Below are 57,367 nucleotides of genomic sequence, written 5' to 3'. Positions count from 1 at the left end.
ATCTGGCTCGCGAATTCATCGCCGAGAATCAGGCAAAGCTGGAACAGGAGCGTCTGTTGCGCGAACAAGCGCAGGCCAACGCGCAGACCGAGGTGGTTCCGACCGTTGGCGTGCTCGTCTCGACACGTGCTTTGCGATACGGGGAAAAACTGACCAAGGAAGACGTACGGGTCGTACAATGGCCCGAAGACGCGATTCCAGAGGGCAGTTTTGTCGACATGGCGGTTCTGTTCCCGGAAACCGGCGACAACGAACGGTTCGTGTTACGCGCAATGGAAATAGACGAAGCTTTGATGGAGGTTAAGGTAACCCGCCCCGGTGAAGCGGCTGGCTTAACCTCGCGCCTGGAAAAAGGTATGCGCGCATTCACAATCAGTGTTGATGTGGCATCCGGCGTTTCCGGCTTTCTGCGCCCCGGTGATAATGTGGATGTCTATTGGACCGGATCGTTGCGCGGCGCAATCGAAGGTGCCAACGGCGAGATTACGCGCCTGATTCAAACCAGTATCGAGCTTGTTGCTGTTGACCAGACGGCGGGATCCGATCTGACCGGTGCAACCATCGCCCGCACCGTGACAGTAGCCGTCACCCCGGAACAGGTTGCGGCTCTGGCTCAGGCTCAGAACACGGGTCGCTTGTCTCTGGCGTTGGTCGGGGTTCAGGACGACACCATCGCAAGCGCAATCGAAATTGATCAGCGTAAATTGCTGGGAATCAAAGAAGCGGCTCCGGTTCCCGTTGTGGCCGAAAAGAAGGTTTGCACCATCAAAACACGGCGTGGCGGCGAAATTGTCATGACCGAGATTCCCTGCACAAACTGACGCCTATTCAGACTGTTAACAGATCGGGGCCGCACATCTTGTGTGGCCCCTTCTTTGTGGTTGTTGCGGAATATCCACATAAGGAAAATTCCAGAAACCATTGATTATTGCAATAAATCCGGAATTGACGCAGGGTTTCGAGACATAGGGCATTAGACCCAATAAAAATCGAGTGGTGATCGGAGAGGCAGGTCACATGAAATTACGTTCCTGGATTGGCGCGGCCCTGATGGGGCTGGCGCTTACTTTTGGTCCTGTCGGCGATGCCGCCTGGGCTCAAGATCTTCGCGTGGTTAAAAAAGGGACAGTGGAAACACTGGACGTTCCCGTTAACCGCGCAATTGTGGTGGAAAGCGAACAGCCGTTCGCCGACATCAGCATTGCCAATGCCGGCATTGCAGACATCTCAACCTTGTCGGATCGCACGATCTATGTCCTTGGCCGCGCGCCGGGCATGACGACTCTGACCTTGTTCGACGGCGCAGGTAATCTGCTGACCAACGTTCGGGTTCGCGTCGCACCGGATGTGACCGAGTTTAAAGAGCGTCTTCGTCAGATTCTTCCGAACGAAACCATCGAAGTTCGGACCGCAAATGACGGTATCGTTCTATCCGGCACAGTATCCAGCAGTGCCCGCCTGGCGCGCGCGCTGGAGCTTGCAGAACGCTATGCGCCTGAACGGGTTTCGAACCTGATGAGCGTTGGTGGCGTACAGCAGGTCATGCTGAAAGTGCGTTTTGCGGAAATGAACCGCTCGGTTGCCAAGAATCTCTCGGCATCGCTGGGGATCGGAGGAACGGATGTCACTGCGGGTATCAACACCTTGAACAACCAAGGTGCGCTGAGCAACGCTTTGGCCAACAATATTCCATTTGCCCAGACCAATACGGGCGCGGTCCTGTTTGGCTTCGGCGCGGGTTCGACGCAGGTTCGCTTGTTGCTGGAAGCGCTTGAATCAAAAGGTCTTGCGCGCAGTCTGGCTGAACCGAACCTTTCGGCTTTGTCCGGACAGGAAGCAGAATTCCTGGCAGGTGGCGAAGTACCGATTCCGGTTCCGCAGGACGATGGCGCGATCGCGATTGAATACCGTGCATTCGGTGTTGAACTGTTGTTCACGCCACGCGTCACAGACGGTGACTTGATCAACCTTGAGATGGGCGCGTCCGTATCGAGCATCGACCCGACGTCCAGCTTTACCATTCAGGGCGACTCGGTCCCCAGCTTTATCGTACGTGCGTCGAAAACGACCGTTGAATTGCGGGATGGAGAAAGCTTTGCCATCGCAGGCCTGATTCAGGATGACTTCACGGACCTGAGCAACCAAATTCCCTGGCTGGGCGACGTCCCTGTCCTTGGGGCTTTGTTCAGAAGTGCGGAATATCAGCGTGAGCAATCCGAACTGGTCATCATTGTCACGGCACATCTTGTGTCGCCGACCCGCGGCGAAGCATTCGCTTTGCCCACAGATCGCGTCAAACCGCCCAGCGAGTTTGATCTGTTCGTCAACGGCCGTGTTGCCCGGACCGAACGCGCAGGAAACGGTGCAGCCTCGGAGATCGCCAAACAAGACTTTGGCAGCTCTTATGGCTACGTCCTGGATTGATTGAAAGGATAAGACCAATGCAAAAGTGGATCTTAACACTGGGTCTGTCGGTTGCTGTCGCCGCCTGTACACGTGAGGCAGGTTACGAAATCGACCAGGGTACATTCGGCAACGCCAACTTCAACAATATCCAAGTTGCGACTGGCAAGCTGACATACGGGCAGATTCTTGGGCAGCGATTCGCAGCCGAAGTGCCAACCCAGATCAACTTCGCTTTCGACAGTGCGAAACTGGATGCCACCGCCCAACGCATACTGGTGCAGCAGGCCAACTGGATCAAACAGTTCCCCGAAGCGCGGTTCCGTGTCTACGGACACACGGATGCCGTGGGATCGGCGGCCTATAACAACAGCCTGGGCCAGCGCCGTGCAAATGCGGCGGTCGCGTTCCTGACGCGGCAAGGCATCGCGCGAAATCGTCTGGAAGCTGTCGCCTCGTTCGGCAAAAGCCAGCCTCTGATCGATACGCCAAACAGAGACCGCCGCAATCGCCGCACGGTGACCGAGGTTTCAGGCTTTGTCGACAACCATCCCCTGCTGCTGGATGGAAAATACGCCGAGGTCATCTATCGCGAATATGTCGAGAGCGCGACCCGGGAAAGCTATATCCAGAGCGAGGACTCGGGCGAGTCCGAATAACTCTACAATAAAATGTGATTGGGCGGCATCGTCGCCCAATTCCCAACAATTGGTTCTTTTGCGCCCAATTCTCGCCCAACTTCCAAGCGACCTTGACAACAATTGGGTGACCTGCGGCCAAGTTTGACCGCATCGGGCGACAGCATACCAGAACTGACCCTTCAGCGTTCATACGGTTTGCTCAGCCCTCACGACGAGGATTGTGTTAATGACGAGCGCGACGCCGCAAGACGAAAATTCAGCCATTCTGGCCTGCACCATCAGCCGGGACGTCCAGAACTTCGACCTGTTGATCGAAGATATGGAAGCCGAACTTGGCGAACGATGGGGCGACCTGGGATTTGCCGAAGCTTTGGCTTTTTTCAGCCAGCCCGAGGCAGAATCACTGCAATTTGTGGCACTTGCACTGGACGGTGAAGACGAAGACAACCTGACGCTGATGGGGGAAATCATCACTCAGGCCAAGGAAAAGGGCATCAAGGTCGTTCTGATTGCCGAAGACGTCTCTCCGGCCTCGCTTCACCAGCTCTTGCGCAAGGGGGCGGATGAGTTTGTCCCCTACCCGCTTCCGGAAAACGAATTGAGCGAAGCCATCGCGCGTATGAATGCGCCCGACCCGGTTGCGGTGGCGCAGGCGGCGGTGCCACTGACGGCGGGCGATTCGAAGGAAGGCGCCCTGTTTGTGGTACACGGTCTTGCTGGCGGCGTCGGCGCGACAACGCTGGCGGTAAATCTGGCCTGGGAGCTGGCAAATGTGTCGGCCAAGGAGAATCCAAAAGTCTGTCTGATTGATCTGGACCTCCAATATGGAACGGTATCGACCTATCTGGACTTGCCCCGCCACGAATCCGTCTTTGAGATGCTGTCGGACACCGACTCGATGGACGAAGAGTCCTTTGGACAGGCATTGCAGACATTTGAAGACAAATTGCAGGTTTTAACCGCCCCTTCCGATATGGTGCCATTGGACATCATCACGCAGGAAGACGTGCAACGTGTCATCGATACGGCCCGTCGGCATTTCGACTATGTGATTGTGGACATGCCCAAAACACTGGTTCATTGGTCCGAAACCGTGTTGCAGGCCGCTCATGTCTACTTTGCCATGATCGAACTGGACATGCGCTCGGCCCAGAATGCCCTGCGCATGAAGCGAGCCCTTCAGGCCGAGGAACTTCCGTTCAACAAGCTGCGTTTTGCCATGAATCGCGCGCCGAAATTCACCGATCTCAGCGGCAAGGGTCGGGTCAAGCGGATGGGTGAAAGCCTGGGCATTTCCATCGACCTGTTGCTGCCGGACGGTGGCAAACCCGTCATGCAAAGCGGCGATCACGGTCTGCCGCTGGCCAATTCCGCCGCCAAGAACCCGCTGCGCCGCGAAATCGCAAAACTTGCACAGTCGTTGCACAGCCTTGGCAGCAGCGACGCTGAAGCAGCATAACCCGAAGGAGAGCCGCGGTGTTTTCAAGATACAAGAAACAGCCAGCCGCACAGCCGGTTGAGACCCAAGCCCCCACCGCTGAAGCTCCGGCAGCTGCTCCGGCGGCAAGTTCAAATGGGAGCGCAGTTGCGCGCAAACCCATCCCGAAGAAAAAATCTGCCGAAGTGACGGTCAGCGACAAAGAGCGCAAGCGCAAAGAGCGTCTGGGAGAGATCAAGGTCGAGCTTCACCGCGAGCTTCTTGAAAACCTGAACCTTGGCGCTCTGGAAAATGCCGCTGAATCCGAATTGCGGACGGAAATCAGCGCGATCGCCAGCGAAGTGCTGGAAGCACGCAATATCGTCCTGAACCGAGAAGACCGCACACAGCTCAATAAAGAACTGTATGACGAGGTCACCGGTCTTGGGCCATTGGAAACCTTGCTGCAGGACGATTCGGTCAACGATATTCTGGTGAACGGGCCGCAACAGATCTTTGTGGAACGCGCGGGTAAGCTGGAACTCAGCGACATCACCTTCAAGGATGAAAAGCACCTGATGCGGATCATCGACAAGATCGTGTCCGCCGTGGGTCGTCGCGTTGATGAATCCAACCCTTATGTTGACGCCCGTCTTGCCGATGGCTCCCGTTTCAACGCCATGGTTCCACCGATTGCCGTTGATGGCTCGCTGGTTTCCATTCGTAAGTTCAAAAAAGACAAGCTGGGCATTGACGATCTGGTCAATTTCGGCGCGTTCACCGAGGAAATGGCCGCCTATCTGCAAGCCGCTGTGTCGACCCGTCTGAACATCATCGTCTCGGGCGGTACAGGTTCGGGTAAGACGACCACGCTGAACGCCCTGTCCAGCTTTATCGACGATGCCGAACGCATCCTGACCATCGAGGATACCGCGGAACTTCAGCTGCAACAGACCCATGTGGGCCGGATGGAAAGCCGCCCGCCCAACGTCGAAGGCAAAGGCGAAGTCAGCCCGCGCGACTGTCTGAAAAACGCCCTGCGTATGCGCCCTGACCGCATCATCGTGGGTGAGACGCGTGGCGCCGAGGTGATCGACATGCTGCAGGCCATGAACACTGGCCACGACGGCTCGATGACGACGATCCACGCCAACTCGGCCCGTGACGGGATCTCGCGTCTGGAAAACATGATCGCGATGGCCGGGATCGAAATGCCGATCAAAGCGGTCCGCAGTCAGGTCTCAAGCGCTGTGAACCTCATCGTGCAGGCCAGCCGTCTGCAGGATGGTTCACGCCGCATGACCTCGATCACCGAGATCACCGGGATGGAAGGCGATGTGATCTCGATGCAGGAAATCTTTAAGTTTCAGCGTGTTGGACTGACGCCGGATAACAAGATCATCGGCCACTTCACCGCGACCGGCGTACGCAGCCACTTTTCCGAACGCTTCCGCCTTTGGGGCTTTGATCTGCCCGCGTCCATTTACGACCCCACCACGATGTAGGAGACTGAACAATGCAATTGCCTATGGAGGCACTCATCTATGTCGTGATCTTCGTCGGAGTCGTCCTCCTGGTCGAAGGTATTTATCTGGTCGCTTTTGGAAAATCCATCAGCCTGAACAGCCGCGTCAACCGGCGTTTGGATATGATCGACAAAGGGGTTGGCCGCGAAGAAGTTCTGGAACAGCTGCGCAAGGAAATGCAGCAGCACATGAAGTCTCAGAGCATTCCGCTTTATTCCCTATTGGCGGACAAGGCTCAGAAAGCGGCGATTGCGTTTTCCCCTAAGCAATTGATTCTAGTAATGGTGTTGCTCGCCGGTCTCGCCTTCCTGGGCCTCAGCATCGGAACCGCGACAGAGCCTGTGCTGCGCGCAGCCATTTCGGTCGTCATTGGTGTCGGCGCGGTTTACACTTGGGTCAGCCGCAAGGCGAGTAAACGGATGAGCATGCTTGAAGAACAATTGCCGGACGCAGTCGAATTGATGGTTCGATCATTGCGCGTCGGCAACCCGTTCGTGTCATCCGTTCAGATCGTGGCTTCCGAAGTCGAAGACCCGCTTGCCACCGAATTTGGCATTATCTCGGATGAGGCAGCTTATGGCCGCGATGTTGGCGAGGCTCTCAAGGATATGGCCGAGCGACTGGGCATGCAGGATTTACGCTTTCTGGCCGTGGCCGTTTCGATCCAGCAACAATCCGGTGGTAACCTGGCCGAAATTCTAGCCGGACTGGCCAAAGTGATCCGGGCCCGTTTTCGTCTGTTCCGGCGTGTCAACGCAATCACGGCCGAGGCAAAGTGGTCTGGCAAGTTCCTGTCGGGTTTCCCGCTGGCGTGTCTGGTCTTCATTCTGGTCAAGGATCCCAACTACTACGACTCGGTTCTGGACCACCCCTACTTCATCCCCGCATGCTTCTTTGTCGGCATCATGCTGACTTTGAACCTAATCGTCATGCGCATTCTTACGAACATCAAGGTCTGAGGGCTGCGGTATGGAATTCTTGAATCAAATCAACGACCTGCTCAAACAGCATCTTGGTGAATTTGGCCCGCTTATCGTGGTGGGTGTGCTTGGGGTCCTCATGATCCTGATCACCATCCCGCTGATGCTCAATCAGCGCGAGGACCCGCTGAAAAAGCTTCAGCGCAGCACTGCCCCGCCCAAGGCGAAGAAGAACAACAAACAGGAACGCCTGCGGCAGGCGGGGGGCAATCAGCAACTTGAGAAATTCGCGAACTTCCTTGAGCCCAAGAACCAGGAAGAGTATTCGGCCGTTCAACTCAAATTGCGTCAAGCCGGATATCAGTCCAAGGACGCGGTGCGGTTCTTTCACTTTTCCCAGTTTGCACTTGGCATCGTCGGTCTGTTGATCGGTGTTCTGCTGGTAACAGTGCTGGCCGGTGATCAAGAGTTCGATCAGACACAGATTCTGCTGCGCGTCTTCACGCCGGGCGCTGCCGGATATTTCTTGCCGAAATACTGGATCACCCGTCGCGTTGAAGAGCGTAAGGAAGCGATTGTCAGCGGGTTCCCGGACACGCTCGATCTGATGCTCGTCTGTGTGGAAGCTGGTCAATCCCTGGATCAGGCGATTGTGCGCGTTTCTGGCGAAATGAAGGCTTCATACCCCGATATCGCGCTTGAATTTGAAGTTGTGGCGCATGAGATGAAGGCCGGCAAGGAAAAAGACACGGTTCTGCGTGACTTTGCGACCCGTTGCGGTGTTCAGGACGTCAGCGCATTTGTGACTGTGATGATCCAGTCGGCAACTTTCGGTACATCGATTGCCGAAGCGCTGAGAGTTTATGCGGACGAAATGCGTGACAAACGTGTGATGCGCGCGGAAGAGGCGGCAAACAAGTTGCCAACGAAAATGACCCTTGCCACTATGATGCTGACAGTGCCGCCGCTACTGCTTATCCTGGTTGGTCCATCGGCCAAAGGCATCATGGAGTTCGGCAGCGGCTCAGGACCAGGTGTCGGCGGATAACCGAATGAAAAAATATCCAGGCGCAGCCTTTGCATGGTTTCGCAAGATGCTTCAAACCACCATGGTTATCGCCATGGTGGTATCTTGCACTGAAAGCACCCCTTCCGTTGATCCCTTCGCGCCCGGTGTGGACCCTGACGGCGCCGCTGCGGATGAAATCACGATCGGCAACCGCCTGATGGCCGCTGGGGAATATGAACTGGCGCTGAAATCTTTTACCCGCGCCGCTCTGGACCAGGGTTTAACACCACAAATCCTGACATCCATGGGCACCGCCAATCTGGGATTACAGCGCGTTGGTCAGGCTGAACCTCTGCTGCGCCGCGCTGTCGAAGATGATCCCGACTGGCCCGTTGGCTGGAATAATCTGGGGGTTTTTCTGATGGAAACCGGCCAGTACGCCGAGGCATCGCAGGTCTTCCGTCGGGCCTATGCGCTGGACAATGGCGAAAGTGACGCAATCCGGGACAATCTGCGGTTAGCACTCGCAAAAATGGAAAATCCTGTTAATAATACTCCGCAAGAACAAGAATTTGAGCTGGAACAACGCGGCGACGGAGAATTCGTTCTGCGCAAAATCCAGTAACAGAGGCAAGAGCAGTAAAAGGACGCAAAAATGCGCCATTCTTTCGTGATTCCGTCCATCGTTGTATGTGGGCTGGTTCTGACCGCCTGCGCAAAAGAAACCGAAGATGAAAAGGTTGAGCGTACTTTTCAGGAGGTCAACGTCATTGACGAGACCAACCTGAATGACGTGATGCTGAACGCAGCCGATCCGAACGAGGCCGTCACCTATTTCCAGAATACCGCGGTCAAAAACCCCGAACGGATCGATATTCAGCGCGGCCTCGCCATCAGCCTGACCCGTGCGCAGCGATATACCGAAGCCGGTGGGGCCTGGAAACGTGTCGTGGGCATGAAAGGTGCCACCGATGCGGATCGGGTCGAACTGGCGGACGCTCAGGTACGCAGCGGCAACTGGGACGCCGCCAAGACAACATTGGACAAGATCCCGCCGACCTTTGAAACCTTCAAACGCTACCGGCTGGAAGCTGTGGTCGCGGATTCCAACAAAGACTGGAAACGCGCCGATCATTTCTATGAAACCGCTATCGGGCTGACCACGCGGCCTGCCGGTGTGATGAACAACTGGGGCTATTCCAAGCTAACCCGTGGTGACTATTCCGGTGCCGAACGGCTGTTTACCGAGGCCATTCGTCAGGACAATTCCCTGTTTACCGCAAAGAACAATCTGGTTCTGGCCCGCAGCGCACAAGGCAACTACGGATTGCCGGTCGTACCCATGTCACAGGTCGAACGTGCACAGTTGCTTAACACCATGGGCATCTCGGCGGTGAAGCAGGGCGACCTCACGACGGCCAAAAATCTGTTCCGCGAGGCGATTGCGACCCACCCGCAGCATTTTGACGAAGCTGTCCGTTCGCTGCGCGCGCTCGAGGAAACCTGATCCATGGCGATCCCTGCGGTGGCGGCGGCGTGGTTCTTGCCCTTCGTGCTGCCCATCTGTTTTTACGTCGCCTTCACAGATATGCGTGACATGCGGATCAAAAACCACGCTGTCGTGGCCTTGTTCGTCGTCTTCATCGGTATCGGGCTAATCGTCCTGCCACCATGGGCTGGTGATTGGATTTCGGGGCATATCGGCCCGCTCTCTGTTTCGCTTCCGGTTTATGCCTGGCAGATTTTTCACGTGGCTGTGGTTCTGATCCTCGGGATTCTGGCCAACGCTGCCGGGCTGATGGGGGCTGGGGACGCGAAATTCTGTGCCGCCGCTGCCGCGTTCGTCTGGGTGCCTGACCTGATGTTGGTTCTGGTGATCCTTACCGCCACAACGCTGGGGGCCGTGACGGCGCATCGTCTTGCCAAACGCAGCCCTCTGCGCCGTATGGCACCGCATTGGGAAAGCTGGGATCGGGGCAAACAATTCCCAATGGGTCTGGCCCTTGCAGGCAGCCTGAGCATCTATTTGATTTTGGGCGCAATTCACGGATCGTAAACAATCATCACCACGCCTTGCCTGTGCCTTGGTACTGCCACAAAGCCACGTCAAATTTTTTACAACAAACCCTGTATTGGGTTGTTGGCGTGATAATTTGATGGACGAGTCCCGCACATGAATATGCAGACGACTGCCGTGATGGCCCCCCCCGCCCCGAAGGGCCTGGCTGAAATGCAACTCCCGCTGGTGATGATGCGGGACATTCTGTTGAAAACCATCTTTCGCAAGAACGTTGATACAGTCTCGGAAGTTGCAGAAGCGATTTGTCTGCCGGGCGCGGTCACTCAGGAGCTGATCGACATTGCACGCGAACAGAAGTTGCTGGAGGCGACGGGTACGCTGAATGCAAACAGTGGCAACGAAATGGGCTATCAACTCACGGACGCCGGCAAGGCCCGCGCGCTGGACGCGCTCAGCCAGTCGGAATATTTCGGTGCCATGCCGGTACCGCTTGATGTGTATCGCGAACAGGTCAAGCGGCAGTCCATCCGCAATATCCAAGTCACGCGCGATCAGCTGACCGGGGCCATGGGCCATCTGGTTTTGCCCGACAGCCTGCTGGATCATCTGGGCCCTGCGGTCAGTGCGGGCCGGTCGATCCTGATGTATGGCCCGCCGGGCAACGGTAAATCTTCGATCTCGAACGGGATTCGCGATGCGCTGGGTGACAATGTCTATGTTCCGCGCGCCATCGAGTATTCCGGTCAGGTTATCACTGTATATGACCCGATCGTGCATACCGCGATCGAGCAGGAGGCTGATGATCCCAACAGCCTGCGCCGCCGCAAGCGGTTCGACACGCGATACGTGCAATGTGAACGGCCCACCGTTGTGACGGGTGGCGAACTTTCGCTCAATATGTTGGACCTTGTTTATAACCCAACCGCGCGGACCTATCAGGCCCCGCTGCAGTTAAAATCCACTGGCGGCATCTTCATCGTGGACGACCTTGGCCGTCAGGCCGAACCGCCTCAGGCCCTGATCAACCGCTGGATCGTTCCGCTGGAGGAAAGCAAGGATATTCTGGGCCTGCAATCGGGTGAAAAGTTCGAAGTGCCTTTTGACACGTTGGTCATCTTCTCGACCAACTTCCACCCGAACGAAATCTTTGACCAAGCGGCCCTGCGTCGTATCTTTTTCAAGATCAAGATCGATGGCCCCAATCAGGAAAATTTCCTTAAAATCTTTGCGATGGTTGCCCGCAAGCGCGGAATGCCACTGGACGAGGCCGCGTTGGTGCATCTGCTGAAGGTCAAATATCCGACAATCAACAATGTCTATGCGAACTATCAGCCAATCTTCCTGATCGACCAGATGATCTCGATCTGCGAGTTCGAAGGCATCCCTTATCAGATGAACCCCGATCTGATCGACCGTGCATGGGCCAACATGTTCGTCAAGGAAGAGAAGATCATTCACTAGCCCCTGCCATTCTGATCCCCGGCGGGTAATCTGTGACCATGACGCAGATTCCCGCCCCGATCACCGATTGGTTCACTGCCAAAGGCTGGTCAATCCACCCACATCAGCAAGAGATGTTCGACCGGGCCTCTGATCCGGCAACTCTGCTGATCGCGCCCACAGGCGGTGGGAAAACCATGGCCGGGTTCCTGCCATCTCTGGCCGAACTGGCCGGCGGAACACATCCGGGCCTGCACAGCATCTATGTCTCGCCGCTCAAGGCGTTGGCGGCGGACATCCGGCGCAATCTGCGCGGGCCGGTTGAGGACATTGGCCTGCCTATCCGGATTGAGGACCGCACCGGCGACACATCGGCCACGCAGAAGAAACGGCAACGCGTGGACCCGCCGCATATCCTGCTGACTACGCCGGAAAGCCTGGCTCTGCTTACCTCATACGAAGACGCGCCCCGGATGTTTGCCGGGGTGCAGCGTATCATCGTGGATGAGATACATGCGCTGTCTGAAAGCAAGCGCGGCGATCAACTGATGCTGGCGCTGGCACGCGTACAGACACTCTGCCCCGGTCTGCGCCGCGTCGGCCTGTCGGCCACGGTCGAAGACCCCCAGGGAATTGCGCGTTTTCTGGCCCGCCATCCCGATCCTTGTCACATTATTCAGGCCGATCCCGGGCCCGATCCCGATATCGCGATGCTGCAGACAAACGAAATGCCGCCTTGGTCGGGCGGTGGGGCCGCCTATGCCATTCCAGCCGTTCTTGAACAAATCAGGCAACACAAGACAACACTGATTTTCCACAACACCCGCGCGCAGGCCGAGATTTTCTTTCATAACCTTTGGCTCGCCAATGACGACGGTCTACCCATCGGTATCCATCATGGCAGTCTGGACCGGCAACAGCGCGAACGGGTCGAGGCTGCAATGGTTCGCGGAGATCTGCGGGCGATTGTGTGCACCGGCAGCCTCGATCTGGGGATTGACTGGGGTGACGTCGATCTGGTGATCCAGATCGGCGCCCCGAAAAACGTCAAACGGCTGGTTCAGCGGATCGGGCGGGCCAACCACCGATATAATGCCCCGTCCAAAGCCTTGCTGGTGCCCGCTAACAGGTTCGAAGTTGTCGAGTGCGTCGCGGCGCTTGAAGCGGCTCGGGCGCATGATCTTGACGGTGAACCCCGCGGAGCGGGGCCTCGGGATGTATTGTGTCAGCATATCCTGATCGCGGCGGCCAGCGGTCCGTTTGATGCCAGCACATTGTACCGGGAGATGACCTCGGCCGGGCCTTATGCTCATCTGGAACGGGCCGCTTTCGATGCCTGTCTTGAGTTTTGTGCAACCGGAGGCTACGCGCTGAAGGCCTATGACCGCTGGCAGCGCCTGCAACAACGCTCGGACGGATTGTGGCAGCTGCGCGACCCGCGCGCGGCCCAGCGGATCCGGATGAATCTGGGCACGATACAGGACACGAACACCCTGAAAGTCCGCCTGAGGCGCAATCGTGGGGGCAAGCCGTTGGGAGAGGTGGAAGAGGCGTTTGCAGCCTCGCTGACCCCGGGCGATACATTTCTGATCGGAGGTCAGATCGTGCGCTACGAGGGCCTGCGCGAAATGGTGGTCGAGGTTAGCCGACGCGCGGATAAAAAGCCAAAGGTCGCAGTTTTTGGGGGCACCAAATTCGCCACATCCACTCAATTGAGCGACCGGATTTTGCGCATGCTGAATCAGACGAAATGGCCTCAGCTGCCGTCGCACACGGCCGAGTGGCTGGCCCTGCAACGCGAGATCTCGCGCCTGCCGCAACGGGATCGGTTGCTGATCGAGAGTTTTCCCAATGAGGGGCGCGAAAACCTGTGTGTCTATGGGTTTGCCGGGCGCAACGCCCAGCAGACTTTGGGCCTGTTGCTGACCAAGCGGATGGAAGATATGGGCCTGGCCCCCTTGGGCTTTGTCGCCACCGACTATGCCACGCTGATCTGGGGACTTGATGCGGTCACCGATCCCCGGCCGCTGTTTGAACGGGACGCGTTGCGCGATGGGCTGGAAACATGGCTGGCCGGGAACGCGGTCATGAAACGGACATTTCGCGCTTCGGCCACCATTGCGGGTCTGATCGAACGAAATACGGGCGGTCAGCGCAAAAGCGGGCGGCAGGCGACGTTCTCGTCAGATATTCTGTACGACACATTGCTGAAATACGACCCTGATCATCTGCTGATGCAGATCACCCGCGAAGAGGCCATGCGCGGGCTGGTTGATTTCGGCCGGATCGAAGCCATGCTGGACCGGATCGGAGACCGGATCGACCTTCTGCGCCTGGATCGGGTCTCGCCCCTTTCTGCACCTTTGTTTCTGGAGGTCGGTAAAATTCCGGTCAAGGGCGAGGCCGAGGAACGATTGCTGGCCGAAGAAAGTACGCGTCTTTTGCAAGCAGCTGGACTGGAAACCGGGTGATATCGCTTGATCACCGCGCAATTCCACGTCAAGAACAGATCATGAACGCAGTTGAATTTACTTTTGCGGATCAAACCCTGATGGCCCTCGGATCGGGGGCCTTGTGGTGGCCAGCCCAGGGCGTGTTCTGTGTTTCGGACCTGCATTTGGGCAAATCCGAACGCCTCGCCCGCCGGGGTGGCCCGACCCTGCCCCCTTATGACACACGCGAAACGCTTGCCCGCCTGACATCGGATCTGGCGCAAACCCGCGCGAATGTGGTGATCTGCCTGGGCGACAGTTTTGACGATCTGAGGGCCGCGACCACGCTGGATACATCGGAGCAATTGCAGATTGCAACTCTGCAGGCCGGGCGTCGTTGGATTTGGATCGAAGGCAACCACGATCCCGGCCCGGTCGAGTTGGGTGGCAGCCATCTTGCTGAATGGAACCAAAACACCATTGTCTTTCGCCACATCGCCCAGCCCGACGCCGCGCGCGAGATTTCCGGGCATTACCATCCCAAGGTGCGGCTTGGGGTAAGAGGCCGGTCCATTTCTCGTCCTGCGTTCCTGCTGGACGACACCCGTCTGATCCTGCCGGCCTACGGCACCTATACCGGTGGGTTGCGCAGTTCAGACACGGCTTTGGCCGGACTTATGGCAAATAACGCTCGGGCCATTCTGACCGGGGATCACCCAAGGATGGTGCCCATGCCGCGATAGGTGGTCAGATGATGCCTGCGGCCTCGAGCACAGGTTTGTATTTGCGGCTGACCGGAACACGCTCATTGTTGCACAGGCGAAGCCAGGTTTTGCCCTGCTCCCTTTCGACCCCCGCGATGGCCGCATCCACCACCCAGTGTGAACGATGGGTGCAATGGCCCTGTACCGGTTCCATCTCGTGGATCGCGTCGGTGAAACGCAGACGGATCGTATAAGTTCCCTGAGACGTGACAACATCCACATAGTGATCCCGGACGCTGAGGCGATAGATCTGGCCCTGAAACGACGCATGTAATCGGCGGACCAAGCGTGGTGGCGGGGTGTTCGGTGTGACGCCCTCAGGGTCTTTGCCTCTGACCAGCATCAGCCCCGTGGCAAACATCAGACCATAGGGAGTGACGGACAGTAACCCGGGCGCATCCTGCCCACCGACCGTAAAGATTATCCAGGTCAGAAGCCACAAAGACGGCGCAAAAAGCGACAGGATGAGCAGGGCAAACAACACATCGCGATAAACTCGGCTGATGTCGGGAATATGGGTGCGCACCAACGAAGTTGCGGCCCAACTCGCCCCAAGGGCCAAGGCCATCACGCCAGTCCAAAAGACCAGCCGCAAGGCAAAGGACAGGTCCATATCCCTGAACGGTGCAAAGGAATATGCCAGCAGCGGTATAAAAACCAGGCCCGCGATCACCCTTTGAGGGCTGCACATCGCCAGAATCGGCTTCAATTCAAACGTCATACCAGAAACTGCGCCCCTCCCAGAGCACTGCCAACACATCTGGGTCGCAAAGGATCAGCGACCGAACCTATTGGAGTGAAGGGCTTACCACTGGTTGCCAAAAAGGCAAAGTCGTTAATGTGCGAATTAATCTGGTTTTAATCTTTGCAAAAGAACATGTTGGAGCGAGCCACGCCGAGCAATGCGCGCCTCGCTCCTAAGATGTCAGGCTGTCAGCCCCTCAGGCTCGGGCAGACCATTCGCCCGGCAGCAGGCTGTGACGGTATTGGCCAGCAGGCACGCGATGGTCATCGGACCAACACCGCCCGGAACCGGTGTGATGGCACCGGCCCGCTCGGACGCGCTGGCAAAATCCACGTCACCGACCAGCTTGTTCTTGCCGTCGCGTTCAATCCGGTTGATGCCCACGTCGATGACGGTCGCGCCTTCCTTGATCCAGTCGCCCGGCACCATCTCGGGGCGGCCCACGGCGGCCACGACGATATCGGCACGGCGTACAACCTCGGGCAGGTCCTTGGTGCGCGAATGTGCAATGGTCACGGTGCAGCTGTCGCCCAGCAGCAGTTGCGCCATTGGCTTGCCGACAATGTTCGACCGGCCAATCACAACCGCATCCATACCCGACAGCGAGCCGTGATGGTCGCGCAGCATCATCAGGCAGCCCAACGGCGTGCACGGCACCATTGATTTCTGACCTGTACCCAGCAGACCCACGTTCGAAATATGGAACCCGTCAACGTCCTTGGCCGGATCAATCGAGTTGATCACCAGATCTTCGTTCAGATGTTTGGGCAGCGGCAGTTGCACCAGAATGCCATGCACAGCCGGATCATTGTTCAGCTTGTCGATCAGCGCCAGCAGGTCTTCTTCGGACGTGTCCGCATCCAGCTTGTGCTCGTACGAGTTCATGCCGACTTCGACAGTCTGCTTGCCTTTTGAGCGGACATAGACCTGGCTGGCCGGGTCTTCACCCACCAGAACCACTGCCAGACCGGGCGTGATGCCGTTTTCTTCTTTCAGCTTCGCCACCTGATCGGCGACCTGAGCGCGTACTTTCGCCGCAAAGGCCTTTCCATCGATGATTTGGGCTGCCATCCTTCGATCCCTTCTTTCAAAACTCAATCGGGCGCGCCTGCGCCCGTATCATTCAGTCGGCTCCGATCACACGCTCTTCGCGCGCGATCGACCAGTCAATCAATATGTGCCAAAGGCTCTCGGCCAAAGCCGCATCAAGGCCCATCTCGTCAGCGCTGGCACACACCTTCTGCACCACCTCTTCAACCCGGGCCGGAATGCGCGCCGGCAACCCTTCTGCCGGTTTCAACTGCGCCGCACGGTCGATATATCCCGCACGCGTCACCAGCATTTCGACCAGTTGGCGATCCAGCTTGTCGATCTGAACCCGCAATTCCTGCATCGAATGACAGTCTTGCGGCTGTGTCAGAGTGGGCATCGTGTTCTCCTCGTGGCCCGGGGCACTCCCCGGACCACGAGATGTCTTATTCAGCGGCTTAGAACAAGCCTTCGATCTCACCTGCGTCGTTAAGGCAGATGGTTTCCGCGGCAGGTTTGCGCGGCAGACCGGGCATGGTCATGATCTCGCCGCAGACAACCACGATGAAGCCAGCACCTGCGGACAGGCGAACTTCACGCACCGGAACCGAGTGGCCGGTGGGCGCGCCGCGCAGGGTCGGGTCGGTCGAGAACGAATACTGGGTTTTCGCCATGCAGACCGGCAAGTTGCCGTATCCAGCTGCTTCCCATTCTTTCAGCTGGGTGCGGATTTTGTTATCGGCCAGAACCTCATCCGCGCGGTAGATGCGCTTGGCGATGGTTTCGATCTTCTCGAACAGCGCCATCTCGTCAGGATAGATCGGCGAGAAGTTCGCAGAACCACCATCGACGATTTCCACAACCTTCTCGGCCAGCGGGGCCGAGCCTTCCGATCCCAGTTCCCAGTGACGCGACAGAACCGCCTCAACCCCGTGCTCGCCGCAATAGTCTTTTACGGCCTGCACTTCGGCGTCAGTGTCGGTGACAAAGTGGTTGATGGCGACAACAACCGGCACGCCGAAGGATTTGACGTTCTCGATGTGACGACCCAGGTTTGCGCAGCCCGACTGAACCGCGTCGACATTTTCCGCACCCAGATCGGCCTTGGCCACGCCGCCATTCATCTTCATCGCGCGCACGGTGGCGACCAGCACCACAGCCGACGGAGCGATGTCTGCCTTGCGGCACTTGATGTTCATGAACTTCTCGGCACCCAGATCGGCACCAAAGCCCGCTTCGGTCACGACATAATCAGCCACTTTCAGCGCGGTCTTGGTTGCGATGACCGAGTTACAGCCATGCGCGATGTTGGCAAACGGGCCACCGTGGACAAAAGCCGGGTTGTTTTCCAGCGTCTGCACCAGGTTCGGCTGCATTGCGTCTTTCAGCAGAACGGTCATTGCACCTTCGGCCTTGATGTCGCGGCAGTAAACCGGGGTCTTGTCGCGTCGGTAAGCAACGATGATGTCGCCCAGACGCTTTTCCAGATCTTTCAGGTCGTTCGCCAGACACAGGATCGCCATGACTTCCGAGGCCACGGTGATGTCAAAGCCTGCTTCGCGCGGGAAGCCGTTCGACACACCACCCAGTGAAGCAGTGATCTGACGCAGCGCGCGGTCGTTCATGTCGACCACACGACGCCACGCAACGCGGCGGATGTCGATGTCGCACTCGTTGCCCCAGTAGATGTGGTTGTCGATCATCGCCGACAACAGCGAGTGGGCCGAGGTGATGGCGTGGAAGTCGCCGGTGAAGTGCAGGTTCATTTCCTCCATCGGAACAACCTGTGCATAGCCGCCACCCGCAGCGCCGCCCTTCATGCCGAAGTTCGGGCCAAGCGAGGCTTCGCGGATACAGATCATCGCGTTTTTGCCGATGCGGTTCAGACCATCGCCCAGACCAACGGTGGTCGTGGTTTTACCTTCGCCCGCAGGGGTCGGGTTGATCGCGGTGACAAGGATCAGCTTGCCATCTTCGCGGCCCTGCACCGAGTTGATGAAGTCCTGGCTGACCTTCGCCTTGTCGTGGCCGTAGGGCAGCAAATCGCCGGAGTCGATGCCGATCTTGGCGCCGATTTCCTGAATGGGCTTCTTGTTCGCCTCGCGAGCGATTTCGATGTCGGATTTATAGCTCATGGCCGAGTCCTTGGTTGAATGCCGTGCAAAACCGACGCAAAAAACGCCGGAGCTGCGCAATCCATACAATTGTGCACCGAAATAGAGGATGTGGATTCCGACATAATCATGCCGTGAAACGGCGTAGCGTTATATACCGGGCGACGTCACGCCGAATTGATACCTATGATCGGAAATCCTGTGTCCTAAGGTGCCCAAGCGCGCTGATCGGGAACAAACAGGGTCAGCCGGTCGCCCAGCTTCAGGTCTCCGGGGCGTTCGACCCATGCTGTCACCCCGCGGCGCCCCTGAGCCGCCGGTTTGAATGCGGCCCCGTGCCCCGGCAAATCAGCGTCGACCTCGCGACCCGGGGTCACGCAGGGGCGGTTTTCCATATCAACCGTCAATGTCACCCCATCCGGTCCCTGCAAGCGTGATGAGGGTGGGATATGGGTGAAATCGGGGATACCACGCAGCAGAATGCTGACGCCCAGAAAAGTAGGATTCAATTGATCCAGCCCCATCGCAGTAGCCGTCGCCTGCAACTCTTCTTCGGACAACACGGACAACTGGCGCACATTGCGGATTTCAGTCCCGCGCGGATAGAGGTTCTGAACCCGCACACATGATGCGCGGTTGACGCCTTCATGCCGTTCGTCCACAGCGCCCGCGAAGCCAAGGGACAGACTATCGACGGCCCGCGCCCGGATCGTTTGTCCGTCTGGCACATGGCCTAGCCAAACAACCTCACCGCTGAATTCGGTTTCGCGCAATACCGGCATGGTGATCCTCTTCCCTGCATTTGCCCAACAACTACTAGAGGTCAGGTTGTCGGGAAAGGAAAGAAAAACCCGAGCCTTGGCCCGGGTTTTTGGAATTATGCCGTCGGTTCCGGCTCCATCCCGCCATCCGGCGGAGACTTCTTGACCTTGGTCTTCGGAATGGCCGTGACGCTGGGCGCGCTGCCCTCATCAGGTTTGTCGCCTTCGTCATCTTCTTCGGTCGGCGGATTACCGTTCATGACGCGTTTGATCTCGTCGCCGGTCAGGGTCTCATACTCCAGCAATCCCTGAGCCAGACGCTCCCATTCCTCGCTTTTCTCGGTCAAGATCTGATGAGCACGCTCATATCCCTGCTGGATCAGGCGCTTGACCTCTTCCTCGATCAATTCCTTGGTATGGGCCGAGACCGAGAACCCGGCGGTATTACCCGAGTACCCCTCATGCGCTTCGGCATAGTCGATATTGCCGACCTTGTCCGACATCCCCCAGCGCATCACCATGGCGCGCGCCAGTTGGCTGGCCTGCATGATATCACCGGCTGGGCCGTTCGAAACATGATCCTCACCGTATTTGATGACCTCGGCGGCCTTACCTGCCATGGTCATGGCGAGCTTTTGCTCACACTCATCGCGGTGATAGTTCAGACGGTCCATTTCCGGCAGCGAGACCACCATCCCCAGCGCACCACCGCGCGGGATGATCGTCGCTTTGTAAACCGGATCACATTCCGGCAAAGCCAGACCAACCACGGCATGCCCCGCCTCGTGATAGGCGGTCTTTTCCTTCTGGTCCTGAGTCAACACCATCGAGCGGCGCTCGGCCCCCATCATCACCTTGTCTTTGGCGTTCTCAAAGTCTTCCATTGTGACAAAGCGGCGACCGACGCGGGCAGCCATCAAAGCGGCCTCGTTCACGAGGTTTGCCAGATCAGCACCCGAGAATCCCGGCGTGCCGCGCGCAATGATGCGCAGGTCAACGTCAGGGCCCAGAGGCGTTTTGCGCGCATGCACGCCCAGAATCTTCTCACGACCTTTGATGTCAGGGTTGCCGACGGTCACGTTCCGGTCGAAACGGCCCGGACGCAGCAGAGCCGGGTCCAGAACATCCTTACGGTTGGTGGCCGCCAGAATGATCACGCCTTCGTTTGCTTCGAACCCGTCCATCTCAACCAGCAACTGGTTGAGCGTCTGTTCGCGTTCGTCGTTACCGCCGCCATAGCCTGCGCCACGATGGCGACCCACGGCGTCGATCTCGTCGATGAAGACGATACAAGGCGCGTTTTTCTTGGCTTGTTCAAACATGTCGCGCACACGGGATGCACCGACACCCACGAACATTTCAACGAAATCCGACCCCGAGATGGTGAAGAACGGCACACCCGCCTCACCCGCAATCGCACGGGCCAGCAACGTTTTGCCAGTACCCGGAGGGCCAACAAGCAGCGCGCCCTTGGGAATCTTGCCGCCCAGACGCGAGAATTTCTGCGGGTTGCGCAGGAATTCCACGATCTCTTCAAGCTCTTCCTTGGCTTCGTCGATGCCCGCGACGTCGTCAAAGGTCACACGGCCATGCTTTTCGGTCAGCATCTTGGCCTTGGATTTTCCAAAGCCCATCGCGCCGCCTTTGCCGCCGCCCTGCATCCGGTTCATGAAATAGACCCAGACACCGATCAGCAGCAGGAAGGGCAAGAGCGTGATCAGGAAGGACTGAAAGCCCGATTGCTGCTGTTTGACAGCCTCGACCGGGATGTTCTCGTCGATCAGCAGTTTCGTCACCTCGGCGTCGCCGGGTTTGATCGTCGTGTAGGTTGCACCGCTCTGTGTAGTATAGCGAATCTGCTCACCATCCAGCGTCACTTTGCTGACCTCGCCGCCTTGAACGGCGGTCACGAAGTCGGAATAGGGGTTTTCATTGCCCTGAAGCGACCCGCTGGGTCCGCTGAACAGGTTGAACAGAGCCAGGATCAGCAGAAACAGAACGACCCAAAAGGCGATGTTGCGCGCGTTGCCCAAGAAAAATCTCCTAAACGGTTTCGGCAGAGGGGGCTCTGCCGTGTTGCTCTTTAAAATAGAGATGATTGAGGCAGGTTCAATGCGATAAAATCAACGCATCAAACTCTGGCCATTCCGGCGAGAGTTTTGCACTCCAGTTCGCTGAAAAGCCCGCCAATGGGGCAGAAATCACCTGATTGGTGCGCCAAAGCGCAGGTGTTGACAGAATTGCCGCGCGCGGACGGCCCAGATCCCGCCAATCATCCAGCTGTGCGATGCCCTCCTCGCCCAGGGCACGAACTTCACCTGTTTGCATATTCGGTCCATCCATGATCCAGCGCCCATCCCAAAGCTGACCGGGGCGCGCCACCTGATCCTTCACCGCCTGTAGCTCTCTGCAAACCCATATAAAATTGCCCTTTGGCACAAGAATGCAGCCGCCGATCGTCGTGATGTGCCCCTGCTCCATCGCAGCCAGAGCTTGCCCGACCGCGCCATGGCGCGGCGGATACCCGTCGCCCGCAATCCATGCGACAGCAGCAATCAGAATGCGGCGACGGATTTCGATGGGCAGCCGAACGAAGCCTTCCTGCTCGATCCGAAGCGCACCACCTTCCGCTTTGACATAAAGACCAGCGGTTTCCTGCGCGTACTGCGCCAGCGCCTCACGGGCTTGTGCAAGGTTTTCAGCAACCCGTGACAATGTCTGCGCGTTTATCCCAGAAGATCCAAGCACGCCCAGCGCGGTACGAACCTTGATCCGGTCGAATGTTCGATCCTGATTCGAAGGGTCATCGATCCATCCCATGCCAACCTGCTTCAGGTAATCCTGCAACTGGCCCCGCGTTATCGACAGCATCGGCCGCAAGAACACAACGCCTTTGTTCCAGCGCACTGGCGACATACCCGACAGCCCGGACACGCCCGCCGCGCGCGCAAGGCGCATCACAACAGTCTCGGCCTGATCATCTGCCGTATGACCCAAGGCAACTGCATCCAACTGCAAGCGCCTGGCCCAGTCACGCAACAACCGAAATCGGGCCTGCCGTGCCTGATCCTGCAGGTTTCCTGCCCCGTCCCACCCCTGCCATTTCAGGGTTTCATGCGGAACGCCCAACCCTTGCGCCAGATCGGCAACCTGCAAAGCTTCGGTAGCGGCTTCCGGACGCAGCCCATGATCCACAGTTGCCGCAAACAGGCCGATACCCTCGGTTCGCGCAAGTTCGATCAACAGGCGCAACAATGCTGTGGAATCGCTGCCGCCCGAAATCGCGACCCCCAACCGCCGAGGCAGCGGATCAGGCAGGCAGGCGCGGAGTTTTTCTGCGAGTGCGGCGCTGTCCGGGCTCAAGAACACCCCAACGTGGCCATTTCCTGTGTCGCGGATGCGGTCAGCGCCGAGGTCGGGAATCTGACACCCACCTCTCCCAGGGTAATGCAGGCCTGATCCGTCTGTCCCAGCCGACCCAAAGCCGCCCCCAGTTCAAACAGCGCCTCCGGGGCCATGGGCCCTTCGGAATCACCTGTGAAACTGGCCAGAAATGCCCGTGCAGCCTCGCGCGTGTCGCCAAGCCCTTCTAACGCCTGCCCGCGTCGCAGGTTGGCTTCGGGCGCCAGGGGGCTGCCGGGATAAGACAGGTCGAACTGCGAGAACAGGTCTGCCGCGCCCTGAAAATCACCATCTGCCAGCGCTTGCGTTGCCGCATCAAAATCCAGCTTTTCGCCGACCGCAAGCTCGCCCTGATCGACACCCTCTGGCTGAACCGGTGTCGGCGCGACCGCAACGGCGGTCTGTTCACCGCCAAGGGTCGAAGTTTCGCCCAATGTGCTGAGGTCACCACCCTCCAGTTCGACCAGTCTGAATTCAAGATCACCGATCCGGTTGGTGCCATCGGTCACGACGTTCTGCACACGCTGGTTCAATTGCTCGGTCTGGCGGGTCAGGCGCTGCAGCTCGGCCTCAATGGCATCTACGCGTTCCAGAACCGAACTGCCGGACAGGTTCGGCGCGGGCGATCCGGTGGTCGAAAATTCACGCTTCAGGCGCTGAATCTCCACATGCAGCACCGTCAGTTCCTGTCGGATATCCGCCAAAGTCTGCTGATCCTGTGCTTGCGCCATGCCCGCGGTCGCGACAACCAAGGTCAGAACCCATCCTGCAAGTCTCATCGTCTTACCCCAAGGTTGAGCCGGTCAACACCGTTACCGCGCGACGGTTCTTGGAATAGCATTCCTCGGTGCTGCAAATCTCGATCGGGCGCTCCTTGCCGAAGGACACCGTCTGCAGACGATTGCCTGCAACACCGCGCGAGATCAGATATTCCCTCGCCGCATTCGCGCGTCGTTCACCCAGCGCAAGGTTGTATTCGCGTGTGCCCTGTTCGTCCGCGTGGCCTTCGATGGTCGCCACAAAATCGGGATTGGCCAGCAACCAGTCAGCCTGACCCTGCAGAACCGTCTGTGCTTGCGGCGATAGCGTGGACTGATCCACGGCAAACAAAACCCGATCTCCCACCGTCTGCTGGAAATAGGCCGGCGAGCGCGGATCACTGGGTGAACCCGGAACAAGCGCGCCGCCTGCCCCTGCGCCACCCCCCAAAGTCGACGGATCGTTGTTGGAACACGCGGCCATCAGGGCCAGCGCACCCACCGCTGCGAATTTGCTCAATAACTTCATTTCAAGTGCCTCGTCTTCTGTTTGTTTATTGTCGCCTGTCTAACACATCGCAGGTTTGTTGTGAACTTGGCGCGGCCCGATGCGGGTTCAATTCTGCAGCGGTCCCCATGACGGGTCGCTGCCGCCATCCGGGGTTCGAACCGGCCGCAGGTTGCGCCCCGAAATATCCACCGAATACAGCGTCGAACGCCCGCCTGCGCCCTGCGTTTCCCGCGTGAACATGATCACCCGCCCGTTCGGAGACCACGTCGGCCCCTCATCCAGGAACGACGCGGTCAACAACCGTTCTTCACTGCCATCCACCCGCATGACGCCGATATGGAACCGCCCCTTGTTCTGCTTGGTGAACGCGATCAGATCGCCACGCGGGGACCAGACCGGCGTGCCGTACCGACCCTGACTAAAGCTGATGCGTGTCGCCTCGCCCCCATTGGCGGGCATGATGTACAGCTGAGGTGCGCCCGATCGATCGCTTTCAAACACGATCCGGCCACCATCCGGCGAATAGCTGGGCGCGGTTTCAATGGCTGGCGTGTTCGTCAACCGTGTGCTTTGCCCCGAAGCCAGATCCATCCGCCACAGGTCCGTGTTGCCACCCTGCGACAGCGAATACACAATCGACCGTCCGTCGGGCGAAAACCGCGGCGAAAAGCTCATCGTGCCTTCCTGTGTTTTTAATTCCTGTCGGCGCACCCGGGCAATATCAAGGACGTAAATCCGCGGACGTCCGGTCTCGTAGCTGGTATACAGCAGCTGGTCGCCGTTTGGCGAAAACCGAGGTGCGAGGACAATGGCTGCGCTGTCGGTCAGGTATTGCACATTTGCGCCGTCATAATCCATGATCGCCACCCGCTTGAGACGTTGATCCTTGGGCCCGCTTTCCGAGACAAAGGCCACGCGGCTGTCGAAATAGGCCCCCTCGCCGGTGATCCGGCTATACACCTGGTCGGCCACCTTATGAGCCATACGCCGCCATCCCTCGGTCGTGCCCACAAATTGCAGCCCATTGCCCAGTTCCTGCCCCGAGAACACGTCCCAGACCCGGAACCGGACCGTCAGCCGGTTGCCCGAAGCACTGACCGCCCCCGTGACCAGAGCTTGCGCATTGATGGCTTTCCAATCCGCGAATTGTACGGGGGCATCAAAGCTGCTGACCCGGCTGATATAGGCGTCCGAGGAAATCTCGCGGAACAGCCCCGTTCCTGTCAGGTCCGACGAAATGACTGCCGAGATGTCGCGGGCATATTGCGCCGCTGCCGGTCCGTCCGGCACAAAGCTGGGCACTGCAAAGGGCAAGGGTTCGATAATCCCCTCGTCGATTTCCAGTCGCAGGGGACCATCTTGCGCATATACAGGAGCCGACATCAGCGTCAGGCCAATGAAGAGGCTGGTCAGAAGTTTCATCATTTGATCCGCATCCTCTCGGGATTGAATGTAATCTCAATATCCTGCCACTGCCCGTATTTGTCAGCAGGCAGGTCGTATCCTTTTGCCCCACAGCGCAGAATCGCGCGCCGTGCGGCTTCGAAAGCCTGATTGGCCGAGGCCGCCGTGCCGCCCGAGCTGTCGATCATTCTCAGGCTGCCGCCCACCACTTTCCCCTCGCGCGTAAGCGAAAAGCCAACAACAACAACTGTTTCCAGCGCATCTGTCGACAGTGACCCCACATTCCAGCACTTCGAAACAGCCACGCGCATGGCGTCTTTCTCACCACTGGTCAGCGGCGGCCCTGAAGGTTCGGAGCCATTGCCCAGCGCCTCGGCCAGCGCGTCATTGATCGCCTGTTCGCTCTGGGCCGGTTCCGTCGGGGCCGGATCGGGTGTTTCCGCAATCTCGGGCGCGGGCGGTGGTGTGGGCCGGTTGGGACGCACACGCGGGCGCGGAGACGTTTTTGGGGCTGGATCGTCAACTTCTTCCGCCTCGGTCACAATCTCGGGCGCGGCTTCCTCCGGCGCGGTTTGATCCTGTTGTTCCTGCTGGGTCTCCGCCCCTTCGTCCAGCGAAACCGGCGGAGTTTCAACATCATCAGGCTTGGCATCTGGTGGCGGCGGCGCAATCGGTTCTGGTGCGATCTTGTCCGCCGGGCGCGGCGCGGTCTCCGGCCCCGGTGGTACCGGCAAAGCTGCGACCTCTGTGTCCGGCTGATCCAGGGTTGGTGGTTCCTCGATCACCTCGGGCTCGGGTGGCAGTTCGACGGTTTCCGGAAGAACCTCCTGCTCCGGCTCGGGAACCGAGACCGCTTCGGGCGCGGGCTGTTCGTCGGGCGCGGGCTCGGGCGCATTGACCTCATCGGGCTGTTCGGGTTGCTGCAAAGCAGTCGGGGTCGGCACTTCGGGCGCATCGCGCTGTGCGGTCATTGCCGCGAACTGCTCACCCGAGATCACGGACACGTCCTGCACCGCCATTGGCAAAGGTTCGGACCTGAAGGTCCCGCCGAACAGGGCCCAGCCGATTAGACTGACATGCGCAATCGCTGAAATCTTGGTGCCGGTATCCACCGCGCAGCCTCACTCTCCACCATCGTCCAGCGTCGGCCCGCCCGTATCGGTCACAAGACCCACATTGGAAAACCCGCCCGCATTCAACGCCCCCATCACCTGCATCACCTGCGCATAGGGAATGGATCCATCGGCCCGAAGGAACACCCGATCACTGCTGCGTTCCGCCGCAATCGCACGCAACTTGCCGATCAACTCTTCCCGCAGCACATCCGTCGTCTGAATCTGCACCCGACCTTCTGCTGTCAGTGTGACCGTCAAAGGTTCTTCATTGTCCCCCGGCAACGCACTGGCCGCCGTTTTAGGCAGATCGACCGGCACGCCAACGGTCAGCAAAGGGGCCGCCACCATGAAGATGATCAACAGCACAAGCATCACATCCACAAAGGGCGTCACATTGATCTCAGCCATCGGCTGCGCACTGCCGCGCCGTCGACCTCGCCTGCGCCCGTTCCCACCCGATGATTGCTGAATCGCCGCCCCCATGGTCAGCTGTCCAACTGACGCGAAAGGATTGTCGCGAATTCGTCAGCAAAAGCTTCATAGCCGCCAACAATCCGATCGCTATCCGCGCTGAGCTTGTTGTAGAAAATCACCGCCGGGATCGCGGCCAGCAGGCCCAGACCGGTGGCCAACAAAGCCTCGGCAATCCCCGGGGCCACAACGGCGAGGTTGGTGTTCTGTTGCTCGGCAATCTCGATAAAGGCGTTCATAATGCCCCAGACCGTACCGAACAGGCCGATAAACGGGGCTGTCGAACCCACCGTGGCCAGAATGGACAACCCCTTTTGCAGGGTCTCCGCCTCTTTCGCGATGGCCACATCCATCGACCGGTCGATCCGCGCCGTCGCCCCTGCGATCAGCCCGCCATCAGTACGATGCGAACGGCGCCATTCAATCATCCCTGCGGCAAATATCTTCTCGGAACTGCCGTCGGGCTGAGTTCCGGTCTGCTCGAACAACTCATCCAGCGGATTGCCGGACCAGAAGCTTTCGTCAAACACCTGCGCCTCGCGTCGCGCGGCCCGGTAATTGATCAGCTTCTGAATGATGATGCCCCAGGACCAGATGGATGCACCGATCAGCATCAGCATCACCAGTTTGACGATAAAGGTCGCGCGGGCATACAGCCCCCACATGGAGAAATCGATCTCCTGCGCCAGCGCCAGCGTTTCAGCTTCCATGAACCTGCTCTTTAGTTTTGCCTGATGGCCATTTGGCCTTGTTTTGCCAAACGCTAACGCAGATGGATGTGAAAAGCCAACAGAACCACCCCGGCGGGCGAAATTGTTACATCAATGCGCGAATCTCTGCCGGAAGGCGCACCGGCTTTCCTTCGGCATTCATGCAGACAGCGGTCACCTCGGCGCGGAAAATTTCAGTATCGCCGCGCTTGACCAATTGCGACATCGTCAGCCGTGCCCCCGATAACGAGACCATCTCGGTCTCGACTTCCAGCTCGTCTTCGAACCTTGCCGCCGCCAGATAATCCGCCTCGATCCGCCGCACGACCCAGACAATACCAGCATCGCGCATCGCGTTCTGATCATTGCCCAGCTTGCGCACCCAGTCGGAGCGGGCACGCTCGATGAACTTCAGGTAATTCGCATGATAAACCACCCCGCCCATGTCGGTGTCCTCGTAATACACACGAACCGGGTAAAGGTGTTTCATTGCGGCTGCTCCAATCTGGCAAACAGGCGCAACGCATGGGACGGGTCCTGCGCTGCACCGGGCAGAACCGGATCGTAAGCGGCCCGGATCAAAGCGGCAACATCGGGCCGCAGAATCGTCGCCTCTCCGGCAATGGCCAATGGCGATTGGCTGCGAAAAGCGGTATCCGACCACAACAGAACCGTTTGCACCACCTGGCTCAGTGCCAAAGTCTCCGCCGGAACCTTGGACAATTCCTTGTCCATCCGCAGGAATACAAAAGCCGCCCGGATGGCCCCGTCTTCTTCGAAGCGGAAAATACGGTACTGATTTGCGTCAGCCGCGACCAGCCGTTCGACCAGCGGGGCCAGATCAGGGATCAAACGATCCAGATCAGGGACCTCTAGCAGCTCCTGCCAGTCGCGGAAGAAGAAGACCATGCAATTGGCACCCAGTTCGGGATCGGTTTCGGCCATCTTATGGCCCGCCAATGTCACAACTGCCTCAAACGCCCCTTTAACGGTGGCCAGAGTCTCATCCTCAACCCCAAACACAATCGGCACAATGGGCCGCCCCCAGCGCGCAAACAGAAACTCTCCGCTCTCGCGGGTAAACAGCGCCTCAATCTGATCCGGAGTCACGCTCGCCCCTTCATCTTTTCAAAAATACTCCCGCCGGAGGCATAAAATCTAAAGCGCGCGGTATCAACCAAACAGATCGCTCTGCCCCTTAGGGGCGGCCATGCCCAAATGGGTCCACGCCTTCTGCGCCAGCATCCGCCCGCGCGGCGTGCGCTGGATCAGGCCCTGCTGCAGCAGATAGGGCTCTATCACCTCTTCCAGCGAATCCCGGCTTTCGGACAAGGCCGCCGAAAGCGTCTCAATCCCGACGGGCCCACCCGCATAGTTCTCGGCGATCAGCTTCAGATACCGCCGATCCGCGCCATCCAGCCCCAGATTGTCGACACCTAGCCGGGTCAACGCCCCATCCGCCAGCTCTCGGGTGATCCGCCCGTCGCCCTCGACAATGGCAAAATCCACCACCCGCCGCAGAAGCCGCCCGGCAATCCGCGGCGTGCCGCGCGACCGCCGCGCAATCTCGCGCGCACCTTCATCATCCGCAGGCGCACCCAGCTTGCGGGCGTTGCGGGTGACGATCTCGTGCAACTCATCGACCGTATAAAACTGCAAACGCGTCGGAATCCCGAAACGGTCGCGCAGCGGAGTGGTCAGCAATCCCATGCGCGTGGTGGCCCCGACCAGCGTAAACGGCTGCAACTCAATCCGCACCGTCCGCGCCGCTGGGCCTTCGCCAATCACCAGATCCAGCTCGAAATCCTCCATCGCCGGATAAAGCACTTCTTCGACCGCAGGATTCAGGCGGTGAATTTCATCGATGAACAACACATCCCGCGATTCCAGATTGGTCAGGATCGCCGCCAAATCGCCCGCCTTGGCCAGGACAGGCCCCGAGGTCATTCGGAAATTTACCCCCAATTCCCGCGCCATAATCTGCGCCAACGTGGTCTTCCCCAACCCCGGAGGGCCATGGAACAGCGTATGATCCATCGCCTCGCCCCGCTTTCGGGCCGATTGAATGAAAATACGCAGGTTCGCGCGCGCCTCAGCCTGACCAATGAACTCATCCAGCCCCTGCGGGCGCAGGGCGCGGTCATTGTCCTCGGGCATCGGCTCGGGGCGCAGGGTGGGGTCGGCATCTACCATCGGGTCACCCTTTCGGAGCCAGAAGTTTCAACGCGGCTCGGATCAATTCAGCTTCGCCCGCATCCGGCAGCGAGGCTGCGGCCTCAGCCACGGCCGACGCGGCCTCGGACGGGCCATATCCCAAATTCGACAGCGCCGAAAGCGCGCCCGCCGACGCTGCAGCGTTGCCTGATCCGGGTTTCTGAACCGGTCGGGGCGCAGGTGTCGGCTCAGCCGGTTCGACCACCTCCAGCGCCGGCCCGTCCATCGCCTCGGTCACGGTGCCGCCCATCGCCATCACGCCGGGGGCCTTGTCCTTGAGGTCCAGCACAATGCGCTGCGCCGTCTTCGGCCCAACCCCTTTGGCCGCCTTCACCGCGCCCCAATCGCCCAGCGCAATCGCACGGCTCACGCCATCCGGACCCAGCACACTGAGAATGGCCAGCGAGACCTTGGCCCCAACGCCCTGCACGGAACATAGCAGGCGATGCCACTCCTTCTCGACCAGCGACAAGAACCCATAGAGTTGCATCAGGTCCTCGCGCACGACCATATCGGTATAGATCGAAACCCCCTCACCCACTCCCGGCAAGGCCGCCATGGTCCGGTCCGAGCAATAGACAATATAACCAACCCCACGCACATCGATCAGCACATGATCCGCTGCGCGGTAATCCAGTCGCCCTGTCAGTTTGCCGATCATACGCGCACCTCTTTCATCCGCGCCTGTGGCGCAGCCCCATAGTAGGAATGACAAATCGCGATCGCCAGCGCATCCGCCGCATCCGCCCCTTTGGGCGAACAGCCGGGCAATTGCAGCTTGACCATATGCAAGACCTGCTCTTTCTCGGCATGCCCAACACCAACCACCGTTTTCTTGACCCGGTTCGGTGCGTATTCACCCACCGGCAAGCCCGCCTGTGCCAGCGTCAGCAGCGCCACACCGCGCGCCTGTCCCAGTTTCAGGGTGCCCGCACCATCCTTGTTGACAAAAGTTTGCTCGATCGCAGCCTGGTCGGGCTGGTGTTCCGCGATCACCTCGACGATCTGATTGTGCAGCGACAACAGCCGCTCGCCCAGATCATCGCCGTCCGACTTGCAAAGCCCATTGGCCACATGGCTCAGACGGCTGCCATGCGATTCGATGACGCCCCATCCCAGGGTCCTGAGACCCGGATCAATGCCCAGAATGCGCATGTTCTGCCCCAGCCTGCTCGGGTTTTTGTGATCTTTTTATCGGGTTAGCACGAAGCGTGAACATTTTCCAAGAACTTTGCGCCACACGCAAATCCGACACGACTGTTCCCAAAGCGACAAAGCGGCCGATCCGCGACAAGAATTGGTCTGAATCCGACCCGTCCCTAAGGGAAGTATGGCCCTGAAATTAAGGCATTTTCATGCAATTCAAGCTTTGCAGTAATTGCATAGGACACATGCAAATTCCGCGCTTGCGGTGTCAGATCAACATCCCTAAATGCCCGGCAGATCGCAGGATCACGGCACACGCTTTAAACAGAAGGACACAGGATATGGCTGCACTGGACACCACCCGCATCACCACTGGCTCGTTCGGCCTCGTTGGCCGTATCGGCGCAGTATTCGTATCGGTCGTTAACACCGTTGTCGAATGGAATGACGCCCGCCAAACCCGTAACGCGCTGAGTGGTCTGACAGATCGCGAACTGGAAGATATCGGCATGAACCGCGGCGATATTGACGCCATGGCGGAAGGCCGTCGCTAAGACAATCAACCCACCACTCACACGCCCCCTGTTCCTCCCTCGGCGGGGCGCGCAAGAAAACACCGCGTGCGTTTCAGCATGCGGTGTTTTTCGTTGGGCAAAGCACTAGGTCAAAGCGGAAGACGCCGAATCTGCTCTGCGATAAATCCTGATACCGGCTCGATCTGCATGATCCAGGCCCCGGCCTTTTCTACCGATGTGCCTTCTGCCAGGCTATCGACGCGATTTTGATAGGCTCCGGCCCCAAGGCTGGCCAAAAGGAAGGCTTTGAAGCCAAAAAATCCGATAAGGCACAGCACAAGAACCTTTGCCGGTATGCCGGAACGGACTCTTTGGGGTTTCATCACCACCAAACCATCAGATCGCATCGTGGCTCGGTAGCCACGGCTGAGTTTCTGATGCTTCTTGCTCAGCTGCGTAATGCGCTGATCGAATTCCAGTTGCTTTCCAGTCATGGCAGCCTCCAAAAAAACCGCCCCCCTCGTTTCCATTCAAGAACGGTAAAAAGAGATTGCGTCAAAAAAGTGGCCAGAATCCATAAAACTCCTGCAAATTGCCTAATTTGCGCCCTGTTTGCTTAAGATTAGCGTCGTCCACTCACCAATTTCGGCACGTTGGACCAGATTAAATCTATTCTGTGAATAAACAGAAACCACGTCATCTGCCTGTTCATTGAGGATTCCCGAAAGGATCGCATACCCGTCGCGCCGTAGGTTTTGACCAATTTCCGGCGACAAGGCCACCAGAGGACCCTTGAGGATATTCGCAAATATCAGGTCATACGGCGCGCGTGATTTGAGGTCCGGGTGATCAAATCCTGCGGCTTCCACACACAGAACCTCGCCCGACATTCCGTTTGCTTTCAGGTTGGCCTCGGCCACATCGACGGCGACCTCATCGATATCGCTGGCGATGATATCTCCGTCCCAGACCCGTGCGGCCGCCATTGCCAGCACCGCGGTGCCACAACCGATATCGGCAACCTTCGAGGCCGAAAAGCCCTGATCCAATAGATAGTCCAGCGCCTTCAGGCACCCCAGCGTTGTGCCATGATGGCCGGTGCCAAAGGCCATCGCGGCCTCGATCAACAGCGGGATGCGGCCTTCGGGCAGATTGTCGGCATCGTGGCTGCCATAGACAAAGAAACGTCCAGCTTCGACGGGGGCCAGCTCACGGCGGACATGGGCGACCCAATCGGTTTCGGGCAGTTCCGAGACCACAAATGGCTTGGCCTCGAACGCCGCAGCCAGCAGTGCCAGTGCGGCCTCGTCCGGGGTTTCGGTGAAATAACCGCCCACTTCCCACAGGCCCGAGCCGTCCTCGACCTCGAAAACGCCAACGCCTGTGGGTTCGGGATACAAGCGCTCCATCGCTTCTCCCAGCCCTTCGGCGGCTTTCTTCCCGGTCAGCGTGGTCAGGGCTGTGAATGTGGGCATCGGGGCCTCCTGTCTCAGTTGAAGCAGCGCCTAGGCCGACCGGCGCCCGACGTCAAGCGCTGGGTTACTCGGCGGGTGCTGGCGCGTATTTCGACAGGATGGTTTCGTTGCCCGGTTCCGGGTGAAGCGGGATCAATAAGGACAGTGCCAGAGATACGATCGCCATGGCCGCCGCCAGTCCAAAGACCGCGCCGGGGGAGATGACCCATAGCAACCCCAGCAATGCGGGCAGGAACACCGCCGCAATGTGGTTGATCGTGAACGCAACTGCTGCTGTTGGCGCAATGTCAGCCGGGTCTGCAATCTTCTGGAAATAGGTTTTCAGCGCCAGCGCCAGAGCAAACAACACATGGTCAATCACATAGAGGATCGCCGCAAGGATCACGCCCCAACCGAACCAGTAGATGCCGCCGTATGCCGCGAAAACGATAGCCAAACCGGCATATTCAAAGATCAGTGTTCGGCGTTCTCCGAAAACGGACACGGCTTTGCCGAGCACAGGTGCTGCGGCCAGGTTGATCATCAGGTTGATCAGGTAGAGCCTGGTCAGTTCATGCACTTCAAAGCCGAACTTCTCGACCATCATGAAACCTGCGAAGACGACAAAGATCTGCCTCCGCGCGCCGGCCATGAACTGTAGCGCGTAGTACAGCCAATACCGTTTGCGCAGGACCAGTTTCTTGTTCTGCGGCGTCGGTGCATCGAATTGAGGATAGGCAAACAGACAAACCAAAGCCAGCAGAGCGGTCGCACCGCCCGCGGCCATGAAGACGAAGTTATAGGACAGATCGAACCGGTCCCATGTCAGCACGATCAGCCCATACACCACCGCAGTCGCCGCCGAACCCATCGCCACCAGCCAGCCCAAAATCTGTGGCGCACGGTCCTTAGGCAGCCACTGCAGCTGCAGTGACTGATTCACCGTTTCATAGTAATGAAAGCCGATTGAGCTGAACAACGTCACAAACAGCAGCCCACCCAGACTGGGGAACCACGCGGTGATCGCGGTGGCCACGCCCAGCATCATCAGCGAGATCATCGCCAATACCTGCTCGCGAATGAAGATGATCACCGCGATCACGCCCACGGCCAGAAAACCGGGAATTTCGCGCACTGTGTGCAGCAGGCCAATATCCGCACCGTCGAAGCTTGCCACCTCGATGACGAAATTGTTCAACAACGCGCTCCACGCGTTGAAGGCGATGGGCATCATCAGCGCCATCATGAACAACAGCGTCATGGGACGACGCCAGAATGGCAGGCTCTGCGCCTCGGCAAGGGGCATGGGTTTCAGCATGAGACCCCCATACGCCCATTTGTGTGGTTTGACGAGGGGGAAGCGGCAGGCGCACAGGCGCTCTGCATTGACGCAGATGTCAGTAAAAACTCTGCGGGTCGATATCGACGGTCAGGCGGATGTCGCCTTTCAGACGCAAAGGCGCGATCCAGCGCGCGATGGCGTCCTGAATGGGCGCGCCCTTGGGCGCCTTGACCAGCAGCCGCACCCGGTGCCGCCCGCGAATACGCGCGATCGGGGCCGGGGCCGGGCCGAACACCTGCGCACCGATCTGACGCAGAGGGGTATCGTTGCGGGCCATGGCGTTGCCGATGTCGAAGACCGGCCCGACCTCCGGCCCCGACAGCACGATCCCGGCCATGCGGCCGTAAGGCGGTACTCCGGCAGCCTGCCGCCCAGCGGCTTCGGCTTTCCAGAACCCCTCTTCATTCCCCGAGAGGATGGCGCGGATCACCGGGTGTTCGGGCTGAAACGTCTGCAACAGCGCCTGCCCCGGTTTATCTGCCCGACCTGCACGCCCCGCGACCTGTCGCATCAACTGAAACGTCCGTTCCGCCGCGCGCAGGTCGGCACCATGCAGGCTGAGATCGGCGTCGATCACGCCCACCAGCGTCAGCTTGGGAAAGTTATGTCCCTTGGCCACCAGTTGCGTGCCGATGACGATATCCGCGTCCCCTTCGGCGATCTCCTCAATCTTGGCCTTCAGCGCCCGGGCCGAGCCGAACAAGTCCGAACTGAGCATCGCGATCTTCGCCTCGGGGAAGGTTGCCTCGGCCTCTTCTGCCAGCCGCTCGATCCCCGGCCCGACCGGGGCCAGCTTGCCCTCAACCCCGCAAGAGGGGCATTCTTCGGGCATCGGCTTCGTCTCGCCACATTGATGGCACATCAGGCGTTTCAGAAACCGATGATCCACCATCCGCGCATCGCAATGGTCGCAAGCGATCTGTTCGCCGCAGGCCCGGCACAAGGTGACCGGAGCATAGCCCCGGCGGTTGATGAACAGCAGCGACTGTTCCCCGCGTTCGATCCGCTGCCGCACCGCCTGCCGCAAAGACGGCGAAATCCACGTCCCCGGCTGCATCTGCTCGGCGCGCATGTCGATGGGCTTCATCTCGGGCAGCACCGCCGCACCAAAGCGCGCGGTCAGGTCGAGCCGCTCATACTTGCCCGCCTCGGCATTGGCCCAGCTTTCCAGCGAGGGCGTGGCACTGGCCAGAATCACCCGCGCGCCACAGATCGCCGAGCGCAGAACCGCCATATCCCGCGCGCTGTAATGCACCCCGTCTTCCTGTTTGTACGAGGTGTCGTGTTCCTCATCCACGACCACCAACCCCAGATCGCGAAACGGCAGAAACAGCGCGGACCGCGCGCCGACGACCAGCTGCGCATCCCCCTGCCCAACCATCCGCCAGACCCGACGGCGTTCGGTCATGGTCGCGCCCGAGTGCCATTCCGCCGGGCGCGCGCCGAAGCGCGCCTCGACCCGCGTCAGGAACTCTGCCGTCAGCGCAATCTCGGGCAGCAGAACCAACGCCTGCCGCCCCATGCGCAGCGTCTCGGCCACGGCCTCAAGATAAACCTCGGTCTTGCCCGAGCCGGTCACGCCTTTCAGCAGCGTCGTGCCATAGTTGCCCGAACGCTGGCCCTCCTGTAGCCGTGCAACGGCGGTGGCCTGATCTTCGGTCAGCGCTTTCCCCGGCAGATCGGGATCAAGATCCGGATAGGGCAGATCGCGCGGGCTGTCTTCCTCGCGCACGGCACCCTGCTTGACCAACCCCTTGACCACAGACGACGTCACCCCCGCCTGCTCGGCCAGCTCCTTCAGCGTGAACGCCAAGCCGCCATAATCGCGCAAAACCTCCAGCACCCGCGCCCGCGCATCGGTCATCCGGTCCGGTTCCGCGCCACCCAGGCGGTAGATTTTCCGCATCGACGGAGGATCACCCAACCCCGGCGCGCGGGTCGCCAGCCGCAGCATCGCAGGCATCGGCGTCAGCGTGTAGTCGGCGACTTTGCCCAGAAACAACCGCATCTCTTCCCGCATCGGTGCGACCTCAAGCACCCGGATCACCGACCGCGCCTTGCTCAGATCAAAGCCACCCTGCCCAGGCCCCCAGACCACACCCAGCACTTTGCGCGGGCCCAGAGGCACCTCGACAAACGCGCCCAGAAAACACCCGCCCTCGGGCGCTTTGTAATCCAGCGTCCGGTCCAGAGGCTGCGTGGTCAGAACGGCCACAAGCTCACCCTGATCGAAATACTCCTGCGCGCTCACCGCATCTCCTAACTGGGGGTTTCAGCATCGGTGTTATTGGGGTAAAGGCATCCGCGACCAAGGCCAACCCATCAAAGGACTGCCCTCATGAAATTCTTCGTAGACACAGCCGAGATCGACGCCATCGCCGAACTGAACGATCTGGGCATGGTGGACGGCGTCACCACCAACCCCTCGCTGATCCTGAAATCGGGCCGTGACATTCTGGAAGTGACCAAAGAGATCTGCGATCTGGTCGACGGCCCCGTATCCGCCGAAGTGGTCGCGACCGAGGCCGACGACATGATCGCCGAAGGCCGCAAGCTGGCGAAGATCGCGCCGAACATCGCCGTGAAGGTGCCACTGACATGGGCCGGCCTGAAAACCTGTAAAACCCTCAGCGACGAAGGCCAGATGGTCAACGTGACCCTGTGTTTCTCGACCAATCAGGCGATTCTGGCCGCCAAAGCGGGTGCGACCTTCATCTCGCCCTTCATTGGGCGTCTGGACGACATCAACCTCGACGGCATGGATCTGATCGCAGATATCCGTCAAGTCTATGACAATTACGGGTTCGAGACCGAGATTCTGGCCGCTTCGATCCGCACCGTGAACCATGTGACCGACAGCGCCCGCATCGGGGCCGACGTGATCACCGCGCCACCAGCCGTGATCAAGAAACTGGCCGACCACCCACTGACCGACAAAGGTCTGGAAACCTTCTTGGCCGACTGGGCCAAGACAGGTCAGAAAATCCTCTGACACAAGCGCTGCCGCGCGGTGCCGACAGGCACCGCGCCCGGCCCAACTGCCAGCTCTGATCGACAGATCAGAGTCTTGCAGGCGGGAGGACCTGCCACAACCGGGACGAAATCCACTTTTACGTGCATTTTTTCCAAGGCAATTCCATCCACTCATGTTATAAGCCCGGCAAAACAAAAGACGACCGGACAGGACATGAGCAGCAACCCAAAACTCAAGGACAATCTCCGCGCGGCGATTCTGGCTGAACCCGATGTTGTGCTGGATGACAAGGACCTGATGCAGGCCCTGGTCGCGGCCAACGAACAGGCGCGAGGGAACAACGTCATCGACCTGCGCGGTATCGCCATGCAAAGGCTCGAGGCGCGGCTGGACCGGTTGGAAGACACCCATCGTTCCGTCATCGCTGCGGCTTACGAGAACCTTGCAGGCACCAATCAGGTACATCGCGCCATATTACGCTTGCTTGAGCCGGTCGAGTTCGAAGATTTCCTGCGCACGCTCGGCAATGACGTGGCCGAGATACTGCGCGTGGACCACATCACTCTGGTGCTCGAGACGACGTTGATGGGGGATGATCCGGCCATCAACAAACTGGGCGGTGTCCTGACCGTGGCGGAACCGGGTTTTGTCGACAACTATCTGACTTTCGACCGGTCAGGCCCGGCGCGCGATGTTATCCTGCGCGAAATGCGCCACACAAACCCGAAAGTGTACGGCGAAGAAAGCGCGCATTTACGATCCGAAGCCTGCCTCAAGTTAAATCTGGGCACCGGACGCCTGCCCGGCATGATTGTCATGGGGGCCACCGACCCGCAGCATTTCTCGCCCCAGCTTGGCACCGATCTGCTGACGTTTTTTGCCGGGGTCTTTGAACGGTCGATGCGTCACTGGCTGTCATGAGCCTGATCTCGCCTGTCTGCCGGGACGCGTTGCAGCATTGGCTGGACAGTTTGGGCGCGCTGGCGAACCGGTCCGAAAATACGCTCTCGGCTTATCGCAGCGACGTCATCGACTTTTTGTCCTTCATGACCCTGCATCACAGCGAACGGCAAGGGTTGGCCGCACTGCAACGCATCACGGTTTCGGACATGCGGGCCTGGATGGCGGATCAGCGCGGCACCGGCGTCGGGGCCAGATCACTGGCCCGCAAGCTCTCGGCAGTCAAAGGCTTCTACCGTTGGCTGGCCGAGCGGGAGGGATTCGAGGCCACTGCCGTCCTGTCCACCCGCGCGCCCAAGTTCACCAAGAAACTGCCCCGTCCGCTGGCCGAAGACGCTGCCCGCGCGATGATCGAAACCGTCGAGCTGCAATCGACGAATGACTGGGTTTCAGCGCGGGACGTTGCGGTCGTGACCTTGCTCTACGGCTGCGGGCTGCGCATTTCCGAGGCTCTGTCTTTGACCGGTGCCGACGCGCCCTTGCCGGACACGCTGCGTATTCTCGGCAAAGGTGGGAAAGAACGTATCGTCCCCGTCCTTCCGGCTGCTCGGGCGGCCGTTGACCGCTATCTGACCCTCTGTCCGCACCCTCGATCGCCCAATGCACCGCTGTTTCGCGGCGTGCGCGGAGGGCCCCTGAACCCGCGTGCCATTCAAGGCGCCATGGCCAAAGCCCGCATGCAGCTTGGCCTGCCCGCCACCGCCACCCCTCATGCGTTGCGGCACAGCTTTGCCACGCATCTGCTGTCCGCCGGTGGCGACCTACGGTCGATTCAAGAGCTGTTGGGGCACGCCTCGCTGTCGACAACACAAACCTATACCGCTGTCGATACCGCGCGCCTGATGGAGGTCTATAACCGAGCCCATCCCAAGGCCTGATCAACACACGCGATCAAATTGACCCAAACGGGTTTTTTGCTTTGCATCCCGCTGCCTGATCGTCCAAGACACCCGGATGACACTCAGGTTCAAAGCACTCAGCGTTCACCTCTTCACCGCCACAGGCGCCGTTTTTGCCATGCTGGCCATGCTGGCCGCGGTCGATGAAAAATGGAGCCTCATGTATCTGTGGCTGGTGGTGTCCTTCATCGTGGATGGTATCGACGGACCGCTGGCACGCCATTACCACGTCAAACACAACGCGCCCGAATTTGACGGCGTACTGCTGGATCTGATCATCGACTATCTGACTTATGTGTTCATCCCGGCCTTCGCCTTGTTCAAATCCGGGCTGATGGACGGTTGGACTGGCTGGTTCGCAATCATCGTCATCACTTTCGCCAGCGCTATGTATTTTGCAGACACGCGGATGAAAACCAAAGACAACTCATTCTCGGGCTTTCCCGGCTGCTGGAACATGTTCGTCATCGTGATCTTCGCGCTCGAGCCCAATTTCTGGCTCATCCTGCTGCTCGTATCGCTACTGTCGCTGGCCATGTTCCTGCCGCTGAAATTCGTACACCCAGTTCGCACCGAACGCTGGCGCAACGTGACCCTTCCGATGGCCTTTGCATGGACCTGTTTCGCCGGTTGGGCCGCCTGGGTGGATTTTCATCCCGAAAGCTGGGCCCATTGGGGGCTGGTCGTCACCAGCCTCTATCTGGTGTCAGCCGGGATCGCACAGCAGTTGATTCCACAGCGCAAGGGTTAGAGGACTTCCTCAACTTCGAACTCCGTGCCGTTATGGGTGAACACGTCCCCTTCCTGCAAACCGGTCATGGCCAGATAGATCGGGCTCTGGGTCGAAATCCCCATATAAGTCTTGCCATCCACCTCGAACCGCGTGGTTGAGACACAGACCACGAACCGGCGGTTGTTGAATTTGACAACCGCGCCGGGCTTGACCGTGTCAGTCACGCCGAAATCCGTGTTTTCGATCACGTCGATCTTGGCGTGATGGGCATGCACGGGTGCATCAAACGCCGCCGCCAGATCCGCATTCTCGCGCGAGGCTGCGATGTCGTCCTTGTCGTGCCCCTCGCGGTCATCCAACTGCGAATCCTTCAAAAACGCATCATAGTGCGCCTGCGCTGTCGCCAGCTCCTGTTCTTCAAGCGACATAAGACGGTCGATAATTGCCTTCTTGCGGGCAGCCGGGTCTGTCAAAGCAGTCATGCCAATACGGTCCTTCGAATTCTCTGTTTGATACAAATTGGGCCGCAAACAGCGGGATTGCAACAGGTTTCCCGATATCAGATCAACAGCCCGGCCGCGCCTTCGTGCCGCAGCAAGGCGACCTTGGTCTCAACCCCGCCATCACCGGAAAACCCGCCCAGACCATTGGCCGCCAATACCCGGTGGCAGGGGATAATCACCGGAATCGGGTTGCCGCCACAGGCCTGCCCCACCGGTTGCGCCGGACATCCCAATTGCCTTGATATATCGCCATAGGTCACGGTTTCCCCCAGCGGGATCGCATACATCAGATCACAGACCTGTCTCTGAAACGCCGATCCCGCCACATGATACGGCAGATCAAATTGCTGCAACCGCCCCTGATCATAGGCCTCCAATTGTGCCGCCGCTTCGCGCAACACAGGTGTCACCTCACCCTCATCCCGACCGTTCCAGATCAGACGCGTCACCGCGCCCCCGGTCTCTTCCACACCCAGGCGACCAAATCGCGTATCCACAGCAATCATGGGCATACCCGAATGCTGACCGCGTTTTGACAAAAGGCGCAACCCGAAATCGGATCGCGCCCTTGCTTCTTCTGTTCAAAAATACCTCGGAGCGCGAGGCAGAGCCTCGCAAAAATCTGCGACGCTACCCCAACGCTTCGTCACAGCGTCCGCAAACGCGCTCATGCCCATGGCGGCCCACATCCGGCAGGATTTTCCAGCACCGCTGACATTTTGCCCCTTCGGCCTTCTCGAACACGACACCGACCCCTTCGATCTCGGGCGCGCGGAACGCCTCAGCCGGAGCCGGATCGCCGGTCACCGTCAGGCCCGAGGTGATGCACAGATCGTCGACGTCAAATGTGGCCAGAAGATCTCGGGTTTCGCTGTCCTCGACATAGACGATCGGAGCAGCTTCAAGGCTGGAGCCAATCACCTTGTCCTGCCGCTGCACCTCCAGCGCAGCCGTCACGGCACGGCGGACGCGGCGCACTTTGGCAACGGCTTCCTCCATCTTGTGATGACGCCAATGGGCAGGCGTATCCGGGAAATCCACCAGATGGACCGAGCTTTCATCGCCCGGGAACCGCTCCAGCCAGACCTCCTCCATGGTGAAGACCAAAATCGGGGCCAACCATGTGGTCAAGCGGTGGAACAGGATGTCCAGCACCGTGCGCGCCGCGCGGCGGCGCAGGCTATCGCCGTCGCAGTAGAGTGCGTCCTTGCGAACGTCGAAGTAGAACGACGACAGATCAACCGTGGCAAAGGTGAACACGGCGCTGAATACGCCCTGAAAATCGAACGCGGCATAGCCTTTGCGCACCTGTTCATCCAGATCGGCCAGACGGCTGAGGACCCAGCATTCCAGGCGCGGCATATCCTCGGGCGCAACGCGGTCGGCCTCGGTGAAGTCGGCCAGCGAGCCCAGCATGAACCGCATGGTGTTGCGCAGGCGGCGATAACTGTCGGCGGTGCCTTTCAGGATTTCCGGCCCGATCCGCTGGTCGGCGGTATAGTCTGTCTGCGCCACCCAGAGGCGCAGGATATCGGCACCGTATTGCTTGACGACCTCTTCCGGCACGATGGTGTTGCCCAGCGATTTGGACATCTTGTTGCCCTTGGCATCCAGCGTGAAGCCATGGGTCACCACGTTGCGATACGGCGCGCGTCCTTTGGTGCCGCAAGCCTGCAGCATGGACGAATGGAACCATCCGCGGTGCTGGTCGGTGCCCTCCATATACACGTCGGCGATCCCGTCCTCGGTCCCGTCCTCACGGTCGCGCAGAACGAATGCGTGGGTGGAGCCTGAGTCGAACCACACGTCCAGCACGTCGAACACCTGATCGTAATCGTCGGGGTTTACGATGCCGTCGAGGATCTTCTCTTTGAACCCGTCAGTGTACCAGATATCCGCGCCGTCCTTTTCGAACGCCGCCTTGATGCGCGCGTTCAACTCCTCATTGCGCAGCAGGTAATCCGCGTCGGTCGGCAGAGTCCCCTTCTTGGTGAAGCAGGTCAGCGGCACGCCCCAGGCGCGTTGACGCGACAGAACCCAGTCCGGGCGCGCTTCGATCATCGAATACAGGCGGTTACGACCGGTTTTCGGCGTCCACTTGACAAGCTCGTCGATGGACCGCAGGGCACGTTCGCGGATGGTGTCGCCCATCTCGCCCATGCCGTCATCCAGCTTGCGGTCAACGGACGCAAACCACTGCGGCGTATTGCGGTAGATGATCGGAGCCTTGGACCGCCACGAATGCGGATAGCTGTGCTTGATCTTGCCCCGCGCGAGCAGTCCGCCAACCTCGGCCAGCTTGTCGATGATCGCCTTGTTCGCGTCACCCTCGCCACCCTTGCGGGACAGGATGTATTTGCCGCCAAAGAACGGCAGATCGGCACGGAACGAGCCATCGTCCATCACGTTATAGGTGATGACCTGCTCCAACATGCCCAGATCGCGATAAAGCTCGAATTCCTCCATCCCGTGCGACGGCGCGCAGTGAACGAAGCCGGTACCCTCGGTGTCGGTCACGAAGTCGGCGGCACGGAAGTCGCGAAGGTTGTCCCATTCGCCATTGCCGCCCTCGGCACCGGCCAGCGGGTGAGTCAGCTGAATCTTGGCCAGATCCTCCTGCGTAACATCACACAGGCGGCGATACATCGAGTCGTCCAGTCGCGCCCGCGCAAACACATCCGCAGCACGGTCATCGGCCAACAAATAGCGTTCACCGATCCGTGCCCAGCACTCCTCGGGGCGGCCTGTCACTTCGTAGAGGCCGTAGGAAATACCCTCGCCATAGACCACAGCCTTGTTCGACGGCATGGTCCACGGGGTGGTTGTCCAGATCACCACATAGGCGTTGTCCAGCGTCACATCGCCGGTGTTCACGACCTTGAACTTCACCCAAACGGTAAAGCTTTCCTTGTCGTGATACTCGACCTCGGCCTCGGCCAGAGCGGTCTTTTCAATAGGCGACCACATCACGGGCTTGGAGCCCTGATACAAAGTCCCGTTCATCAGGAACTTCATGAACTCATCCGCGATCACCGCCTCGGCGTGATAGTCCATGGTGATATAGGGATCGGGCCAGTTGCCGGTGATGCCCAAACGCTTGAATTCTTCGCGCTGGATATCGATCCAACCCTCAGCGAACTTGCGGCATTCCTGACGGAAATCGACGATGTTCACCTCGTCCTTGTTCTTGCCCTTCTTGCGGTACTGCTCTTCGATCTTCCATTCGATCGGCAGGCCGTGGCAGTCCCAGCCGGGCACGTAACGCGCGTCATGGCCCATCATCTGATGCGACCGCACGATCATGTCCTTGATGGTTTTGTTCAGCGCGTGGCCGATATGCAGGTGGCCGTTCGCATACGGGGGGCCGTCATGCAGAGTAAAGGGCGTCCGGCCCTCTTTCTCGCGCAGGCGGTCATAGACGCCGATCTTTTCCCAGCGCTCCAGCCAGGCGGGCTCGCGCTTGGGCAGGCCCGCGCGCATGGGGAAATCGGTTTTGGGCAGGTTCAGCGTGTCTTTGTAGTCAGGTGTCTCGGCGCACATTTGGGGCGTCCTCAGGATGGTCTTGTCGTCATGTGGATCGAAGCGGTCAGTGCGATATCTCAAGCACCTTTGCCCGGCGTCTCGTGGTATCAGAGCGCCGGGGATATAATTCGAATAATGATGGCCAAACGGTCATGCATGGCCGCGCTTATAAGACGGCCACGCCTAATGGTCCAGAGGTTCCGACCCTTGCGGCAAATGGCGCAGCTTGGCCCAGCGGTTGAGCCACGCCAGACCCGCCAATGCCAGCCCCAAGGCCAACAGCGAGAACACCCGGATCAGCCCGCCCAGACCCGCGATATCGATCAGAAACACCTTGGCCACTGCAAGCCCGATCACAGCGAGCCCGGCCTTGCGCATCAGGTCGGACCGACGCGCCAGCGACTGGTAGAACAGCACGGCTCCGATAACCAAAAGGGTGAGCGTATATGAATAAAGTTCGGGCTGGGTGACGCCGTTGCCTTCGAACATTCCGCCCGCACCCTGCCAAACGTGCCGGATTGCCAAACCCAGCCAGACAGCGGCCAGCGCTCCGGCGGCTGCATAGCTGATCCGCCGAAGCAATATAGGCATCGCACCGATGCGCCATGCCGAGAATCCGATGGCCAATGCGGGCAGTAGATAGGCCACCGCAAGCGTGTTCAAGACCGGCGGACCCAGCACCGGGTCGGTGAGCGGATCGATCAGCGGGTTCGCCTCGGACAGAGCCTGTGCCAGCCGGGCGATACCGTGTGCGGCGAAGAAGCCTGCCAGCAGATAGCGCGCATAATTCAGCTTGCCGCCGAGTTCGAACCGCTGAACCTGTGCATAGGCCAGCAGCAGCCAGATGACCGCCAAAAGGCCCAGACCCCAATGGCTGTACTTGGCCCCGCCTTCGCCGAACCCCTCTAGCCAGCGCAGCAGCAGCAGCGACAGCAGGATGCCCGCCGTCGCCCACGCAGCGCTTTCCAAGAGCAGCGCGGCGATGGGGCGGTTTAAGGGCTTTAGCAGCGCCCGGCCCGCAACAAAGCCAATCACGGCGGCGGCATAGACCAGCACCATTTCGGCCAGCGGGGCGTCATTGGCCCAACGGAGGCCGGGTTCGAGAACCAGCCGGACGGTTACGGTGAACACTCCTGCCCAGATGAACCAGCTCATTGGGGGCAGATCAAAGCGCCGGTCCAGTACCGCGGCCACGACGATCATCACAGTCAGGGCCACGGTCAGGGCCGCCGAACTGAGCACGATGATGCAGGCAAAGCTGAGACAGGACAGCGCTGACAACGTCGCCAGCGAGGGCCGCATTCGGTCGTCGCCATCAATCCGCGCAAACCGCTCGGCCAGAACCACCATCATCGCCCCAAGCGCCACGGCATGCAGCGCCCAAGGATAGGCCCCGATCACCTTTGCCGGATGCCAACCAACCTCAAGCGCGATGGCCATCAGCGGGGCGAACAGGGCCGAGGCCCCGGCCCAGACCACGCCGTAGCGCCCGCCGCCAAACGAACGCCATGCCGCCAGAGCAGAGATCAACGCGCCTAACGCCACTAACGATGTGGCGATCACGGGGAAATCCGCCTCAGCCGTCTCGACGTAGGTGTCTGCGAAAGCGCGCACCGCCGCGCCATAGTCCAGACCATGCACCAGTACGAACCAGATCAGGCCTAGCGCAGGCATCAAAGCCACATCCTGCAGCGCCTGCGCGCCCTTCGCCCAGATGATCAGCGCCAGCGTCAGCCCGGCCAGCAGCGCAACACCCAGCCAGAATTCGCTTGTCGAGTCTGCCCAGTGGATCGACAGGATCGCCGAACTGGCCGCAACGGCTGCAAAGGCCAGCCGCGTTGGGAATTCCGGCCACGGGGCACCTTTCTTTCGACGGATCATCTGCGTGATCATCCGGCCGGAATGATCGGGCCAGATACGCCGGGCGGGGATCGCGATGGCGATCAACGCGAAAGCTGTGATGCAAGTCAGGTATCCGGGCTCGGTCAAGGGTGACGAAAGCACCAGCAGAAACGCCGCGCTGTAAGCTCCGACAAGGGTCAGGACGGAAATCCACGCCCAGCGCCGAACCGTGTCGATGCCCAGCCCCAACACCGCGATCACGAAGAAATAGCCATAAAGCCACGTTGGATCGTCCGAAGACCCACCCACGACAAACGGTGCCGCAAAAGCGCCGATCAGGCCCACCGCCGCCAAAAGCGGGCCATGGAACCAGCCCAGAATCAGCCCAAACAGGGCCACCAGAGCCATACCAATCAGAGCGGCTTCGGGACTGATCAGGCCGTATAGCTGCCGCGCGGCCAGAATGGCCCCGAACAGTGTCACCAGCCCCGCGCCCGAGAAGACCGAGGGCAGATAGGCGGTGGCGACGTCTTCGTCATCGCCAAAACGGCGGCGCACGATCTCTCCGGCACCGATCAGAGCCGCGCCAAATCCCAGCGCCGCAAGCACCCGAGCGGTCGGGGGCAGCAGCCCGTTTTCGACCCCGTATTGCACCAGAAATATCCCCGCCAGCGCCAGCGACAGCGCAGAGACCGCGTAAAACCAGTTTTCGCGCAGCCACTCGGCCAGCGCGGCAAACCTATCCTGGCGCAGAACGATGGCCGCCGGAGGCGCCGGATCACCATGTTGCAAGGATGCCTCGGCTTGTTCTGGTTCGCCGGTCGCCGGAGGTTTGGCCGCAGCCCATGGCCCCGATTTGGGTTTGGTTTCGGACGGCACCGGCCTGGCAGGAGCTGCGGCCTGAACTGGCGTGTCGGGCAAGTGCTCCGCCAACTGCCGCTCAAGCTGTTCAACTCGTTTGCGCAGCCGCGACTGGCCGATCAACAGCACGACGATCAAGACAGGAATGGCCAGCACGATCAGGCCGACAAGGACAAGCAAGGATTCCAACCGAAGTCTCCGAACTATGGCCGACCAAATCTATCCCGCGCCGTGCCGGGTTAATAGTCAGGAAATCCAGATAGATATCTGATGTGGCTCGAACAGATCATAGGACGGCCCATTCCACCGTCTCAGACGTTAGAGGTCAGTTCTCATCTAAGGATGAAATAACGACCCGACCCAATAGGCGATGGCCGCCGCCACGCCTCCGATCAGGAGAGTCTCGATCCCCGACCGCCACCAGGGCGCCAGCGACCATCGGCTTTTCAGTGCGCCAATGGCGAAGAACACGCCCATCGTCATCCATGCAGAGAGCGCAAATGCGCCTTCGACAGACAGAAGGAAAGGCAACAGCGGCACCATCCCCGCGACAAGGAATGCAAAGAACGTGGCCATTGCGGCCTTCAGCGGGTGCGGATCAACGCTGCCCAAACCATATTCCCCTTCGATCATCAGGTTGATCCAGTTGTCATGATTTTCCGTTATCGCATCCGTCGCCTCGTCCAGCACCCGACCCGACAGACCTTTCTGAGATAATATTTCACGCACTTCGCGGCGCTCTCCGTCCGGGTAGAGGTCGATATGGCGTTCTTCGATGGCGCGAATCCGGTGGATATTATCCAGTTCGGCCTTGGTCCCCGAATAATTGCCCGCCGCCATCGAGAACCCGTCCGCCAGCACATTGGCCAGCCCCAGCGCAACGATGACAAACGGCGACAGTCCCGCCCCGGCTACTCCGGCGACAATGGCGAAGGTCGTGACCGAGCCGTCAATGCCCCCGTAGACCACATCCCGAAGGACCCCCCGCCCCGGAGGCGCATTGATCCGCGCGACGATTTCCTGCTGGCTGTGTCCGTGATCGGTCATGGCTGGCTCCGACCCTGTTATGCAGGACTCGGAATGTCTTGGCCTTGCGTCAGATCAAGTTTTGGAAAACAGCCCGACCAGGGCACGCTTGATGATGGCTCGGGTCGACGGCTTGTGGCGGTCGGAAAATGGCAGAGGGCGGCAAACTTCCATGGCGGCAACGCCGACACGGGCGCTGAGCGCGCCATTCACCAACCCCTCGCCAAACCGCCGCGACAGTTTGCTGAGGACCGAACCGCCCAGAACGGGCTCAAGCAGATCGTCACCGACCGCCACCGCGCCTGTGGCCACGAGATGCACGAACACGGCACGCGTCAGACGCCAGCTGCCCCAAAAGCCCGCTCGCCCCCCGTAAATCTCGGCAATACGCCGGATCATCCGCAGCGAGGCGGCGAGCGCGGTGAACACGTCCGCCAACGCCAGGGGAACCAACGCCGTCACAGTTGCGACCTGACGCGCGGCGGCCTCGACCTCGCGGCTGGCGGCGGCGTCAAGCGGGGCCAGCAATTCATCCTCGGTCAAAGTCAGCAGGCCGGAGGCATCAAACTGCTCGTCAATCCTTTCGGCCAGCCGGTCGCGGCCCCATCTGGTGTCGTCCCGACCTTTATAAAACGCGATCAGCCGGTTCGCGACCGTACGGGCCTGCAACAGATCATCGGCGGCCAGCGCGGCATCCGCAGCCTGACGTATTCCGTCGATCCGCGACAACCGCCCGATGGCGGCCAGTTCGCGCAACGCGATGATCAGAGCGACCAGAATCAACGCCGCAAACAAGCCCGTCACCGCCCATCCCAGGAGCGGTGCCCGGAGCAGCAGACTATTCACAAAATCCCAAGCGGCGACCGAGACCACGGCACCGACCACAGCCGCCGCCAGCCCCCAGAACCACCGGGACAAGGCCGACGGTTTGTGCGCCGCCAACCGCGCGGCCGACTGCATGGCATTCCCCTGCGGCGCGACCGTGTCCGGCACCGGCGGGGCCTGTGCCACATCGGCAGCAGGTTCTTCGGCATCGAGATCAATCAGAACCGGGCCTTTAACCATCTGCATCCCCTTTTCGGTTCCAGACATATTTGATGTCCGGAAGGTTCTCGTCATTGTCGGCCCCATTGCCGCGCGCAACCTCGGCAAAGCCGTTGCGCTCGTAAAACCGCCGCGCGCCGTGATTGGCCTGAAAGGCAAACAATGACAGATGCGCGTGCCCGGCCTTGGCGTGATTCAGCAGGCGTTTCCCGATCCCCTGCCCGCGCGCTGATGCAGTCAGGTAAAGCGAATGAATATCCGCCCCATTCAAAGCCAGAAACCCGACCACCCCGGCCTCGGTTTCGGCCACGGTGACCCAATCCAGATCGATCATCCTGCCGCAAAAGGCGATGGTTTCCGCACGCGAGTGAAGCTCGGGCATCCACTCCATCTCGCGGGCGAATCCATACAGGATTTCCCCGGTCGCACCGGCATCGGTGCTGCGGGCGGGGCGCAGGATCAAGGTCACAGCCGGTCTCCGATCAGGAATTGCGCCGCGCGGTCCAGCCGGATATGCGGCGGGCCGTCGCCCGGTCGCAAGGTCAGCTGTGCGGGGGCAAAATTCATGAACCCATAATCCTGATCCAGCCAGCTGTCCGCGCCGTCACGCGCGGGCCCCAGCAACCTGGAGGGATCTTCGGGCAACTCGCCGGGATAAAAAGCCGCCTGTTTGCCGCCCTGCACGGTGCCCCTTACACAGGGTAAATCCACGCCCTGATGGGTACGCATCTCTTCGGTTGTTGCGCGCAATGCCGCCAGAGACAGCGCTGCGGTTTCGGCACCGGCGAACTTTGCGCGATCGCGGGCATCGCGGGTCAGGGCCTCCATGATATGGGTCAGGCGGGCGTGCTGATGGTGATGCAGGTGATCGGCCTTGGTGGCGGCAAACAGGATGCGCTCGACCCTTTTGCCCAGCAGCAGCTGGCTGAGCCACGCGTTGCGCCCGGGTCGGAACGCCGACAGGATGTCACCCATCGCACGGCGCATATCCTCGACCGCCTGCGGCCCCTTGTGGATCGCGCCCAGCGCGTCGACCAGAACAACCTGCCGGTCGATCCGCGAGAAGTGATCGCGGAAAAACGGTTTGACGACCTGAGATTTGTAGGCCTCAAACCGCCGCGCCATCTCGCGATGCAGGCTGCGGCGGGGCGCGGCCCCATCCACCGGCAAAGGCGCGAAGGTCAGGACCGGAGAGCCCGCCAGATCCCCCGGCAACAGGAACCGACCGGGCGTGCAGTCATAGAACCCGGCTTCGCGGGCAGCATTCAGATAATCCGCGAACGCTTTGGCAAGGGCCTGCGCCTGCACCTCATCATGCGGCCCGTCCGGCTCGGTGTCTGTGACCTGAGCCAGAAAACCGGCCGCCTCGGCTCGGTCCGCAATGCGCGCCAGCGTCTCGGACGACCATTGCGCATAGGATTTGTCCAACAGTGCCAGATCTAGCAGCCATTCGCCGGGATAATCGACAATATCCAGATGCACCGTGCGCGGACCTTGCAGACCGGACAACAAACCTGAAGGGCGCGCCTTGAAGGACAGGCGCAGTTCGGACACGGCGCGGGTGCTGTCGGGCCAGTGGGGTTGCGCGCCTGTCAGAGCGGACAGGTGGTTTTCATAGTCAAACCGGGGCACGGTATCGTCGGGCTGCGGTTGCAGATACGCCGCGCTGATGCGCCCTTCTTGCTGCGCGACCAATCCCGGCATCCGCCCCCGATCCAGCAGGTTCGCAACCAGCGACGTGATGAACACCGTTTTGCCCGATCGCGCCAGACCGGTGACCCCCAGCCGGATCACCGGCTCGAACAAGGCGCCGGACACGCTGTCGCCCACGGACTCAAACCCGCGCACAAGACTGTCTGCCAGCGATGAAATGACCAAACTGTCGTCCCGCTTTTATTGTTTCGCTCAAGATAGGTAGCCGCCACGCGACATACCAGCGCTTTCACGCTCTTGCCCGTTCGGGCACAGCGCGGTACCAGCGGCTCATGCCAAGATACGCGCTGAAAGTCGAATACCAAGGAGAGCCGTTTGCCGGGTGGCAAAGGCAGAAGGATCAGCCCTCGGTTCAGGGGGCGATTGAACAGGCGCTGTCATGCATTCAGCCCGGAGATCACACGATTGCCGCCGCCGGCCGCACAGATGCGGGCGTTCATGCGCTGGGACAGGTCGCCCATTGTGATCTGATCAAGGATTGGGACCCGTTTCGCCTGTCCGAGGCGCTGAACTATCACCTCAAACCGCAGCCCGTCGCCATCGTGACCGCAGCGCGGGTGGACGAAGATTGGCACGCGCGCTTTTCCGCAATCGAGCGGCAGTATCTTTTCCGCATCCTGATGCGCCGCGCGCCTGCGACCCATAACGCGGGGCAGGTCTGGCAGATCAATCACCAGTTGGACGTACCAGCCATGCAAACCGGAGCGGACATGCTGATCGGACGGCATGACTTTACCACGTTCCGATCCTCGATCTGTCAGGCCGCCAGCCCGGTCAAAACGCTGGATGAATTGCGCGTTGAGCAGGTGCAGGGGTTTTCAGGGCCCGAGGTTCATTTCCATGTCCGCGCAAGGTCTTTCCTGCACAATCAGGTGCGCAGCTTTGTCGGCACCCTGGAACGCGTCGGCGCCGGGGCTTGGACGCCCGAGGATGTGCGGGATGCGTTGGAGGCGACGAACCGGGCCGCCTGCGGGCCGGTCTGTCCGCCGCAGGGGTTGTATCTGGCGCGGGTCGGCTATCCTCAGCCGGTTTTCGATTAGATCGCGCGCAGCAGCAGACCGCCGGCGATAACGGCAATCAGCAGGCCCGCGACCAGCTCGATGGTCGGGGCCAACACCTGCGCGAACCGGGTGGCCGAGGCCGAGGCCAATAGCCCCCCGCGCAAGCCAAAAGAGGTCCAGCCGACCAGCGTGGTCACGGTTGCCGTACCCAATGCCATCGCAAAGGTTCCTGCCACCCCGACTATGGCGATGCCCATCTGCCAGGTCAGGATCAGTACGAACAGCGCCCCCGTACAGGGGCGCGCGGCGATCCCGGCAATCAGCACCAACGCCTCGCGCAGGCTGCCGACATTGGCCACTTCGTCCGGCGTCGGGCCATGCTTGTGGCCGCAATCGGAACAGACCTCGCCGTGATGGTGGTGATGATCATGATGCGCGTTCGAGCGATGCCGCCTTGCGAAACCGCGCAGAGCCCTCACCACCAGCCACAAGCCGATCACCGCAATCGCCCCGTAACTTATGGGTGCCATCACCTGTTCGGTCGCGCCCACAAGGCTTTCACGTGACATCTGAAAGATCAGAACACCCGCATAGACCAGAACGATTGCCGTTACCGCCTGCCCCAGACTGGACAGAACGCTGATCGCCGACAAGCGCCAGAAGGCGACGCGGCGACCCAGCCCGTACCCTCCGATCAACACCTTGCCATGACCGGGGCCGATGGCGTGAAAGAAACCATAGGCGAAACAGACGGTCAGCAGGGTTGCCACGGCCTCGGGCTGTTCGGCGCGGGCGGCGCGCAGGGATCGGGCGATCTGGTTCTGGAATTCACGCTGCTCGCCAGCTGCCCATGCGGCCAGTTGGTCGAACCCGCCGCTGCCCCAGAACCACAGCAGCAACGCGATGGCCAGCGCGACAGGAACGATCAGGTATTTGGACATGAAACGCGAATCTCGGTGGCAAAATTTTCGCCGACCAGCGGAATGTCATTTTCCTCAAGGTCGTAATCCGCATCCAACGTGCGCAAGAAGGCCTGCATCTGCGCCAACTGGCCGTCGATATCCGCCTCGATCTGTTCGATCAGGCAGGAAGATGGCCCGGATACAGTGACCGGGCGGGTCACGTCATAGGCGGTGTAGTATGTCTCATCAAACGCCTTGGCGGTCAGCGCATCAGCCGGAACGCCACCCCCGTCCACCGCGCGCAGATGGGTTGTGACGATGCGCCCATCCTCGGTCGTGGCCCGTGCGTCCATGGGGCCGGACAAGGGCACAGCCTGACCATCCGCCCAGACAACCAGATCCCCGTTATAGCCTTCAACCCATTGCGCATCGAAGCCGGACAGGAACGCTTCTTCGCTGTCGCTCAGAACGCCGTCGCCGTCCTGATCCAGCCGCATGTCTTCCAGCTGGAGCAACGAAAAGAACTCATCATAAGCCCAGGTGACGCGCACATGGGTCAGATGGCCCGCATCATCGACAATGAACTCAAGTCCCGTGTCGATGAAGACATGCGGATGAGCCATGGCCGGAATCGGCAGGCAACAGGTGAGTGGGATGACAAGCCAGCGCATGAGCGCAAGATAGGATGCCGGTCCCCGTCCGACAATGCGGTTTCACATGAACGCGCAGAAACCGGCCCATCAGGTCATCCCGGCGGAAACAGAACCAGCGTTTGCAGGGCAGTGCCGACGGGACCTTCGGTGTCATAAAGCACCGATTGAGACATCCCGATCCCCGACGGTTGCCAATGACAGATGGACTCCGAGGCCAGCCAGTCCGAGACCGGTTCGCGATGCACCTGAACGGTCAGGTCGGTGTTCATGAACCCCATCTCGGTCGTGGGTGCGTTCCAGGAAATCCCGTTGCCGCAATCGGCCAGCGGGCACAGGGCCTGAATCGGCGACTGTTCTTCCCCCTCCAGCAAAGGAGGTGTGCGCATCCAAACGGTCTTGGGACCCGCCCCCTGATTGCCACCCGCCGGGTAAAGGATTTCGGAATGATCCGCGAAACCGGGCAGATCATGGCGCGTTTCGCCGATCGGGAACGGGCCCGTGACGGTGTTTCCCAACTCGGGCGGCTGCAGCGTCACATTCGGGACAGCACCTAGGTCTCGGCGCACCATATGCATCGTGGTCGCTGTGGCGCACAGCGTGTCGTCCAAATCGTGCACAGTCACCCGTGTGGTCGCCAGTGTCTTGGTGTGGCGCGTGGTTTCCGCCGCGACCCGTAATCCCGACAAAGGCAACGGCCGCAGCAGATCAACCGTCAGACGCGTCAGCATCTTTTCAGGCCCCACCTCGGTCTCGGCCGCGCGCACGATCAACCCGCTGACCGGCCCGGCATGGCAATGATCGGCAGACCATGGCCCGCGCGCGGGGTCATTGCCGATAAACGCCCCGTCGGCGCGGAGGTGAAAGTAGCACTGCCGGTCAAGGTCGGGTTTCAGGACCATTGCGTTTCTCAGACCTTTTCCTGCGTGTGTTTTTTCAGCTCAGCCCGCGCAACCTGACGGCGGTGCACCGCATCAGGACCATCGGCCAGACGCAGGGTCCGCACATGAGTCCACGCCGCGGCCAAAGGCGTATCCTGACTGATCCCCTGCCCGCCATACATCTGAACAGCTTCATCAATCACCTTCAGCGCGACCTTGGGGGCCACAACCTTGATCTGGCTGATCCACGGGGCTGCAGCGCGGGCGTCACCCTGATCCATGTACCACGCCGCCTTGAGACATAGCAGCCGCGCCATTTCGATCTCCATCCGGCATTCGGCGATGATGTCGTAATTCGCCCCGAGCTGCGCCAGCTTTTTGCCAAATGCTTCGCGCTGAAACGACCGTTTACACATCCGCTCCAACGCGATCTCGGCCTGTCCGATGGCGCGCATGCAGTGGTGGATGCGGCCCGGGCCAAGACGTCCCTGAGCAATCTCGAACCCGCGCCCTTCACCCAGCAGGATGTTCTCGGCGGGCACGCGGACATTTGTGAACCGGATATGCATGTGCCCGTGTGGTGCGTCGTCGTGGCCGTAGACCTCCATCGGGCGCAGGATATCGATGCCGGGCGCGTCTGCCGGAACCACGATCATCGATTGCCTTTTGTGCTTGGGCTGATCCTCTCCCGCAGTCTTGACCATGACGATGTAGACCTTGCATCGCGGATCACCTGCGCCAGACGACCACCATTTCTCGCCGTTCAGCACATATTCGTCGCCATCCCGCACACAGGACATGGCGATATTTGTGGCATCTGACGAAGCCACATCGGGTTCGGTCATCAAGTAAGCCGAACGTATCTGACCTTCGAGCAACGGCTTCAACCATTGCTCTTTCATCTTCTCAGAGCCGTAGCGTTCAAAGACTTCCATATTCCCGGTATCCGGTGCCGAGCAGTTGAACACTTCGGCACCCAAAGGCGTCTTGCCCATCTCTTCGGCGAAATAGGCGTATTCAACCGTGGTCAGGCCAAAGCCCTTGTCACTGTCGGTCAACCAGAAATTCCACAGGCCCGCCGCTTTGGCGCGGGCCTTTAGCCCCTCCAGTATCTCGGCTTGCCGGTCAGTGTATTGCCAGCGGTCACCGGTGTTGATCTCGGCCTGATATTCGTCTTCCACAGGCATGATCTCATCCCGGATCATGTTGGCCACCCGTTGCAGCAAGGCCCGGTTCTCATCCCGCAGGCCGAATGACATGTTCATGAAATTTCCTCCTTCGGCCCGGCAGGCGGGCTTTACGTTTGGTCCGAGAATGACTTAGCTGCCGACAGGATGTCCAGTTGGATGACGGTACGTCACCATGATCAAAATTGACATAAAGGAAACCCGAATATGGCGTTGTTGATTGAAACCGGCTTGTCAGACTGGATCGGCGATGACCAAATCGCCCGCGACATTCGCAATATGGCCCCCGGGATCGATATCCGCACACCGGACACGATCGGCGACCCCGGCCAGATCACCATGGTCGCAGTGGTGGCTTTGCGAGACGATCATCCCAAACGCCTGCCCAATCTGAAACTGGTGCAAAAGCTGGGTGCAGGGGTTGAAACCATTGTCGGCAATCCGAACCTGTCGGGCCACGTCCGCATCGCGCGTCTGAAACCGGACGCGCCCGCGCAAGGCATTGCCGAGTGGTTTGTCGCCTACATCCTGCGCCACCAAAGGCATATGGCACGATACGAAGCCGCGCAGCGCCGGGCTGAGTGGCAGCCCATAGCGCCAGAGTATTCTCCGGATACGGTTGTGGGTGTTCTGGGGTTGGGCCATATCGGCGCGCGCAGTGCCCGGATGCTGCGGTCTGTCGGGTTTCAGGTCATGGGCTGGAGCCGGTCACCCAAACAGATCGAAGGCGTCACCTGTCTGCACGGCGCGGACACCCTGCCGGATTTGCTGGGCCAATGCGATCATGTCTGCGCCATCCTGCCCTCGACCCCGCAGACCATCGGGTTGTTTGACGCCGAAATGCTTGCGGCCATGAAGCCGGGCAGTCAGTTGCTGAACGCTGGTCGTGGAGACCTGATTGACGAAACCGCCCTGACAGCCGCACTGGACGCGGGCGCGCCCGGTCACGCCGTTCTAGATGTGACCCGGACCGAGCCTTTGCCATCGAACAGCCCGCTTTGGGCCCATCCCGGTGTGACGATCACACCGCATGTCTCGGGCTGGCATCTGGGCGACGCACTGGCGGATGTGGCCGCGAATTACCAAAGACTGACGGCGGGCGAACCGTTGCTGCACGAGGTCGATCGCGCGCGCGGCTATTGAGTGCTGGTCAGGGGGTCAACACCCATTTGCCCGACGCGTCCTTGCACCTTTGGGTTCTGACCTCGCGCGTCTGTTCTGAGCCACCCGGTTGAACCACGTGCTGCAGGATGACGCAATTGTCGCGGACATCCTGTATGCGAATGGTGCCTTTGGAACCGGACGCCTCGCTGGACCAGCCCTGCTCGGCCCCGACCTTCGGCGTGCCGCTTGCCAGTATCCCGTCTGCGGTGGCGCTGACCACTTCGAAATCAGCAGGGCTCAGCCCCATTTCCGCGATAATCCGGGACAACGGTTTGGCCTGCGCGGCCGTCCCGATGCCGAGAATTGCAGCCAGTGCCAATAGGGCGGAAATCCGGGCTTTCATGATCGCCTCGCCTTTCTGAAAGAGATTTACATTCAAGACTATACCGGCAGCGCACAAGGGCCAACCCCTGACCGGGTCACCTTCAAATTATCCCGAACAAACCTATTGCGACTCTGACCCTAGGACAGGTGATCCAATGCCCTCATAGTGCTGGCAACTTGAAGCAGAGGCAGATGATGGCAACTCCCAGTTACTACGCCCCGTCAGGCGGTCACCCCGGTCAGGAACAGCTTTTGACCGACCGCGCGATGTTCACCGACGCCTATGCGGTGATCCCCAAGGGCACCATGCGCGACATCGTCACCAGCTATCTGCCCTTTTGGGAGAACACGCGCCTTTGGGTGCTCTCGCGCCCGCTCAGCGGCTTTGCCGAAACGTTTTCGCAATACATCATGGAGGTACAACCCGGCGGCGGGAGCGACCGGCCGGAAACAGATGCGCGCGCACAGGCCGTGCTGTTCGTGGTCGAAGGAGCAGTGACGCTGACGCTGGACGGTGCGGTTCATGTCCTTGAGACCGGCGGCTATGCCTACCTTCCGCCGGGTGCGGAATGGACCCTGCGCAATAGGGGCACCCAGACCGCGCGGTTTCACTGGGTCCGAAAAGCCTACGAGACCGTCCCCGGCCTGCCCGCGCCCGATCCAATCATCACCAATGAACGAGATGTCCAGCCGGTTGAAATGCCCGATACTAAGGGTCGCTGGGCCACCACCCGTTTCGCGGATCCACAAGACCTGCGGCACGACATGCATGTCAACATCGTGACATTTGAACCGGGTGGGGTGATTCCCTTTGCCGAGACCCATGTGATGGAACACGGGCTCTATGTGCTGGAAGGCAAGGCCGTTTATCGCCTGAATCAGGATTGGGTAGAGGTTGAAGCCGGCGATTACATGTGG

Annotated in this window: 56 protein-coding genes (2 of these 56 only partly in view); 21 read left to right on the top strand and 35 right to left on the bottom strand. The window is 59.9% G+C overall.

Annotated elements, in window-relative coordinates; genetic code table 11:
• The 13 genes from cpaB to pdeM form a co-directional block, all read left to right on the top strand.
• A protein-coding gene (gene cpaB / locus ACRZ9X_RS08400) for a Flp pilus assembly protein CpaB (RefSeq protein ID WP_480517715.1) crosses the window boundary here: on the top strand, positions 1-821 show its 3' portion. The gene continues 61 nt to the left of window position 1, outside the view; 821 of the gene's 882 nt are visible here — the last part of the coding sequence; its start codon lies off the left edge, out of view; it ends in the stop codon at positions 819-821.
• A 196-nt stretch (positions 822-1,017) separates the two neighbouring features.
• Positions 1,018-2,424, top strand: coding sequence for a type II and III secretion system protein family protein (locus tag ACRZ9X_RS08395; RefSeq protein WP_480517714.1), 1,407 nt, complete (start codon positions 1,018-1,020; stop codon positions 2,422-2,424).
• A gap of 17 nt (positions 2,425-2,441) precedes the next feature.
• Complete coding sequence (locus ACRZ9X_RS08390) at positions 2,442-3,062, top strand: OmpA family protein (RefSeq protein WP_480517712.1); 621 nt, start codon at positions 2,442-2,444, stop codon at positions 3,060-3,062.
• Between the two features lie 208 nt (positions 3,063-3,270).
• Positions 3,271-4,503 (top strand): CpaE/TadZ family protein, encoded by a 1,233-nt coding sequence (locus ACRZ9X_RS08385; protein WP_480517710.1) that lies wholly within the window; start codon positions 3,271-3,273, stop codon positions 4,501-4,503.
• A gap of 17 nt (positions 4,504-4,520) precedes the next feature.
• Positions 4,521-5,966 (top strand): TadA family conjugal transfer-associated ATPase, encoded by a 1,446-nt coding sequence (locus tag ACRZ9X_RS08380; RefSeq protein WP_480517708.1) that lies wholly within the window; start codon positions 4,521-4,523, stop codon positions 5,964-5,966.
• Between the two features lie 11 nt (positions 5,967-5,977).
• On the top strand, positions 5,978-6,946 hold the full coding sequence (locus tag ACRZ9X_RS08375) for a type II secretion system F family protein (RefSeq protein ID WP_480517706.1): 969 nt from the start codon (positions 5,978-5,980) through the stop codon (positions 6,944-6,946).
• Between the two features lie 10 nt (positions 6,947-6,956).
• Positions 6,957-7,955: a type II secretion system F family protein gene (locus ACRZ9X_RS08370; RefSeq protein ID WP_480517704.1), complete on the top strand. Its 999-nt coding sequence runs from the start codon at positions 6,957-6,959 to the stop codon at positions 7,953-7,955.
• A 61-nt stretch (positions 7,956-8,016) separates the two neighbouring features.
• The gene (locus ACRZ9X_RS08365; protein ID WP_480517995.1) at positions 8,017-8,541 is read left to right on the top strand and encodes a tetratricopeptide repeat protein; all 525 of its coding nucleotides are present in this window, start codon (positions 8,017-8,019) and stop codon (positions 8,539-8,541) included.
• A gap of 30 nt (positions 8,542-8,571) precedes the next feature.
• Positions 8,572-9,423, top strand: a complete 852-nt coding sequence (locus ACRZ9X_RS08360; RefSeq protein WP_480517702.1) for a tetratricopeptide repeat protein — start codon at positions 8,572-8,574, stop codon at positions 9,421-9,423.
• 3 nt (positions 9,424-9,426) lie between these two features.
• Positions 9,427-9,972: a prepilin peptidase gene (locus ACRZ9X_RS08355; RefSeq protein WP_480517700.1), complete on the top strand. Its 546-nt coding sequence runs from the start codon at positions 9,427-9,429 to the stop codon at positions 9,970-9,972.
• 117 nt (positions 9,973-10,089) lie between these two features.
• Positions 10,090-11,397: an ATPase gene (locus ACRZ9X_RS08350; protein ID WP_480517698.1), complete on the top strand. Its 1,308-nt coding sequence runs from the start codon at positions 10,090-10,092 to the stop codon at positions 11,395-11,397.
• Positions 11,398-11,435: 38 nt separating this feature from the next.
• A complete protein-coding gene (locus tag ACRZ9X_RS08345) occupies positions 11,436-13,847 on the top strand; it encodes a ligase-associated DNA damage response DEXH box helicase (RefSeq protein ID WP_480517696.1) in 2,412 nt (803 codons plus the stop codon).
• A 41-nt stretch (positions 13,848-13,888) separates the two neighbouring features.
• The gene (gene pdeM, locus ACRZ9X_RS08340) at positions 13,889-14,551 is read left to right on the top strand and encodes a ligase-associated DNA damage response endonuclease PdeM (RefSeq protein ID WP_480517694.1); all 663 of its coding nucleotides are present in this window, start codon (positions 13,889-13,891) and stop codon (positions 14,549-14,551) included.
• 4 nt (positions 14,552-14,555) lie between these two features.
• Here the strand turns inward: pdeM and ACRZ9X_RS08335 are convergent, their stop codons facing one another.
• The 18 genes from ACRZ9X_RS08335 to ruvC form a co-directional block, all read right to left on the bottom strand.
• Positions 14,556-15,293 (bottom strand): LytTR family DNA-binding domain-containing protein, encoded by a 738-nt coding sequence (locus tag ACRZ9X_RS08335; protein WP_480517692.1) that lies wholly within the window; start codon positions 15,291-15,293, stop codon positions 14,556-14,558.
• 204 nt (positions 15,294-15,497) lie between these two features.
• A complete protein-coding gene (gene folD / locus ACRZ9X_RS08330; RefSeq protein ID WP_480517690.1) occupies positions 15,498-16,388 on the bottom strand; it encodes a bifunctional methylenetetrahydrofolate dehydrogenase/methenyltetrahydrofolate cyclohydrolase FolD in 891 nt (296 codons plus the stop codon).
• Between the two features lie 52 nt (positions 16,389-16,440).
• Complete coding sequence (locus tag ACRZ9X_RS08325; RefSeq protein WP_480517688.1) at positions 16,441-16,746, bottom strand: chorismate mutase; 306 nt, start codon at positions 16,744-16,746, stop codon at positions 16,441-16,443.
• A 58-nt stretch (positions 16,747-16,804) separates the two neighbouring features.
• Positions 16,805-18,481 (bottom strand): formate--tetrahydrofolate ligase, encoded by a 1,677-nt coding sequence (locus ACRZ9X_RS08320; protein ID WP_480517686.1) that lies wholly within the window; start codon positions 18,479-18,481, stop codon positions 16,805-16,807.
• 185 nt (positions 18,482-18,666) lie between these two features.
• A complete protein-coding gene (locus tag ACRZ9X_RS08315) occupies positions 18,667-19,242 on the bottom strand; it encodes an MOSC domain-containing protein (RefSeq protein WP_480517684.1) in 576 nt (191 codons plus the stop codon).
• Between the two features lie 95 nt (positions 19,243-19,337).
• The gene (ftsH, locus tag ACRZ9X_RS08310; protein WP_480517682.1) at positions 19,338-21,254 is read right to left on the bottom strand and encodes an ATP-dependent zinc metalloprotease FtsH; all 1,917 of its coding nucleotides are present in this window, start codon (positions 21,252-21,254) and stop codon (positions 19,338-19,340) included.
• A gap of 76 nt (positions 21,255-21,330) precedes the next feature.
• Positions 21,331-22,590 carry a tRNA lysidine(34) synthetase TilS gene (gene tilS, locus ACRZ9X_RS08305; RefSeq protein WP_480517680.1) on the bottom strand — a complete coding sequence of 420 codons (1,260 nt, stop codon included), beginning with the start codon at positions 22,588-22,590 and terminating at the stop codon, positions 21,331-21,333.
• Positions 22,581-23,402 carry a tol-pal system protein YbgF gene (gene ybgF, locus ACRZ9X_RS08300; protein ID WP_480517678.1) on the bottom strand — a complete coding sequence of 274 codons (822 nt, stop codon included), beginning with the start codon at positions 23,400-23,402 and terminating at the stop codon, positions 22,581-22,583. Before ybgF ends, tilS begins: the two co-directional genes overlap by 10 nt.
• A gap of 4 nt (positions 23,403-23,406) precedes the next feature.
• Positions 23,407-23,910 carry a peptidoglycan-associated lipoprotein Pal gene (pal, locus tag ACRZ9X_RS08295; protein WP_480517676.1) on the bottom strand — a complete coding sequence of 168 codons (504 nt, stop codon included), beginning with the start codon at positions 23,908-23,910 and terminating at the stop codon, positions 23,407-23,409.
• An 87-nt stretch (positions 23,911-23,997) separates the two neighbouring features.
• A complete protein-coding gene (gene tolB / locus ACRZ9X_RS08290) occupies positions 23,998-25,317 on the bottom strand; it encodes a Tol-Pal system beta propeller repeat protein TolB (protein ID WP_480517674.1) in 1,320 nt (439 codons plus the stop codon).
• The gene (locus ACRZ9X_RS08285) at positions 25,314-26,408 is read right to left on the bottom strand and encodes an energy transducer TonB (RefSeq protein WP_480517672.1); all 1,095 of its coding nucleotides are present in this window, start codon (positions 26,406-26,408) and stop codon (positions 25,314-25,316) included. The genes tolB and ACRZ9X_RS08285 overlap by 4 nt, the downstream gene beginning before the upstream one ends.
• A gap of 9 nt (positions 26,409-26,417) precedes the next feature.
• Positions 26,418-26,894 carry a protein TolR gene (gene tolR / locus ACRZ9X_RS08280; RefSeq protein ID WP_480517670.1) on the bottom strand — a complete coding sequence of 159 codons (477 nt, stop codon included), beginning with the start codon at positions 26,892-26,894 and terminating at the stop codon, positions 26,418-26,420.
• Positions 26,895-26,896: 2 nt separating this feature from the next.
• Positions 26,897-27,592 (bottom strand): protein TolQ, encoded by a 696-nt coding sequence (tolQ, locus tag ACRZ9X_RS08275; RefSeq protein WP_480517668.1) that lies wholly within the window; start codon positions 27,590-27,592, stop codon positions 26,897-26,899.
• Positions 27,593-27,698: 106 nt separating this feature from the next.
• A complete protein-coding gene (gene ybgC / locus ACRZ9X_RS08270) occupies positions 27,699-28,082 on the bottom strand; it encodes a tol-pal system-associated acyl-CoA thioesterase (protein ID WP_480517666.1) in 384 nt (127 codons plus the stop codon).
• Complete coding sequence (locus ACRZ9X_RS08265; RefSeq protein WP_480517664.1) at positions 28,079-28,702, bottom strand: hypothetical protein; 624 nt, start codon at positions 28,700-28,702, stop codon at positions 28,079-28,081. Before ACRZ9X_RS08265 ends, ybgC begins: the two co-directional genes overlap by 4 nt.
• A gap of 63 nt (positions 28,703-28,765) precedes the next feature.
• Positions 28,766-29,785 (bottom strand): Holliday junction branch migration DNA helicase RuvB, encoded by a 1,020-nt coding sequence (gene ruvB / locus ACRZ9X_RS08260; RefSeq protein ID WP_480517662.1) that lies wholly within the window; start codon positions 29,783-29,785, stop codon positions 28,766-28,768.
• A 4-nt stretch (positions 29,786-29,789) separates the two neighbouring features.
• The gene (gene ruvA / locus ACRZ9X_RS08255) at positions 29,790-30,467 is read right to left on the bottom strand and encodes a Holliday junction branch migration protein RuvA (RefSeq protein ID WP_480517660.1); all 678 of its coding nucleotides are present in this window, start codon (positions 30,465-30,467) and stop codon (positions 29,790-29,792) included.
• Positions 30,464-30,961, bottom strand: a complete 498-nt coding sequence (gene ruvC, locus ACRZ9X_RS08250) for a crossover junction endodeoxyribonuclease RuvC (RefSeq protein WP_480517658.1) — start codon at positions 30,959-30,961, stop codon at positions 30,464-30,466. The genes ruvA and ruvC overlap by 4 nt, the downstream gene beginning before the upstream one ends.
• A gap of 332 nt (positions 30,962-31,293) precedes the next feature.
• On the opposite strand from ruvC, the gene ACRZ9X_RS08245 reads away from it, so the two are divergent.
• Entirely contained in the window at positions 31,294-31,506 is a 213-nt protein-coding gene (locus ACRZ9X_RS08245) for a DUF1127 domain-containing protein (protein WP_480517656.1), read from the top strand.
• Positions 31,507-31,616: 110 nt separating this feature from the next.
• On the opposite strand, the gene ACRZ9X_RS08240 is transcribed toward ACRZ9X_RS08245, so the two are convergent.
• The 4 genes from ACRZ9X_RS08240 to ACRZ9X_RS08225 all read right to left on the bottom strand — a co-directional run bounded on the left by ACRZ9X_RS08240 (position 31,617) and on the right by ACRZ9X_RS08225 (position 36,514).
• Positions 31,617-31,961, bottom strand: coding sequence for a hypothetical protein (locus tag ACRZ9X_RS08240; RefSeq protein ID WP_480517655.1), 345 nt, complete (start codon positions 31,959-31,961; stop codon positions 31,617-31,619).
• A 102-nt stretch (positions 31,962-32,063) separates the two neighbouring features.
• The gene (locus tag ACRZ9X_RS08235; protein WP_480517653.1) at positions 32,064-32,942 is read right to left on the bottom strand and encodes a 50S ribosomal protein L11 methyltransferase; all 879 of its coding nucleotides are present in this window, start codon (positions 32,940-32,942) and stop codon (positions 32,064-32,066) included.
• A gap of 64 nt (positions 32,943-33,006) precedes the next feature.
• Complete coding sequence (locus ACRZ9X_RS08230; protein ID WP_480517651.1) at positions 33,007-34,239, bottom strand: MFS transporter; 1,233 nt, start codon at positions 34,237-34,239, stop codon at positions 33,007-33,009.
• 79 nt (positions 34,240-34,318) lie between these two features.
• A complete protein-coding gene (locus ACRZ9X_RS08225; RefSeq protein WP_480517649.1) occupies positions 34,319-36,514 on the bottom strand; it encodes a primosomal protein N' in 2,196 nt (731 codons plus the stop codon).
• A gap of 87 nt (positions 36,515-36,601) precedes the next feature.
• Here ACRZ9X_RS08225 and fsa point away from each other — a divergent pair, with 87 nt between their 5' ends.
• The 4 genes from fsa (at position 36,602) to ACRZ9X_RS08205 (ending at position 39,847) form a co-directional block, all read left to right on the top strand.
• The gene (gene fsa / locus ACRZ9X_RS08220; RefSeq protein ID WP_152457215.1) at positions 36,602-37,255 is read left to right on the top strand and encodes a fructose-6-phosphate aldolase; all 654 of its coding nucleotides are present in this window, start codon (positions 36,602-36,604) and stop codon (positions 37,253-37,255) included.
• A 195-nt stretch (positions 37,256-37,450) separates the two neighbouring features.
• Positions 37,451-38,158 (top strand): DUF484 family protein, encoded by a 708-nt coding sequence (locus tag ACRZ9X_RS08215; protein WP_480517647.1) that lies wholly within the window; start codon positions 37,451-37,453, stop codon positions 38,156-38,158.
• Complete coding sequence (locus ACRZ9X_RS08210; protein WP_480517645.1) at positions 38,155-39,075, top strand: tyrosine recombinase XerC; 921 nt, start codon at positions 38,155-38,157, stop codon at positions 39,073-39,075. Before ACRZ9X_RS08215 ends, ACRZ9X_RS08210 begins: the two co-directional genes overlap by 4 nt.
• A 76-nt stretch (positions 39,076-39,151) precedes the next feature.
• Positions 39,152-39,847 (top strand): CDP-alcohol phosphatidyltransferase family protein, encoded by a 696-nt coding sequence (locus ACRZ9X_RS08205; protein WP_480517643.1) that lies wholly within the window; start codon positions 39,152-39,154, stop codon positions 39,845-39,847.
• Here ACRZ9X_RS08205 and ACRZ9X_RS08200 read toward each other — a convergent pair.
• From ACRZ9X_RS08200 to ACRZ9X_RS08165, 8 genes are all read right to left on the bottom strand, one after another.
• A complete protein-coding gene (locus ACRZ9X_RS08200) occupies positions 39,844-40,311 on the bottom strand; it encodes a hypothetical protein (protein ID WP_480517641.1) in 468 nt (155 codons plus the stop codon). The two genes, ACRZ9X_RS08205 and ACRZ9X_RS08200, sit on opposite strands and share 4 nt — an antisense overlap.
• 77 nt (positions 40,312-40,388) lie before the next feature.
• A complete protein-coding gene (locus ACRZ9X_RS08195; RefSeq protein WP_480517639.1) occupies positions 40,389-40,844 on the bottom strand; it encodes a methylated-DNA--[protein]-cysteine S-methyltransferase in 456 nt (151 codons plus the stop codon).
• Positions 40,845-40,962: 118 nt separating this feature from the next.
• Positions 40,963-43,872, bottom strand: coding sequence for an isoleucine--tRNA ligase (ileS, locus tag ACRZ9X_RS08190; RefSeq protein WP_480517637.1), 2,910 nt, complete (start codon positions 43,870-43,872; stop codon positions 40,963-40,965).
• A gap of 165 nt (positions 43,873-44,037) precedes the next feature.
• A complete protein-coding gene (locus ACRZ9X_RS08185) occupies positions 44,038-46,746 on the bottom strand; it encodes a DUF2339 domain-containing protein (RefSeq protein WP_480517635.1) in 2,709 nt (902 codons plus the stop codon).
• Between the two features lie 147 nt (positions 46,747-46,893).
• On the bottom strand, positions 46,894-47,604 hold the full coding sequence (locus ACRZ9X_RS08180; protein WP_480517633.1) for a VIT1/CCC1 transporter family protein: 711 nt from the start codon (positions 47,602-47,604) through the stop codon (positions 46,894-46,896).
• A 54-nt stretch (positions 47,605-47,658) separates the two neighbouring features.
• Entirely contained in the window at positions 47,659-48,648 is a 990-nt protein-coding gene (locus ACRZ9X_RS08175) for a YcjF family protein (RefSeq protein ID WP_480517993.1), read from the bottom strand.
• Entirely contained in the window at positions 48,641-49,096 is a 456-nt protein-coding gene (locus ACRZ9X_RS08170; RefSeq protein WP_480517631.1) for an N-acetyltransferase family protein, read from the bottom strand. The genes ACRZ9X_RS08175 and ACRZ9X_RS08170 overlap by 8 nt, the downstream gene beginning before the upstream one ends.
• The gene (locus tag ACRZ9X_RS08165; RefSeq protein WP_480517629.1) at positions 49,093-50,505 is read right to left on the bottom strand and encodes a YcjX family GTP-binding protein; all 1,413 of its coding nucleotides are present in this window, start codon (positions 50,503-50,505) and stop codon (positions 49,093-49,095) included. Before ACRZ9X_RS08165 ends, ACRZ9X_RS08170 begins: the two co-directional genes overlap by 4 nt.
• A 107-nt stretch (positions 50,506-50,612) precedes the next feature.
• Here ACRZ9X_RS08165 and truA point away from each other — a divergent pair, with 107 nt between their 5' ends.
• A complete protein-coding gene (gene truA, locus ACRZ9X_RS08160) occupies positions 50,613-51,380 on the top strand; it encodes a tRNA pseudouridine(38-40) synthase TruA (protein WP_480517627.1) in 768 nt (255 codons plus the stop codon).
• Here truA and ACRZ9X_RS08155 read toward each other — a convergent pair.
• The 4 genes from ACRZ9X_RS08155 to ACRZ9X_RS08140 all read right to left on the bottom strand — a co-directional run bounded on the left by ACRZ9X_RS08155 (position 51,377) and on the right by ACRZ9X_RS08140 (position 55,039).
• Positions 51,377-52,282 (bottom strand): nickel/cobalt transporter, encoded by a 906-nt coding sequence (locus ACRZ9X_RS08155; RefSeq protein ID WP_480517625.1) that lies wholly within the window; start codon positions 52,280-52,282, stop codon positions 51,377-51,379. The two genes, truA and ACRZ9X_RS08155, sit on opposite strands and share 4 nt — an antisense overlap.
• Positions 52,267-52,866 (bottom strand): DUF1007 family protein, encoded by a 600-nt coding sequence (locus tag ACRZ9X_RS08150; RefSeq protein ID WP_480517623.1) that lies wholly within the window; start codon positions 52,864-52,866, stop codon positions 52,267-52,269. The genes ACRZ9X_RS08155 and ACRZ9X_RS08150 overlap by 16 nt, the downstream gene beginning before the upstream one ends.
• A gap of 122 nt (positions 52,867-52,988) precedes the next feature.
• A complete protein-coding gene (locus tag ACRZ9X_RS08145; protein ID WP_480517621.1) occupies positions 52,989-53,795 on the bottom strand; it encodes a thioesterase family protein in 807 nt (268 codons plus the stop codon).
• 8 nt (positions 53,796-53,803) lie between these two features.
• Complete coding sequence (locus ACRZ9X_RS08140; RefSeq protein ID WP_480517619.1) at positions 53,804-55,039, bottom strand: acyl-CoA dehydrogenase family protein; 1,236 nt, start codon at positions 55,037-55,039, stop codon at positions 53,804-53,806.
• 129 nt (positions 55,040-55,168) lie between these two features.
• On the opposite strand from ACRZ9X_RS08140, the gene ACRZ9X_RS08135 reads away from it, so the two are divergent.
• Entirely contained in the window at positions 55,169-56,104 is a 936-nt protein-coding gene (locus tag ACRZ9X_RS08135) for a 2-hydroxyacid dehydrogenase (protein ID WP_480517617.1), read from the top strand.
• Between the two features lie 7 nt (positions 56,105-56,111).
• Here the strand turns inward: ACRZ9X_RS08135 and ACRZ9X_RS08130 are convergent, their stop codons facing one another.
• The gene (locus ACRZ9X_RS08130) at positions 56,112-56,468 is read right to left on the bottom strand and encodes a hypothetical protein (protein WP_480517615.1); all 357 of its coding nucleotides are present in this window, start codon (positions 56,466-56,468) and stop codon (positions 56,112-56,114) included.
• Positions 56,469-56,644: 176 nt separating this feature from the next.
• On the opposite strand from ACRZ9X_RS08130, the gene ACRZ9X_RS08125 reads away from it, so the two are divergent.
• Positions 56,645-57,367, top strand: the 5' portion of a protein-coding gene (locus tag ACRZ9X_RS08125; RefSeq protein ID WP_480517991.1) for a bifunctional allantoicase/(S)-ureidoglycine aminohydrolase. Its footprint extends 111 nt past the window's final position; the window shows 723 of its 834 coding nt (coding positions 1-723); it begins with the start codon at positions 56,645-56,647; its stop codon lies off the right edge, out of view.

This window comes from Ruegeria sp. AL1, assembly GCF_056540905.1.
This window is presented reverse-complemented; position numbering and strand designations above follow the sequence as displayed.

Bases quoted from the DNA above. Each gene is read 5' to 3' on its own strand.
- ACRZ9X_RS08395 (WP_480517714.1), top strand. From the start codon at position 1,018: ATGAAATTACGTTCCTGGATTGGCGCGGCCCTGATGGGGCTGGCGCTT.
- ACRZ9X_RS08390 (WP_480517712.1), top strand. From the start codon at position 2,442: ATGCAAAAGTGGATCTTAACACTGGGTCTGTCGGTTGCTGTCGCCGCC.
- ACRZ9X_RS08385 (WP_480517710.1), top strand. From the start codon at position 3,271: ATGACGAGCGCGACGCCGCAAGACGAAAATTCAGCCATTCTGGCCTGC.
- ACRZ9X_RS08375 (WP_480517706.1), top strand. From the start codon at position 5,978: ATGCAATTGCCTATGGAGGCACTCATCTATGTCGTGATCTTCGTCGGA.
- ACRZ9X_RS08370 (WP_480517704.1), top strand. From the start codon at position 6,957: ATGGAATTCTTGAATCAAATCAACGACCTGCTCAAACAGCATCTTGGT.
- ACRZ9X_RS08365 (WP_480517995.1), top strand. From the start codon at position 8,017: ATGGTTATCGCCATGGTGGTATCTTGCACTGAAAGCACCCCTTCCGTT.
- ACRZ9X_RS08360 (WP_480517702.1), top strand. From the start codon at position 8,572: ATGCGCCATTCTTTCGTGATTCCGTCCATCGTTGTATGTGGGCTGGTT.
- ACRZ9X_RS08355 (WP_480517700.1), top strand. From the start codon at position 9,427: ATGGCGATCCCTGCGGTGGCGGCGGCGTGGTTCTTGCCCTTCGTGCTG.
- ACRZ9X_RS08350 (WP_480517698.1), top strand. From the start codon at position 10,090: ATGAATATGCAGACGACTGCCGTGATGGCCCCCCCCGCCCCGAAGGGC.
- ACRZ9X_RS08345 (WP_480517696.1), top strand. From the start codon at position 11,436: ATGACGCAGATTCCCGCCCCGATCACCGATTGGTTCACTGCCAAAGGC.
- pdeM (WP_480517694.1), top strand. From the start codon at position 13,889: ATGAACGCAGTTGAATTTACTTTTGCGGATCAAACCCTGATGGCCCTC.
- ACRZ9X_RS08335 (WP_480517692.1), bottom strand. From the start codon at position 15,293: ATGACGTTTGAATTGAAGCCGATTCTGGCGATGTGCAGCCCTCAAAGG.
- folD (WP_480517690.1), bottom strand. From the start codon at position 16,388: ATGGCAGCCCAAATCATCGATGGAAAGGCCTTTGCGGCGAAAGTACGC.
- ACRZ9X_RS08325 (WP_480517688.1), bottom strand. From the start codon at position 16,746: ATGCCCACTCTGACACAGCCGCAAGACTGTCATTCGATGCAGGAATTG.
- ACRZ9X_RS08320 (WP_480517686.1), bottom strand. From the start codon at position 18,481: ATGAGCTATAAATCCGACATCGAAATCGCTCGCGAGGCGAACAAGAAG.
- ACRZ9X_RS08315 (WP_480517684.1), bottom strand. From the start codon at position 19,242: ATGCCGGTATTGCGCGAAACCGAATTCAGCGGTGAGGTTGTTTGGCTA.
- ybgF (WP_480517678.1), bottom strand. From the start codon at position 23,402: ATGAGACTTGCAGGATGGGTTCTGACCTTGGTTGTCGCGACCGCGGGC.
- pal (WP_480517676.1), bottom strand. From the start codon at position 23,910: ATGAAGTTATTGAGCAAATTCGCAGCGGTGGGTGCGCTGGCCCTGATG.
- tolB (WP_480517674.1), bottom strand. From the start codon at position 25,317: ATGATGAAACTTCTGACCAGCCTCTTCATTGGCCTGACGCTGATGTCG.
- tolR (WP_480517670.1), bottom strand. From the start codon at position 26,894: ATGGGGGCGGCGATTCAGCAATCATCGGGTGGGAACGGGCGCAGGCGA.
- tolQ (WP_480517668.1), bottom strand. From the start codon at position 27,592: ATGGAAGCTGAAACGCTGGCGCTGGCGCAGGAGATCGATTTCTCCATG.
- ybgC (WP_480517666.1), bottom strand. From the start codon at position 28,082: ATGAAACACCTTTACCCGGTTCGTGTGTATTACGAGGACACCGACATG.
- ruvB (WP_480517662.1), bottom strand. From the start codon at position 29,785: ATGGTAGATGCCGACCCCACCCTGCGCCCCGAGCCGATGCCCGAGGAC.
- ruvA (WP_480517660.1), bottom strand. From the start codon at position 30,467: ATGATCGGCAAACTGACAGGGCGACTGGATTACCGCGCAGCGGATCAT.
- ruvC (WP_480517658.1), bottom strand. From the start codon at position 30,961: ATGCGCATTCTGGGCATTGATCCGGGTCTCAGGACCCTGGGATGGGGC.
- ACRZ9X_RS08245 (WP_480517656.1), top strand. From the start codon at position 31,294: ATGGCTGCACTGGACACCACCCGCATCACCACTGGCTCGTTCGGCCTC.
- ACRZ9X_RS08240 (WP_480517655.1), bottom strand. From the start codon at position 31,961: ATGACTGGAAAGCAACTGGAATTCGATCAGCGCATTACGCAGCTGAGC.
- ACRZ9X_RS08235 (WP_480517653.1), bottom strand. From the start codon at position 32,942: ATGCCCACATTCACAGCCCTGACCACGCTGACCGGGAAGAAAGCCGCC.
- ACRZ9X_RS08230 (WP_480517651.1), bottom strand. From the start codon at position 34,239: ATGCTGAAACCCATGCCCCTTGCCGAGGCGCAGAGCCTGCCATTCTGG.
- fsa (WP_152457215.1), top strand. From the start codon at position 36,602: ATGAAATTCTTCGTAGACACAGCCGAGATCGACGCCATCGCCGAACTG.
- ACRZ9X_RS08215 (WP_480517647.1), top strand. From the start codon at position 37,451: ATGAGCAGCAACCCAAAACTCAAGGACAATCTCCGCGCGGCGATTCTG.
- ACRZ9X_RS08210 (WP_480517645.1), top strand. From the start codon at position 38,155: ATGAGCCTGATCTCGCCTGTCTGCCGGGACGCGTTGCAGCATTGGCTG.
- ACRZ9X_RS08205 (WP_480517643.1), top strand. From the start codon at position 39,152: ATGACACTCAGGTTCAAAGCACTCAGCGTTCACCTCTTCACCGCCACA.
- ACRZ9X_RS08200 (WP_480517641.1), bottom strand. From the start codon at position 40,311: ATGACTGCTTTGACAGACCCGGCTGCCCGCAAGAAGGCAATTATCGAC.
- ACRZ9X_RS08195 (WP_480517639.1), bottom strand. From the start codon at position 40,844: ATGCCCATGATTGCTGTGGATACGCGATTTGGTCGCCTGGGTGTGGAA.
- ileS (WP_480517637.1), bottom strand. From the start codon at position 43,872: ATGTGCGCCGAGACACCTGACTACAAAGACACGCTGAACCTGCCCAAA.
- ACRZ9X_RS08180 (WP_480517633.1), bottom strand. From the start codon at position 47,604: ATGACCGATCACGGACACAGCCAGCAGGAAATCGTCGCGCGGATCAAT.
- ACRZ9X_RS08175 (WP_480517993.1), bottom strand. From the start codon at position 48,648: ATGGTTAAAGGCCCGGTTCTGATTGATCTCGATGCCGAAGAACCTGCT.
- truA (WP_480517627.1), top strand. From the start codon at position 50,613: ATGCCAAGATACGCGCTGAAAGTCGAATACCAAGGAGAGCCGTTTGCC.
- ACRZ9X_RS08155 (WP_480517625.1), bottom strand. From the start codon at position 52,282: ATGTCCAAATACCTGATCGTTCCTGTCGCGCTGGCCATCGCGTTGCTG.
- ACRZ9X_RS08150 (WP_480517623.1), bottom strand. From the start codon at position 52,866: ATGGCTCATCCGCATGTCTTCATCGACACGGGACTTGAGTTCATTGTC.
- ACRZ9X_RS08145 (WP_480517621.1), bottom strand. From the start codon at position 53,795: ATGGTCCTGAAACCCGACCTTGACCGGCAGTGCTACTTTCACCTCCGC.
- ACRZ9X_RS08140 (WP_480517619.1), bottom strand. From the start codon at position 55,039: ATGAACATGTCATTCGGCCTGCGGGATGAGAACCGGGCCTTGCTGCAA.
- ACRZ9X_RS08135 (WP_480517617.1), top strand. From the start codon at position 55,169: ATGGCGTTGTTGATTGAAACCGGCTTGTCAGACTGGATCGGCGATGAC.
- ACRZ9X_RS08130 (WP_480517615.1), bottom strand. From the start codon at position 56,468: ATGAAAGCCCGGATTTCCGCCCTATTGGCACTGGCTGCAATTCTCGGC.